The sequence below is a fragment of the Paenibacillus sp. PAMC 26794 genome (assembly GCF_000316035.1).
Lineage (GTDB): Bacteria > Bacillota > Bacilli > Paenibacillales > Paenibacillaceae > Paenibacillus.
The window spans coordinates 1-40,454 of record NZ_ANHX01000051.1 but is presented as its reverse complement, the minus strand read 5'-3'; the positions used below and the strand labels follow the sequence as shown (position 1 = coordinate 40,454).

The 40,454-nt window shown below is 47.0% G+C and carries 31 protein-coding genes, 1 pseudogene and 2 CRISPR repeat arrays; of the genes and pseudogenes, 24 read left to right on the top strand and 8 right to left on the bottom strand.

The window, feature by feature from the left end:
• Positions 1-72: 72 nt before the first annotated feature.
• Positions 73-687, bottom strand: a complete 615-nt coding sequence (locus D829_RS33475; protein ID WP_017690392.1) for a DUF4183 domain-containing protein — start codon at positions 685-687, stop codon at positions 73-75.
• A gap of 454 nt (positions 688-1,141) precedes the next feature.
• Here D829_RS33475 and D829_RS0118395 point away from each other — a divergent pair, with 454 nt between their 5' ends.
• From D829_RS0118395 to D829_RS0118365, 7 genes are all read left to right on the top strand, one after another.
• Positions 1,142-1,555: a DUF4183 domain-containing protein gene (locus tag D829_RS0118395; RefSeq protein WP_017690391.1), complete on the top strand. Its 414-nt coding sequence runs from the start codon at positions 1,142-1,144 to the stop codon at positions 1,553-1,555.
• 58 nt (positions 1,556-1,613) lie between these two features.
• Entirely contained in the window at positions 1,614-2,027 is a 414-nt protein-coding gene (locus D829_RS0118390; RefSeq protein ID WP_017690390.1) for a DUF4183 domain-containing protein, read from the top strand.
• 134 nt (positions 2,028-2,161) lie between these two features.
• Complete coding sequence (locus tag D829_RS0118385) at positions 2,162-2,446, top strand: DUF4183 domain-containing protein (protein WP_017690389.1); 285 nt, start codon at positions 2,162-2,164, stop codon at positions 2,444-2,446.
• A gap of 41 nt (positions 2,447-2,487) precedes the next feature.
• Positions 2,488-3,687 (top strand): hypothetical protein, encoded by a 1,200-nt coding sequence (locus D829_RS0118380; RefSeq protein ID WP_017690388.1) that lies wholly within the window; start codon positions 2,488-2,490, stop codon positions 3,685-3,687.
• Positions 3,688-4,044: 357 nt separating this feature from the next.
• Positions 4,045-5,853, top strand: a complete 1,809-nt coding sequence (locus D829_RS0118375) for an ABC transporter ATP-binding protein (protein ID WP_017690387.1) — start codon at positions 4,045-4,047, stop codon at positions 5,851-5,853.
• The gene (locus tag D829_RS0118370) at positions 5,834-7,672 is read left to right on the top strand and encodes an ABC transporter ATP-binding protein (protein ID WP_017690386.1); all 1,839 of its coding nucleotides are present in this window, start codon (positions 5,834-5,836) and stop codon (positions 7,670-7,672) included. Before D829_RS0118375 ends, D829_RS0118370 begins: the two co-directional genes overlap by 20 nt.
• A 274-nt stretch (positions 7,673-7,946) precedes the next feature.
• On the top strand, positions 7,947-8,282 hold the full coding sequence (locus D829_RS0118365) for a hypothetical protein (protein ID WP_017690385.1): 336 nt from the start codon (positions 7,947-7,949) through the stop codon (positions 8,280-8,282).
• Between the two features lie 91 nt (positions 8,283-8,373).
• On the opposite strand, the gene D829_RS0118360 is transcribed toward D829_RS0118365, so the two are convergent.
• Positions 8,374-9,978 carry a bifunctional UDP-sugar hydrolase/5'-nucleotidase gene (locus tag D829_RS0118360; RefSeq protein ID WP_017690384.1) on the bottom strand — a complete coding sequence of 535 codons (1,605 nt, stop codon included), beginning with the start codon at positions 9,976-9,978 and terminating at the stop codon, positions 8,374-8,376.
• 273 nt (positions 9,979-10,251) lie between these two features.
• On the opposite strand from D829_RS0118360, the gene D829_RS0118355 reads away from it, so the two are divergent.
• The 6 genes from D829_RS0118355 (at position 10,252) to D829_RS0118330 (ending at position 15,409) form a co-directional block, all read left to right on the top strand.
• Positions 10,252-11,235: a phosphate/phosphite/phosphonate ABC transporter substrate-binding protein gene (locus D829_RS0118355; protein WP_017690383.1), complete on the top strand. Its 984-nt coding sequence runs from the start codon at positions 10,252-10,254 to the stop codon at positions 11,233-11,235.
• A gap of 175 nt (positions 11,236-11,410) precedes the next feature.
• Positions 11,411-12,208: a phosphonate ABC transporter ATP-binding protein gene (gene phnC / locus D829_RS0118350; protein ID WP_017690382.1), complete on the top strand. Its 798-nt coding sequence runs from the start codon at positions 11,411-11,413 to the stop codon at positions 12,206-12,208.
• Entirely contained in the window at positions 12,205-13,056 is an 852-nt protein-coding gene (gene phnE, locus D829_RS0118345) for a phosphonate ABC transporter, permease protein PhnE (RefSeq protein ID WP_017690381.1), read from the top strand. Before phnC ends, phnE (D829_RS0118345) begins: the two co-directional genes overlap by 4 nt.
• Entirely contained in the window at positions 13,056-13,859 is an 804-nt protein-coding gene (phnE, locus tag D829_RS0118340) for a phosphonate ABC transporter, permease protein PhnE (protein WP_036661541.1), read from the top strand. The genes phnE (D829_RS0118345) and phnE (D829_RS0118340) overlap by 1 nt, the downstream gene beginning before the upstream one ends.
• Positions 13,860-14,177: 318 nt before the next feature.
• A complete protein-coding gene (locus tag D829_RS0118335) occupies positions 14,178-14,438 on the top strand; it encodes a hypothetical protein (RefSeq protein WP_017690379.1) in 261 nt (86 codons plus the stop codon).
• Positions 14,439-14,872: 434 nt separating this feature from the next.
• Positions 14,873-15,409 carry a hypothetical protein gene (locus tag D829_RS0118330; protein ID WP_017690378.1) on the top strand — a complete coding sequence of 179 codons (537 nt, stop codon included), beginning with the start codon at positions 14,873-14,875 and terminating at the stop codon, positions 15,407-15,409.
• Between the two features lie 77 nt (positions 15,410-15,486).
• Here the strand turns inward: D829_RS0118330 and D829_RS0118325 are convergent, their stop codons facing one another.
• Positions 15,487-18,234: a DUF5689 domain-containing protein gene (locus tag D829_RS0118325; protein WP_241230794.1), complete on the bottom strand. Its 2,748-nt coding sequence runs from the start codon at positions 18,232-18,234 to the stop codon at positions 15,487-15,489.
• A 261-nt stretch (positions 18,235-18,495) separates the two neighbouring features.
• Positions 18,496-18,972 carry an RNA polymerase sigma factor gene (locus D829_RS0118320; protein WP_017690376.1) on the bottom strand — a complete coding sequence of 159 codons (477 nt, stop codon included), beginning with the start codon at positions 18,970-18,972 and terminating at the stop codon, positions 18,496-18,498.
• 215 nt (positions 18,973-19,187) lie between these two features.
• On the opposite strand from D829_RS0118320, the pseudogene D829_RS0118315 reads away from it, so the two are divergent.
• The 4 genes and pseudogenes from D829_RS0118315 to D829_RS0118300 form a co-directional block, all read left to right on the top strand.
• A pseudogene (locus D829_RS0118315) lies at positions 19,188-19,361 on the top strand (response regulator); the annotation flags it as partial.
• Positions 19,362-19,410: 49 nt separating this feature from the next.
• Entirely contained in the window at positions 19,411-19,950 is a 540-nt protein-coding gene (locus tag D829_RS31435; protein WP_017690374.1) for an HlyD family efflux transporter periplasmic adaptor subunit, read from the top strand.
• A 570-nt stretch (positions 19,951-20,520) separates the two neighbouring features.
• Positions 20,521-22,965, top strand: a complete 2,445-nt coding sequence (locus tag D829_RS0118305) for a glycoside hydrolase family 6 protein (RefSeq protein WP_017690373.1) — start codon at positions 20,521-20,523, stop codon at positions 22,963-22,965.
• A gap of 854 nt (positions 22,966-23,819) precedes the next feature.
• Positions 23,820-26,156: a rhamnogalacturonan lyase gene (locus D829_RS0118300; protein ID WP_017690372.1), complete on the top strand. Its 2,337-nt coding sequence runs from the start codon at positions 23,820-23,822 to the stop codon at positions 26,154-26,156.
• Between the two features lie 407 nt (positions 26,157-26,563).
• Here the strand turns inward: D829_RS0118300 and D829_RS0118295 are convergent, their stop codons facing one another.
• Positions 26,564-27,181, bottom strand: coding sequence for a histidine phosphatase family protein (locus tag D829_RS0118295; RefSeq protein ID WP_017690371.1), 618 nt, complete (start codon positions 27,179-27,181; stop codon positions 26,564-26,566).
• A 181-nt stretch (positions 27,182-27,362) separates the two neighbouring features.
• Here D829_RS0118295 and D829_RS0118290 point away from each other — a divergent pair, with 181 nt between their 5' ends.
• Together D829_RS0118290 and D829_RS0118285 are read left to right on the top strand one after the other, a co-directional pair.
• Positions 27,363-28,376 (top strand): helix-turn-helix domain-containing protein, encoded by a 1,014-nt coding sequence (locus tag D829_RS0118290; protein WP_017690370.1) that lies wholly within the window; start codon positions 27,363-27,365, stop codon positions 28,374-28,376.
• Between the two features lie 189 nt (positions 28,377-28,565).
• Complete coding sequence (locus D829_RS0118285) at positions 28,566-30,071, top strand: alpha-glucosidase/alpha-galactosidase (RefSeq protein ID WP_017690369.1); 1,506 nt, start codon at positions 28,566-28,568, stop codon at positions 30,069-30,071.
• A gap of 48 nt (positions 30,072-30,119) precedes the next feature.
• Here the strand turns inward: D829_RS0118285 and D829_RS0118280 are convergent, their stop codons facing one another.
• Positions 30,120-30,677, bottom strand: a complete 558-nt coding sequence (locus tag D829_RS0118280) for a hypothetical protein (protein ID WP_017690368.1) — start codon at positions 30,675-30,677, stop codon at positions 30,120-30,122.
• A gap of 290 nt (positions 30,678-30,967) precedes the next feature.
• On the opposite strand from D829_RS0118280, the gene D829_RS0118275 reads away from it, so the two are divergent.
• The 5 genes from D829_RS0118275 (at position 30,968) to D829_RS0118255 (ending at position 36,263) form a co-directional block, all read left to right on the top strand.
• Positions 30,968-31,738, top strand: coding sequence for an amino acid ABC transporter substrate-binding protein (locus D829_RS0118275; protein ID WP_017690367.1), 771 nt, complete (start codon positions 30,968-30,970; stop codon positions 31,736-31,738).
• 111 nt (positions 31,739-31,849) lie between these two features.
• Entirely contained in the window at positions 31,850-32,509 is a 660-nt protein-coding gene (locus D829_RS0118270) for an amino acid ABC transporter permease (protein ID WP_017690366.1), read from the top strand.
• A gap of 33 nt (positions 32,510-32,542) precedes the next feature.
• Positions 32,543-33,298, top strand: a complete 756-nt coding sequence (locus D829_RS0118265; RefSeq protein WP_017690365.1) for an amino acid ABC transporter ATP-binding protein — start codon at positions 32,543-32,545, stop codon at positions 33,296-33,298.
• Positions 33,299-33,523: 225 nt separating this feature from the next.
• Positions 33,524-33,961: direct repeats of the CRISPR family, unit length 33 nt; unit sequence GTCGCACTCCATACGGAGTGCGTGGATTGAAAT.
• Between the two features lie 62 nt (positions 33,962-34,023).
• A complete protein-coding gene (locus tag D829_RS0118260) occupies positions 34,024-35,283 on the top strand; it encodes a HipA domain-containing protein (RefSeq protein WP_017690364.1) in 1,260 nt (419 codons plus the stop codon).
• Between the two features lie 635 nt (positions 35,284-35,918).
• Complete coding sequence (locus D829_RS0118255; protein ID WP_017690363.1) at positions 35,919-36,263, top strand: DUF4190 domain-containing protein; 345 nt, start codon at positions 35,919-35,921, stop codon at positions 36,261-36,263.
• A gap of 126 nt (positions 36,264-36,389) precedes the next feature.
• On the opposite strand, the gene D829_RS0118250 is transcribed toward D829_RS0118255, so the two are convergent.
• Together D829_RS0118250 and D829_RS0118245 are read right to left on the bottom strand one after the other, a co-directional pair.
• Positions 36,390-38,579 (bottom strand): YhgE/Pip domain-containing protein, encoded by a 2,190-nt coding sequence (locus D829_RS0118250; RefSeq protein ID WP_346773282.1) that lies wholly within the window; start codon positions 38,577-38,579, stop codon positions 36,390-36,392.
• A gap of 74 nt (positions 38,580-38,653) precedes the next feature.
• Positions 38,654-39,232 (bottom strand): TetR/AcrR family transcriptional regulator, encoded by a 579-nt coding sequence (locus tag D829_RS0118245; RefSeq protein WP_017690361.1) that lies wholly within the window; start codon positions 39,230-39,232, stop codon positions 38,654-38,656.
• 340 nt (positions 39,233-39,572) lie between these two features.
• A CRISPR array of direct repeats spans positions 39,573-40,417; the repeat unit is 32 nt; unit sequence GTCGCACTCCGTATGGAGTGCGTGGATTGAAA.
• Between the last annotated feature and the right edge of the window lie 37 nt (positions 40,418-40,454).

Below are 40,454 nucleotides of genomic sequence, written 5' to 3'. Positions count from 1 at the left end.
TATTGTGGGTCAAGCTTAGGGTATAGATAAGTTATCCAATAAGTTATCGTTGGAGGGTTGATTTTAAACGTTTTAACCCACTGATTGTAAAGATATTTGAATGATTTCGAGTATGATTGGAGTGCCTGCAAGAACGGTATCTTCGTTTAATTGAAGTACCAATGAATTGCGGTTGATTGTAAATAGCCTGCCTTCTTGCATCATACCATTGATATATAAATTATTAATACTATTGGTCCCCATTCCTATGAATTGATCGATGGCCTCTCCGGTATCATTTGTAAATTGTGTCACTGGAATCGCAACGGTTCCACTGATACTGGTTGGTGTAGAATAGAAAAATCTGAAGGACCTAGGAATGACAGTGATGGTGGAAATGTCAACAGCCGGACCAGCAGGTCCTTGTTCACCCTTAGCCCCAGGCAATCCCTGAAGCCCTGGCGGCCCTTGTAATCCTTGTGGGCCTGGTGCACCATTCGCTCCGCGTTCCCCGATCGGCCCTTGTAATCCTTGTGGGCCTGGTGCGCCATTCGCTCCACGTTCCCCATTCAGCCCATGTGGGCCTGGTGTGCCATCCGCTCCACGTTCCCCGTTCAGCCCATGTAATGCGTGTGGGCCATGTGCTTCACGCTCCCCATTCAGCCCGTGTAATCCGTGTGAGCCATGCGCTTCGCGCTCCCCATTCAACCTTTGTAATCCATGGCGCGCTTGCCCCCTTTTATGACCTGTTGCGTAAGGCGTTCTTTTATGCAGTCTGCGGTAGTTGCATTTTCTTTTTAATTTTTTTGATTTGCGTCTTGAGCCTATGGAGTTCTTTTTCGGTTCATGTAATAACACGCATTGTTTGGCCACTCTTTGATTTGGATGTTTCCCATTTCTCATCGACTTTCCCCTACATGAGCGCTTTTGTTGAATGATTTTCACTTTCCAGCCTCCATTCGTAAAGTTTGTTTATCATATGGGACTTAACTCTAGTGGACTGGGCCAATGATAGTGATCATGAAAATTTTGCCAAATATTCTTGATAAACAAGAAATTTATATTACATTAAAACCCAAATTAAATTATAATTATGCGTTTGCCGTGACCTCTAGTATTGATTTTCATATTGTGTATAGTGTCCGAAAGCGAGGTGAAAAAAATGGCAGTAATAAAACCTGTTGTTACAGCAACTTCTACAACTCCCGTTGCATCAGGGGGAGCTGTAGGTACTGTTGTAACTCCGGCAACAACTCGTTATTTTGCGGCAGTAGCAGCCGGTGACATTGGTGCAACAACGATAACAATTGCTGCAACCAGTTTTGTCGATGATGCCGATGCTCCAGTCGTAACGTTTCCTACATTGACAGCCACACAAAATTTTAACGTGTATGTCAATGGTGTCATGCAACAAAGCTCTTTGTCTACAGTTTCTACAACTAGCTTGGTACTGAACACCGTTGATATTGCTGTTGGTGTTCCTGTGATCCTGGAGATCGCGAACTTTGCCAATACGGTATCCACCATTACGACGCAACCTACCATTTCTACGCCTGTTATAACTGTTAACACTTAGAGATTGAATCTGTATTGTTAAGGATCCTAGCCTATTTATTATGAAGGGTGTGAAGAACATGGCAGTGATAAAACCTGTTTATACAGCGATTTCTACGACTCCCGTTTCATCAGGGGGAGCGATAGGTACTGTTGTAACTCCGGCAACAACTCGTTATTTTGCGGCAGTAACAGCCGGTGACATTGGTGCAACAACGATAACAATTGCTGCGACCAGTTTTGTCGATGACGCTGATGCTCCGGTCGTAGCTTTTCCTACTTTGACGGCCTCACAATATTTTAACGTGTATGTCAATGGTGTCATGCAACAAAGCTCTCTGTCTACGGTTTCTACAACTAGCTTGGTACTGAATACCGTTGACATCTCTGTTGGTGTTCCAGTGACCCTGGAGATCGCCAGCTTTGCGAATACGGTATCTACCATTACGACGCAACCTGCCATTTCTACGCCTGTTATCACTGTTATCACTTAATCATCGAATTTGATTGTTTGCAACTGATCTGATCGGAGATATTCATCACGGTCTGGGCCAATGATCTACCAAGGTTCAGACCGTGCCCTCTTTCGAATATGTGCATACGTTACAAAAAGAAGGATGTGAAGAGGATGCCCATTGTTGTACCGTTTGAGGCATCAAGAAAATTTGTAACGAATGCTGGTCAGGGAACAGGATCTGGCGCAAGCTTCTCCATTGCGGCGACCAGCTTCATTGATGATGCAGGAACTAGCGCTATCGCATTTCCGAACCGCTATTCCTACTATTTGCTTAATATTAATGGGGTTCTTCAGCTTAGTTCTGCATCTACGGTTTCAGCCAATTCGATTACGATTCCTAATGGAGACACACTGGATACCAGTATCCCTATTCTGGTTGAGTTTATTGTCAATTAACCTGCAGGGATCCAAATTTTAGAGGAAAGGGAGGGAATACAATGGTATTTGTTGAACCGGTCTATAATCTCGGAGGGATCACTCCAACATCCAATGCAATGATTGATAAGCTGCAAACTGCTGAGGTAAGCTCCCGGTTTAATTTTGTACCCAATTACGGTATTTCCGCATTAAGGGATGTCATTACTACGACGGGCGGGGGTACTGTCAGCAATTCTGGCGAAAACTTTTTATTACAATCATCTGCGACTGCCAACAGCCTTGCTCAGTTAACAACAACAGAACGCGGTCAATTCCTTTCCGTTGCTTTTGATTGCGGTATGAATGTACAAGTTCCTGCTGTACCTGTAGGGACACAAAAGGTGGAATGGGGCTATACGGATGGTGTGAACGGTGTTTATTTCGGACAAGATAGCGTTGGGGTTTATGTTGCATTATTGCAAAATGGAGTGGAAACCCAAAAGGTATATCAACAGAACTGGAATGTTGACACAATGGACGGAACCAGTCAAAGCAGGGTTACTCTGAATACCTTTACTGGATATTTATATCAAATACGCTATGGTTATTCCTATGGACAGGTGGAACTTCGGATTGTAGCAGTGAATCCTCAAAATTTCCAGCAGCCAATTACGATCCATCGATTTAATCCCTTGGGTGATATCCTAATCTCGGACCCTAACCAGAATATCAAGGCGCTGGCAAACAACGGCGCAGCAGGCGGATCAATAAGCTTGAACGTTGGTGGAAGATATTTTAACAACTTGGGCACAGTCACGGAGACATCACGAATTACAACGGAAATGCGCACGAATACGTTGGTTACAAATACAGTATTCTCCCCTACAGTGAGCTTTCGACGCAAGCAATTTTTCCCCGATGCCACTACGAGACCCAATTCGGTTAATTTGTCAATAGAGAGCTTCGATATATTGGCGTCTGTCGATTTTGCCTGGGAGCTGAGAATTAATGCTCAACTTACGGGTGCTTCTTTCGGAACCATCGCGAGTACGCCTTCCTCAGAAACCGCGTTGTTATCCGATGTGACGGCAACAGCCATGAATCAAACTGCAGGTGTCCGGATACTGGCAGGAATCTCCCTTGCAGGAAAAACAGAAGGGTTGTCTAATTTCAACGTAAACTATGCACTGCCAGGCAATGAGATCCTGACATTAGCCGTAAAATCATTAAGCGGTATCGGGAACGGAAGTGTTGCACTTAGAATGCGAGAACTGTGGTAGGGCGTTTCTCCCCCTTAAAAAAGTCCGATGGACGATGGAATGATGGAAAAACGTAAAAGGGACGAAGCAGGATGAACTTCTGTTTCGTCTCTTTTTAACGTATCGGTGTTTTTGTTCTTCATCAATATGCTTTCGAGACCCCCTTTGTTATTTGCAGATGACTGTTAACTCTATGTCTATTTCAGGTTAATACAAAGAGTGAGAAGATATTAACGATTTAATGGGAGGAAATGCGATATAATAATCATAATGGTTACGTGAAATTTTACATAGAGTTAACAAAGACATTAACGGAGTTTGCTGCGTGAGTATACCCAATCTTCACCAGAAAGAGCGCTCCGGGCCGGAGGAATGGTAATGATCAAGTTGTTGTTTTACTTGAAGAAATACCGAGTTGCCGCCATTGCAGCCTTGGTCATGATGCTGATTGAGTTGACCGTCGAACTGGCTCAGCCTTATCTGATCTCGAAGATCATTGATAGCGGCATTCAGCAGGGAGACTTATCTGTCGTCTGGTTATGGGGTGGCGTGCTGGTCGGCAGTGCTGTTGTGGCTTTTGCTGCAGGAATTGCGAGTTCGTTCTTTGCATCCCATGCAAGTCTGGGGTTCGGATACGATCTGCGGGAGAAGTTGTATGAGAAAGTGCAAACGTTCTCTTATGCTGTCTTCAACCGGTTCACGACATCGTCCCTGATTACGCGATTAACGGGGGACGTGACCCAGGTTCAGGATACCGTCTTCATGAGTCTGCGCTTCATGACACGTGTGCCGCTGGTGGTGATTGGTAGCATGATTATGGCATTAATTGTGAATCCGAGATTGGGTCTGCTGTTGGTTGTCATGGTGCCTGTACTGCTCGTCGTTGTCGTGTGGATGATCAAAAAGGCAGCGCTGCTGTTCCGCAATGTGCAGCGCAGACTGGATGCCGTCAATGGAGTCATCCAGGAGAATCTGACAGGCATTCGGCTGATCCGTGTCTTCGTACGGATGGGCCATGAGATTGAACGCTTTGCCGGATTCAGCGGCAAGCTGATGAAAGGCACGATCTCCGCGCTACGTTTAACGGAGACCACGATGCCGTTCATGCTGCTGATGATGAACGTTTGTATCATCGCCGTGTTATGGTTTGGACGAGTCGACATTGCCTCCGGTAATGCAACCGTGGGTGAAGTGGTCGCCGTCATTAACTACCTGCTTCGCACAATTGGAGCCATGTCTGCGTTGTCATGGATTCTGGTAACCTTCTCGAGAGCAAGCGCTTCGGCGCAACGACTGAATGAAGTGTTCAATACGGAGGATACATCGGAGACTGAACAGACGAAGTCGTTATCAACGTCCGCACCATCTGCTGGATCTGTGAAATCTTCACATTTTCCGCAATCTTCATACTCAGCGAAGAAACAGCGTGCTGTGCAGGGAACGGTTGAATTCCGCAGTGTAGGCTTCAGTTATCCCAATAGTGAAATTACAGTACTGGATAACATCACATTCACTGCAAAAGCGGGGGAACGCATTGCCATTATGGGAGCAACAGGCTCAGGTAAATCTTCGCTCGTACAGCTCATTCCGCGGTTATACACAGAGGATCAAGGTAAGGTACGGATTGATGGTGCCGATGCATCAGAGTTGGATCTGTCCATGCTGCGTGGTGCGATTGGTTATGTGCCTCAGGAGGTTGTCCTGTTTACCGGTTCCATCCGGGAGAATATTGCCTGGGGTCAGGAAGATGCTACCTTGGAGGAGATTGTGGAAGCTGCGAAGCGTGCCCAGATCCATGAAACGATTGAGAATTTACCAAACGGTTATGATACATTGCTGGGTCAACGGGGAGTGAATCTCTCCGGTGGACAGAAGCAGCGACTTTCCATTGCACGAGCGCTGGTACGTAGACCAAGAATTCTGATTCTGGACGATAGCACAAGTGCGCTGGATGTAGCTACAGAAGGCAGACTGCTCGATGCGCTGGAGGAATTGTCGTGTACTACGTTTATTATCACCCAGAAGATCAGTTCAACCACTTCGGCGGACCTGATTCTGCTGCTTGATGATGGACAACTCATTGGACAGGGAAAACATGAAGACCTGATGGAATCGTCAGAGCTGTACCGTCGAATTCATGAATCACAATACGGGGAGGGTGCACAGCATGTTCAAAGCATTCATTGAGCCTTTCCGTCAGCCGCCACCGCCGATTGACCCGGAGACGTTACGATCAGGCGGTGGTCGCAAACCCAAGGCAAGGGCGAAGAACTGGTCAGGTACATTAGGCCGGATCTGGACCTATCTGGCAAGGCGTAAGGTCAAGCTGTCTATGGTACTGTTGATGGTGTTTGCCAGTTCCGCACTCGCTTTGCTTGGCCCCTACATGGTAGGGGTGGCCGTGGATGATTTTATCGCGGGTGAAGCCGGCTCAAGCTGGACTCGGTTTCTGATTGGATTAACCGCAGTGTATGTCTTGTTCTCTCTTACATCCTGGTTACAAAATATATGGATGATCGAAATTGCACAGGAAACCGTGTTCCGCATGCGGTATGATTTGTTCTCCCATCTGCACAAATTACCGATTCCATTCTTCGGTAAACGCCAGCAGGGAGAGATTATGAGTCGGGTGACCAATGATATCGAGAATGTCAGTGGTACGTTGAACAGCTCGGCCATCCAGATTTTCTCGAGTGTATTAACACTGCTCGGAACGTTTGGGGTTATGCTCTGGCTCAGCCCGCTGCTGACCCTGCTTACCTTTATCGTTGTGCCTTTGATGGCCATCGGTATGCGTTGGATTACGCGCAGAACGGGACCGCTCTTCAAGGAACGGCAGCGTAATCTGGGTGAACTCAACGGTTACATCGAAGAGACATTATCCGGGCAGCGGATCATTAAGGCATTCTCCCAAGAGGAGCGGGTGATTCGCGGTTTTGAGGAACGGAATACCCGTATCCGGATTTCCGGTTTCTGGGCACAGACGATCTCTGGTTTTATCCCGAAACTGATGAATGGATTGAACAACCTGAGCTTTGCGATTGTCGCGGGCATCGGTGGTATTCTGGCGATTCAGGGTTCGGTTACAGTCGGGGTGATTATTATCTTTGTAGAATATGCCCGTCAATTCACCCGTCCGCTCAATGATCTGGCGAACCAGTGGAATACGTTATTGTCCGCGATTGCGGGGGCTGAGCGTGTATTCGAGGTGCTGGATGAAGATGAGGAAGCGAAGGATGAAGGGGCAGCGGTATCTCTGGACAAGGTAGAGGGAGCCGTTCGCTTCGACAAAGTATCCTTTGGGTACGATGAAGGACGTAACATTTTGCATGACATCAGCTTTGAAGCCAAACCGGGTGAGATGATTGCCCTTGTGGGTCCGACCGGAGCGGGGAAAACAACATTGATCCAGCTTTTATCCCGTTTCTATGATCCGACAGGTGGCACATTAACGGTAGATGGTCGCGATATGACCACTATTCGGCGTGAGAATCTGCGGTCCCATATGGCGTTTGTACTTCAAGATTCATTCCTGTTTCAGGGCACGATTCGGGAAAATATTCGGTTTGGCCGTCTTGACGCGACGGATGAAGAGGTGGAAGCAGCCTCCCGGCTGGCGAATGCCCATTCCTTCATTGTGCGAATGAAGGATGGATACGACAAAGTGCTCCAGGCCGATGGGAGCGGCATTAGTCAGGGGCAGAAGCAACTACTCGCCATTGCCCGGGCAATCTTGGCAGATCCATCCATACTTGTACTGGACGAAGCGACGAGTAGTATTGATACCGTTACGGAGATCAAAATCCAGGAAGGGTTGCAACGCCTGATGCAAGGTCGTACCAGCTTTGTCATTGCCCACAGGCTGAACACGATCCGTCAGGCCGACCGAATTCTGGTGCTGAAGGATGGGCAGCTACTGGAGCAAGGCTCGCATGATGCGTTGCTGGAACAAGGTGGTTTCTACAGCGAGCTGTATTACAGTCAGCTGCGTAAAAAGGCGCAATAGTCATTTTGGATAATATGGGACATGTATTAGAGAACTTGTAGGTATATAAAAAGAGCAGGGATGAGGGCACGATGCTCCTCACTTCTGCTCTTTTTGCATATTTTATTGAATAAACGTGGGAAATTGAATTGTGATTGTATGTTAAAATAAGGATATATTGGAATAGATCCGTTTTTGGAAGGTTGCCAGCGGTTTTGAAGCATGAGAATGAATTTTTACACGTATGCCTGTAGTCAGTCATGTGATGCATTAAAAGAGAGGAGGGCAATGCGGAATGGAATTCAAATTTGGGAATGCTGCTATTCTTTTACCCCCTGTTCACATTATGATTATCACGATCATTATTATTTTCATTCTAGTAAGGTGGAGCAAGCAGTTAGAAACAAGACGTTTTACGGTTTTCTTTTACTTTTTGATTAGTACGTTCATTACTCCAATTTATTCTCAAAGTACATCAGAAGGTGTCTTTCAGCTATGGATTCCTTTAGGATTTATTGTGGTTTTCTTGTATTTGATTCGCAGCGAAAGAAATCATCCATCTAAAATGAAAGCGAGTATCTTAGGGTTTTCGATAGCAATATATCAGTTAATTCTTCAATATATCGGATAACGGGATGGGACAGGATATTTCAATAAGAACAAGTAAGCAATAGGTTGAAAAAAAAGAGCAGATCCTGATCACAGGACCTGCTCTTTCTTATTTAACTTCCAATAACTTTCCAGTTATCCGCCTGCTCCACCGTTAACGGCTGGTGTCTGCGAATGTAATCTTCCACCAGTGCGGCCATGTCCGTGGCACCTTCGTGCAGTACCTTTTTGCCCGGATACATCGCATAATCTCCACCGCCAGCAGCACGGTAGCTGTTCATCACCACAGAGTACATGCCATCTATATCCATTGGCTTGCCTTCACGTTCCAACTTCACAACTCGACTGCCTACAGGTTGGGAGACATCCAGCTCATATTCCATGCCAGCCCACATATCGTAATTATAATGTTGGGGTTTGGGTTCCATATAAGCCGGATTGACTGCCACCTCGCCAGAAGCATCTACTTCAAAGTAACGAGCCGTTTGTTCCAGTGCCTCCCGGATATCCTGACCACTCAGCTCCAGCACCGTCAGAGTATTAGGATAGATGAAGTTGGATAACACGTCCCGAACGGTGATGTGACTCCCGAAACCGCGAGCTTCTTCACTCAGCATGGCGGTATTGGAGAGCTGCGCTCCAGTCGCTTCCATCTGCACTTGATGTACAAAAGCAATGAATGGATGTGCCTGGAGTCGCAGAGCCGTAGCATTGGTGATGGATAAGTCCCCAGCCACCTCGCCAATGGGCTGATCAAGCCATGCTTGTCCCTCAGTTTCCAGCTCTTCCGTCAGTTTCATGACGGTTGCATCAGGTTCAACCTCATGATGTTCATCCAGAAGTAACAACCGAGCCTGCTTATCTGTAATCTGCCATTTCCCGCCCGATGTTTGTTCCAACTGAACGGATACATGCCCCGCACCATTTCCACTGAAGCCCGGCTGAATGACGGTTACACCATGAATATTAGCGGTAAGCTGACGATGCTGGTGTCCGGTAAGCAGCACATCGATGCCTTCGATGTCCCGACAGATGGCATAGCCTTGGTTTTCTCCAGTTAATCGTTCGGCAGGCTCTCCTGTCTCCAGATCACTCTCAAATCCGCCGTGATAACTCACAACCATTACATCTGGTTGTTCATGCTCGCGTATATAGCTAACCCACGTACGGATGGTCTCCAAGGCATCAAGGAACTGTAAACCCTCAATATTTTTCGGGTGCTCCCAGTTCGGTATGTAGTGCGTAGTTGCGCCCAAGAGGGCTACTTTGACACCCGTAGACAAGGTTTTGATTAGATACGGAGGACCGAAGGCAGGTACGTCTGGTTGCCCATCTTTTACAATATTGGCAGACAGCCAGGGGAAATTGGAAGCTTCAACTGCTCCGCGCAACAGATTCTGACCATAGTTAAACTCGTGATTGCCCATCACCGCAGCATCATAACCGAGTTCATTCAGTACCGTTATGAATGGATGCACCTCGTTTTTGGAAACCTGTGAAGCTGCATAGGAGGCCAAGGGTGATCCTTGCAGCAGATCCCCGTTATCCACCAGCATCAATTCAGGTGAACGTTCACGTTCCTTACGAATCAGGGAAGCCAGCAGGGCAAGCCCAGCCGGGCGGTAGGCATTGGTATTGTAATGAATGGGACGGATCGCCCCGTGCAGATCACTGGTATAGAGAATATCGAAGCTTGCCGTATGGTTTGTGGATGTCATTTTACAATCTCCTCTAATATATAAGTTCAGATATATGGAATTACTATAAAACGGAGAAGAATGAATAGCCTGAAGAACCGAAGTATGCGCCGTTATCTCCGATGCTCTTCCTATATCTTCAACCATAATGAGCCTATTCTAACAGATACAAGTCGCGCTGACAGCCTGACAGGAAACTTTACAAAACTCCAAATTTCGTTTCACATCGCGCTAATATTTGGCAACTATAGTAGATAAGTACTGAAAAATAGAAACTCTTTGGAGGGTGTTCGTTTGAAGAAGTCTGCTTTATTTTTACCATTGTTGATTTTGGTTCTGTTTCTGAGTGCTTGTGGGTCTAGCAGTAGTACAACAGGTTCGGCTAACGGGGATAATTCGAGTTCCAATGCATCCGGTACGTCTACGGCAGAGACAGAGAAAGCTGTCGAAGGTTATGTGCCAACTGAACTGACGGTTCAATTTGTTCCTTCCCAGAACGCAGATACGCTTGAAGCCAAAGCGAAACCGCTGGAGAAGTTGCTTGGTGACAAACTGGGCATTCCGGTAAAAGTCAGCGTATCCACCGACTACAACACAATTATTGAAGCAATGGCTTCCAATAAAGTAGACGTAGGTTTCTTGCCTCCGACAGCTTATGTACTGGCTAAAGAAAAAGGCGCTGCACAAGTTATTTTGCAAGCACAACGTTTTGGTGTAAATGATGAGACTGGAGCTCCAACAGAGCAACTGGCAGATTCGTATAAATCCATGTTCATTGTGAAAAAAGATTCGCCGATTCAATCCATCGAGGACCTTAAAGGTAAAAAAGTCGCTTACCAAAACGTAACGTCTTCCGCAGGTTATGTATGGCCAGCCGGTCTGTTGCTCGACAGAGGGATTGATCCATTGAAAGATGTAACAGCTGTAACGTTAAAAGGTCATGACCAAAGTGTTATCGCTGTATTGAATGGTGACGTTGATGCGGCAGCTATTTTCCAAGATGCCCGCAACACGGTAGTCAAAGACTATCCGACTGTATTTGAAGATACACGTGTACTGGCGTTCACTGAGCCTATTCCTAACGATACCATCACTGTTCGTACAGACATGAATGCAGATTGGACTGCGAAGATCAAACAAGCTTTCATTGATATCGGTAAAGATACTGAAGGTCACCAGATCATCAAAGAAATCTATACGCATGAAGGTTATGTAGAGTCCGATGATAGCAAGTTCGAGATCGTTCGCCAGTATGGCGAAAAAGTGAAAGGTGAATAATTCTGATCCAAAAGTAGTTCGGGATCTGTTCACTTTGTAGTAGCTTTCTTGGATGGGAACAGCTTAATCGTAGCAATGGACAGGCCAGTTCAGCGTGATCTACGCTGCGCTGGCTTGTGCCATTATAGCAAGGACTCATGTGTATGATCATTATGAATGAAAGAAGGATATTGTCATGATTGAGCTTCATAACGTTACCAAAACTTACGCTAACGGCACCAAAGGCCTGGATAATATTAATCTGAAATTTGAGCAGGGTGAATTCATTGCTGTAGTGGGTCTGTCCGGTGCAGGTAAATCAACGCTCTTACGCTCCATTAACCGACTGCACGACATTAGTGAGGGCGAGATTCTGATTAACGGAAGTTCCATCACGAAGGCACAAGGCAAACGGCTGCGCATGATCAGACGTGACATCGGCATGATCTTCCAGAGTTTCAATCTGGTGAAACGGTCCAGTGTACTACGTAACGTACTCGCTGGACGGGTTGGATATCATTCCACCATGCGTACCATTATGGGTCGTTTTCCAAAAGAGGATATTGAACTGGCGTTCACTGCGCTGGATCGTGTGAATATTTCGGAGAAAGCTTATTCCCGTGCAGATCAGTTGTCTGGTGGACAACAACAACGTGTCGCTATTGCCCGTGTACTGGCACAGGAAGCAAAAATCATACTGGCCGACGAACCGGTTGCTTCACTTGACCCGCTTACAACCAAACAAGTCATGGATGACCTGAAACGCATCAATCAAGACCTTGGGATTACGACCATCGTCAACCTTCACTTTATTGATCTGGCGAGAGAGTATGCGACCCGTATTGTCGGATTACGAGCAGGTGAAGTGGTATTCGACGGCCCGGTGGAAGAGGCAACGGATGAGCGCTTTGCTGAAATATACGGCAGACCGATTCTGGCTGACGAATTGTTGGACAAGCAGGCTGTACATGAGCAGGAAGAAGTTGTGGTATGAAGGGGCAGTCCAACGTTCCACTTCAGAATTCAGGCGGAGTGGGGAAGGGACCTGGTTCCAGCGCGGCTCAGGTTGTGAATCGCCCGAAACCGCCTGGGCGTACGAAACATCTGCTCACCTTAGTGATCATTCTGCTCCTTCTGTGGGCCAGTGCCAAGCAGACGGATGCCAGCTTCACGGAGTTGTTTGAAGGTTTTCCCAACATGCTGGATCTGCTGAAGGAGATGTTCCCACCACGCTGGACATACTTCGATAACATTGTTCAAGGCATGCTGGAAACGATCCGGATGGCCCTGATTGGGACAACCATTGGTGCGATTATTGCGATTCCGATCTCGATCATCTGTGCCGGTAACCTGATGCCGAGTCGCTGGATCTACTATCCGGCACGCTTTCTGCTCAACCTGATTCGGACAGTGCCGGATTTGCTACTTGCTGCTTTGTTCGTTGCTGTGTTTGGTTTGGGGCCAATCCCCGGAATCTTGGCACTGGCTGTGTTCTCGGTAGGTCTGATTGCAAAGTTGACCTATGAGACGCTGGAAACCATTGATCAGGGGCCACTGGAAGCGATGACGGCTGTTGGTATGAACCGGATTCAGCTCATTGTATATGGCGTGGTGCCGCAACTGGCTGCCCAGTTCACATCCTATGTGCTGTATGCCTTCGAAATTAATATACGTGCCGCTGCCATTCTGGGACTGGTGGGAGCCGGAGGAATTGGGCTCTACTATGAGGCAACACTTGGATTCCTGGAGTATGACAAGACCAGCGTAATCATTCTGTTTACCCTCGTCATCGTTCTGATCATTGATTATGTAAGTACTAAGCTGCGGGAGAAATTGCTATGATGAAAAATGAAACAAGCCGCATCCGGCCTAAACCACGGAAGAACCCGCTTCGCTGGGTCATTGTGTTACTGCTGATCCTTGTGTATGTCTGGGCCCTTGCTGGTGTACCGTTTACTGGTTTCAAGGAAACCGCTGCTCAGATTATGAAGGCCATTGTAGCCGGGATTTTCTCACCGGATTGGGATTTTGTATATCTGCCTGAGGGAGAAGACCTGCTGCGAGGACTGCTGGATACACTGGCGATTTCCGTGCTGGGGACTGTGATCTCGGCTGTGCTCTGTATTCCGTTTGCCTTTTGGTCTGCCCGTAACATGAGTGGGCATCGTTCCATCTCGGGTGCAGGCAAAATGGTACTCAGCTTTATCCGCACGTTCCCTGAGATTATCATGGCCTTGTTGTTCATTAAGGCAGTAGGTCCCGGATCGTTTGCAGGGGTACTCGCCCTTGGATTGCACTCCATCGGCATGTTAGGCAAATTGTACGCAGATGAAGTTGAAAATATCGACTACGGCCCATCTGAGGCGCTGCTTGCCTCCGGAGCCAATCGCATGCAGCAGTTGTGGTTTGCCATCCTGCCGCAGGTTATGCCTGGCTTCCTGAACTATACGTTGTATCGTTTCGAGATTAATGTACGTTCCGCGACCATACTGGGGGTAATCGGAGCAGGGGGGATTGGTACACCACTGATCTTTGCACTGAGCACCCGGAACTGGCCACGAGTAGGTATTATCCTGCTGGGGATTATCGTGATGATCACGATTATCGACTTGATCTCGGGTTATATTCGGAAGAAGCTGGTATAAGGGTTAATGTGGCGCTACGAATATATTAGATGATAAATTAAGATTAGTTGATAGCGTAAGAAGAGAGGGCTATTCGGTGCCGAATATTGGCAGGGATAGTCTTTTTTTGTGTCTGCAAATAAACAACGGTGCGTTCTTGTTGCTCAGCTAACCGTCGAGGAATAAGAGTGTTCCAAGAATATATATAAAGATGATTGAATTATTTTCCATTTACATGTAAGATTAATAGGTTTCTATATAAAGGGAATTAAGGATATTAATCAATACTCCTGCTAGATACCCATACAAGAAGTGAGTCTTTTTAAAGGAAGGTGACCTATGGAATTATTTCAATATATATGGATTGGGTTTATGCTACTCCTATTGCTGTACAGAATGATTTTTCAGAAGTTTAAAAAACATAACAGAGAAAATATTGGACTCAGTGCAATCCTGATCATTTTCACGGGAAGCAGTTATACGTTTACACAGATGAACTTGATTTTTGTCATTATTGTCATCGCCGTGGCCGCTTATTTTGCTGTATGGAACAGCATTCTATTTGTTAGAAATGGATATGAGCCGGAACGTTTGAAATGAACCCGTTCTGCATCGTCGTCAAGGAATTTAAACATTGTGGCCTCGCAGGAGCTGGGATAACGAACCTGAGAGTCCCTATTTTGCCTCACAAGGCATCACTGGAATTCTAACGAATCGTAGTGGCGCTATTTGTTGCGTTTTGCCCGAATTAACCCTTTGGCAACTGAAATGTAGTTAAATAGCGATGCTGAGGTTCGTTAGATTTTATAATTAGGCCAAAATGGCCGAATAAGGTCTGTCAGGTTCGTTAGCAGTGGCAGCTTTTTTAGATACTTTCCAGCCAAGGAATTCCTATGTAACTAGAATTGATCTGACGGGAGTGGAGAATAAAACGGTTAAAACGATTTCTCCTCTAGCTCCAATGTTTCCTTCTCAAGTAAGATAAGTGATGTGCTGATTAACTTATTGACCATTGGTGTGAACTGGAGGTTCTAATGACATATAAATCATCTATTCTGGTTATGTTGATCGTACTGCTGGTTGGCGGTGGTCTATTCGCTTATTTTTACAAGTTTCCTAAAGAAGTCAATGTTACACGTGAAGCTGTAACCTATGCACAGGTTGATCCGGAAACTACCGAATCGACTGCAATTAAGGTAGAAGGAACGATGTACCGTCCACTATTTCGTCAGTCTACGTTCGAAGGCAGAATTACAATCGAAGGTAAAGATTTTACAACAACTGGAGATATGATGACTATCTACGTAGCGGAAAGCCAAGGAGGCATTCATATGGGAAACCTTCATTATCTAAAATCAGGTGAACCCTTGGAAACGTTATGGCATGGACTAATTTGGTTTGATTCAGCATGGGAGAATATTAATCTGAATCTTGGCAGAGCAGGACAGACGTCAGACCAGAATTTTTATGTGGTCGCTACAGCTCGCAATCAGCAAGAAGCTTACAAAGTTCAAGCGCGTATGAGTGAGCAATTTGGAGACGGATTTGCTCCTCGAAACAACATAGAATAAATAGAAAGAGGGCCTTTCTCCGTTAAACGGAGAAAGGCCCTCTTTGCGGATTATACAAGTTTAAATAATCGAAACTCTTAGCTAGCCAAAGGCAACGCCTTGGTTACTTGAACCGTAATTGTCTCGGTGCTTGTTACGCCTGCGGCATTGATCAGCTCAGCACGGTACGTATACGTTCCGTTAGCGCGACCGGACAATTCCGTTGTAGCACTTTGGGAAGCAGGTGTTGCCGCGTTCAACGTTTGTGTATCAATCAATACATCATTCTCATAGAGACGGTATTCAGTTGCGTTTGTACCCCACCAGAGGTTCATGGATACGTTGTAGTTGCCATCACCATCCCAGTTGTTTTGGGACAACGTAGCTTTCCCTGGAGCGGCATTGGTTACTTGTACCGTCAGTACATCGCTGCGTGTTGTGCCTTTGTCATTGGTCAGCTCGGCTACGTAGGTATACGTTCCGTTGGCTTTGCCTGTAATGGCGGTTATAGAGGACTGAGCCGATGGTGAAGCCGCAATCAACTTCTGCGTATCGATCAGAACGCCATTCTCATACAGTTTGTACTCGGAACCATTTTCGCCCCACCAGAGGTTCATGCTTACGTTATACGAACCTTCGAACAGGCCAGAGGTATATCCATTATCAGAAGAAAGCACCGGTTTACCCGGTGCTCCTGCAGCTGGAGTGGAAGGCACTTCGCCGCCACCTTGCTCTTCAGCAGGTACAAAATCATTCAAGCTTCTAGGTTTCAATTGATATACATCTTTGAAAATAGCGGAAACGCCTGTGATATCGATTTGGTCACCAGCAGCATAAGGGAAGGAAGTCTCCGTCACACCTGTACGGGTGTCTACACGGATGTGTGTGCTCGTTCCATCTGGTGCTACCGCGTCGAATTCAAAAGATCCAACGGGTGTAGCACTGATGATATTCTCGATCGTTACATTTTTCAATTGAACCAGTTGACCCTGGTTCGCATCTGAAATTGCTGTAACTTCGATTGGAGCAGGTACGGAAGCCGTACCTGTTTTCTCAATCGCAACGATATCGGTAAGCTCGAACTCGCTGTTATAGATGGTTGTTGCTGCCGTTACTTTCACCTTGTCACCTGCATGGAAGCCGCTAGTATGCTGGAATACGTAGATTCCAGCAGTTTCATCTTGAAGATAGAAGGCTTGTCCACCGAATACACCCGGTTCTGTCGTTACAACACCTTCGATGGTTACGGTAGTGCCAACAGCTTTGGTGCGTGCTTCAGCAATGGTGATAGCTGCTGGAATCGGTCCTTCTTCTTCCGGAAGCTGTTCTGCTGGCACATTGCCAACAGTCACGGCATTGGTGATCAGGTTGCTGCCATTCAGACGCAGACGCAAGCTGGCAGCGCCAGTTGTACCCGGTTTAATACGGACGTTCAGATCTTTGATCCCGCGACCTTGGCTGTCCGAGGTTACACTGAATGTGGAGCTATAGCCGTACGAAGTCGGCCAAGTACCACTTTCATTCTGGATCATGGCGACCTGGGTTCCGCCAGTCAGATAGATACCGGCACTATAACCGGATACGGTTGTGTTCGGAGCCATATTCTCCACAACGACACGAATCTGGAAGTCTTCTGCATTTGGAAGAGTATCCTGTTTCACGAAGCTGTATGCAGCGTTCGCACTAGATGTAGGCCCGCCGTAAGAACCAGCCTTGAAAGTGGAACGATCGTACCACTTGTATCCGGCAGCAGGTGCGGACCAAGGTTCAGCCTGTGGTTCTGTGGAAGCAGCCGGCTCTTCGAATGGTAGCAGCGCTGTAGCTGTGTCCAGTTCAAGTCCGTTCACTTGAGTTAGATCCGTGTAGTTCTCTTGCGTAGCAAGCCAGTTCACGGTGTTCACGAGCAACACGGCATCATCGGCTTCTTTAAAACCATCATAAGTCGTTTTGCGTGTACCTGTCTCTTCACGCAAGTATTTTGGTGATGCATCTTCTACTGGAGAGGAGTCACCGATGAAGGCAGCTTTACCTGCGCCCAACTTGGATACAGCCACGTAAGGACCTTCTTCAATCCCGCCACCGTTGTAGACGCCTTGGTCCACCGCGTTATTCCATTTTGCGTTGGTTTTTGGCAGGTAGACAATGCCTTTTGCCTTTTCCGGATCGGTGATTGCGAGTGTTGAACCGGCGTGCATGGCTACAGCCGATACTCCTTCTGTGATGCCGAAGGCTTGATCTGCTGGTACGACGATATTAGCGTTGATATCGCCAAGTGCGTTATAGCGGAATCGTACGCCGAAGTTATCAGACAACCAGTCCGAGCTGGTTATATTTTGCATCGCTTCAGAATTACGCTCATCTGTGCTCATGCCTTTGGCCGGATCTTCAAATGCTCCCCGACGATAGCCATTGATGACTTCAGAGCCATCCCAGCGGTTTTTGTTACGGTCTGCATTATAGTGATCTCCAACGAAGAAGATGCTGCCGCCCGTTTCAACATATTGTTTGAGTGCTGCTTGTTCGGATGTTTTGAAAGGAATTTGAGGCTCTGCAATAACGAATACGTTATACTCTTTCAGATCATCATAGGTAAATGGAGTTGTCTTGCGAAGTTCTTTGACATAATAACCATCATTCGCGAGTGCATTCCCGAAGTCGGAGAAACCTCCATCAATGACCCAGTCTGCAGCTCCAGCCGTCTGGCCGTGAGAGTTGTCGAACAATACTTTCTTGCCTGCATTTTGGTTCACAACCTTTGCCTGAATGAACGGTGCCGGGTCTGTCGGTCCTTCCGCATGAACCGATGCATCTCCGTTCCATAATCCGATCTGAAGCGGCAAAGCCATGGACAATGCCAGGAGTGATTTTAGAAATACTCCTCGCATACCTGTTAATTTACCCAACCAAATCCCTCCCAAATATTAGTTGATTCATGAGTTCGTCCATATTCTACCACATGAAAATCTCACATAGTCATAACAATTTGTAAAAATTAACTCGATATTTGTAAAATTGGGTCTTTTGACATATCCATAGGTATTTCGGTCCCGTCATAATTCATCCAATTCTGCGTGCATAATGATTGTACGCAAATAAAAAGCCATCTCTTATGAGATGACTTTGGCCCGAATTCGATTGACGGCATGGAAGACAGAGGATTTAATCATGCCTTCACTGCGATTCACCAGCTCTGCCGTTTCCTTAATGGAGTATCCATGGATGAGGCGAAGTTCTAATATTTTACGATGTTCGGTGTTGTTAATATGGGAGACAAGATCATGAACACCTTCGCTAATTTCGAGGTGGGGTGTATCGACGTGGTGGGTAGGTACCTCCAGACGGCTGTCTCGTCTGAGTGTACGGGTCCGCCTGCGGAAGCTGTCCATCGCCAGGTTACGGGCAATGCGTTTGAGATAATAGAGAATGCGATCTTCAGGGATATCCACGGTAACGTTCATTAGTCGAATGAAACAATCCTGTGCCAGATCCTCTGCGTCTTGCGGTTGTTTGACGATATGGGATAGATACCTTGTGATTTCTGATTTATAGTTGATATAAGCATCATTAATTTGTACGCTGTTCATATGATGTGAATCCCCCTTGGATACAGATCAGGCTTGGGTCCGGTCTGGTATGAGTCTCTTATGATCCAAGTATATCGGGAGGTTGTTTCCAAACGGTTCAGAGTTGTATCGGAGTTGTAACATTTCGTGCTTCCCTCTATTCAAGCATACGGCTTGGGATACAAAATATAGGCAGATGAAGGAAATTCATAGAGCAGGGAGATTACGAAAGTATCATGAGACAAAAAGAGATTTTAATTATTGAGGACGAGGAGTCCATTCGCGATATTTTGTCCTATTCGTTACGTAAGGAAGGATTTGAGATCAAGGAAGCAGCTACGGGAAAAGAGGGACTGGATCTGCTTCGGGATTCGAAGCCGGATCTGATTTTGCTGGATCTGATGCTACCTCAAGGAGAAGGAGATACAGGAAAAGCAGGCAGTTATAAGTAAGTCTGTTGTGTATGCTTCCGCTTCCGGTATATTTCAGATGAATGAAGAGGATAGCAAGACACGTGCGGTGACGGAAGGACAGCTGATCGGGTCCATTACAAACATCAGCAAACTAAAATTTATGACGATTGTTGGTGAGGAAGAATTGTTCAGGCTCAAGGTGGGCATGCCAGTTAAGGTGCGAATGACAGCGCAGAAAGACCTGCAATTCACCGGGAAGGTGAGTAAAGTGTCCAAATTCGCCCGCAAGAGTACCGATACGGACCTCAAGCAAGCTTCACAGTTTGACGTGGTCATTGATCTGAAGCCGGATGCCAGAATGTATGGAGGCGTGAGTCTGGAAGGCGATATCGAGACGATGCGGAAGGATAAAGTGACGGTTGTGTCCAGCCTTGCGATTATGCGGGATCAGACCGAACCTTACGTACTGTTAGACAAAGGCAATGGACAAACAGAGTCGCTGACCATCCAGGCTGGAATGGAATCGGGGGACAAGACGGAAGTGGTTAGCGGGTTGAAACCAGGAGACATTGTCGTTTTGCCCTAAACGTAGGAATTTAAGAACAAGGCATTATATGTAATGACTAGCTAGACGAGCGGGTTAATTCGGCATTGAAAACACGAGGTTCATTATGGCATATTGCCAGGATGAGCCTTTGGTGTGGTTAGGGGCAAGGGATGTCCAGATTCCTGCCTGAATTATGGAAAAAAATATAATTAAATTTATATAATTCAATTTACAGTAATATTTACATGTCGTATAATCAGAACATAAGGAGGTGACACCGAACATCATGTTTGTAGATGGATAGGCGAAGACCTTTTTTTTAATTGTTTGAAGAAAGCGCTTACCAAATGTGGGATTCAGACATCCCTTAAGTCATTTTTCACACTTCTTCATGTCTAACACACGTTCAACCACACCCACCATATTATACTCATTCACATGATTCGCCTTCACACACCATTTGTTTGCTCAAGATTCCAATCATACAACCATTTCTTTTGGAGGTGATACAACCAACTCATCCGAACGTTCTCTTCGTGCTAAGCATCATAATGACACAGAGGATCAGACATGAGTACAACCCAATCTAACTAAAGGAAAGGTGGAACTATGAAGACTAAATTGAAAACCAAATCCAGAGGTAAGAAGATCCTGCGCAAAGGTGTAAAACAAATGCTGGCAGCAACGCTGCTCGCTGCGGGGATTTTCCCTGGATTGTCTCCAGGCTTGACTCAGGCGGCCGAAGCCCATGTGAATAATCCATTTGTAGGGGCAACGGCTTATCTGAACCAGGACTATTCGGCTCTCGTGGATACGTCCATTGCGCTGACCAACGATGCATCATTGAAGGCCAAGATGGAGACGGTCAAATCGTATCCAACCGCAGTATGGGTTGACCGGATTGCTGCAATCTATGGCGGCACGGACAACGCTGGTCGCAAAAGTGTAGAGCAACATCTTGATGCCGTTCTCGCTCAAAAGAAACCGGGTACGCCAATAACGGCTTCATTTGTTATCTATAATCTGCCCGGTCGGGATTGTCATGCACTGGCATCCAACGGTGAACTTCCATTAACACAGGCGGCTCTGCAGACGTACAAAACGGATTATATTGATGTCATTGCAGATATCTTCGCAGATCCGAAGTATCAGGACATTCGCATTATTGCTGTCATTGAACCGGACAGTCTTCCTAACCTTGTGACCAACCTGAGTACACCAGCTTGTGGTCAAGCCAGCTCAACAGGTATCTATGAGGCGGGTGTGAAGTATGCACTGGACAAGCTGCACGCCATTCCGAATGTGTACAACTATCTGGATATCGGCCACTCCGGCTGGCTTGGATGGGATAACAACCGTTCTGCAGCAGTCGCGCTGTACACAAGTGTTGTGCAAGGGACAGCCGCGGGTCTGAGCAGTGCAGATGGCTTCATTACAAATACAGCGAACACTACACCGCTGGGGGAGCCGAACCTGTCTAACCCTGATCTCAATATCGGTGGACAACCGATTAAATCTGCCAAGTTTTATGAGTGGAATCCTTATTTTGACGAAACCGATTTCACCGCTGCGTTGTATGCCGATTTCGTACAAGCTGGCTGGCCAAGCAGCACAGGTTTCCTGATTGATACTAGCCGGAATGGGTGGGGCGGGGTAAACCGTCCAGCATCTGCTACGGGCAGCAACATCAACGATTATGTGAATTCTGGACGTGTAGATCGTCGGGAGCATCGGGGGAACTGGTGTAATGCCAGTGGAGCAGGTATGGGTGAAGCACCTAAGGCTGCACCAGGACCAGCGCATCTGGATGCTTATGTATGGGTGAAACCTCCAGGTGAATCCGATGGCTCCAGCTCCGAAATTCCCAATAACGAAGGCAAAGGTTTTGACCGGATGTGTGATCCAACCTTCACAACTCGGGATGGTGTATTAACAGGTGCATTGCCTAATGCCCCGGTATCGGGTCACTGGTTCCATGATCAGTTCGTGGCACTGGTGAAAAACTCATTCCCTGTACTGCCTGCCAGTAACGGTGGTGGCAATCCTCCGGGAGGAACAACAGCTCCTGCAGCACCAGCAGCATTGACGGCTTCTGCCGGTAACGCTCAAGTCTCCTTGACGTGGACTGCTTCTACAGGGGCTACAAGTTATAGTGTGAAGCGGGCACTGAGTGCATCAGGTCCATTCACAACAATTGCTGCCAATGTAAGTGGAACGTCTTACAGCAATACTGGTCTGATCAATGGCACAACCTATTATTATGTGGTAACGGCAACAAATGCAGTAGGTGAAAGTGTTAACTCCGCTACAGCAACAGCTACACCCGTTGCAGGTGTAACGGCGCCAGCTGCACCGACTGCTCTCACAGCAACCGCAGGCAATGCACAGGTGAGCTTGACGTGGACCGCTTCTACAGGTGCGACAAGTTATAATGTGAAACGGGCACTGAGTGCGTCAGGTCCGTTCACAACGATCGCGGCAAATGTGAGTGGTACGTCCTACACCAACACTGCCCTCACGAACGGCACGACGTATCATTATGTGGTAAGTGCAGTGAATACAGCAGGGCAAAGTGTCAATTCCGCTGTAGCTTCCGCGACACCTCAAAGTGTCGTTGTACCAACGAGTGATCTTGTCGTGCAATATCGTGCTGGAGATACCAATGCTCAGGATAGCCAGATCAAACCGTATTTCAACATCAAAAATCTGGGTAGTACTGCTGTGAATCTGAGTGATCTGAAGATCCGGTATTACTTCTCCAAAGAAGGCTCAGCTGCGATGGATTCTGCCATCGATTACGCTCAAGTTGGTGGAGCCAATATCCAGCGGACCTTCACAGACTCGTATGTAGAGCTGAGCTTCACATCTGCTGCTGGCAGCATTCAGGCTGGTGGACAGACTGGAGATATCCAGCTTCGCCTGTACAAAACAGACTGGTCTAACTTTGACGAGACTAATGACTATTCCTTCGATCCAACGAAAACATCCTACCAGGATTGGAACAAGGTAACACTCTACCAAGGTGGAAGCCTGGTATGGGGCATGGAGCCTTAAACTTTACTTGTAACTGTCTTAACCGCGATTCTCAGTGTGTTAGAGGATCGCGGTTTTTGCTATGCATTACAAGAGTCATTCTAGATTGAAGTTCTCACATCAAAATGTATTTAGAATCGCTTGAAGATCCGTAATTAGGATGTGAGAGCGGATGTATTAAGCTGGGCTGTCCTCAGGTCATGAAAATGATCAGGGGGCAGCCCTCTTTCTTTTCTAACGAACAGAGGGAACGCTATTTAGTTGAATTGATGCATTTGAAAATTCTAACGAATCGTAGACACGCTATTCAGTTAATTTGGATGGATTTTGCCCCGTTTAGACCCGGTTTGGTCCTAATAAGGTTGCTGAGATTCGTTAGGATTCGTTGTTGGAGTTTAACGCCCCAATAGGGTGTGTGAGATTCGTTAGAAAAAACTTGGGAGTGAGCTTAAATCACCCTTCCGACCGAAGCGTCATCGGGTTGATTTTCCAAATGACTCTAAAAACACTGATTATTAATCGTTTTGGACGGATATTTGCCTAGGGTCTGGCAGGCAGGATGTCTATAATAGAACCCGATGGGCGGGATCACCTCGCTCGGATTGGAAAGTGGAAAGAGAATGGAAGGGGGACCGCACTCCGGTAGTCGGGCAAGCTGATTTCTCTTTTTTAATATTGTAAGCGTAATCATTGCGGGTTGAAACCTTCTTTCGAAGAAGGTCTGTGTGGATTATCGAACGTCTAATCATCATTGATGTGTATATGCGTCACCTATTCTGTCTCAAGGAGCGTGAAGGTGGATGAACTCAGGAACAACAACGCCGGTACCTAAAGGATCGGTGTCAGGTCGGCAATCCGGTCGCAGGAAGGCTTGTATGCCACTTGCAGCCAAGGTGCTCTCTTCGGCACTTAGCGTAGCTTTGCTCATTGGAGGAACAGCTGGCGTTACGGGAGCAGAAGCTTCGAACGGTAATGGGGCGACGGAGGCCGGCCTGCAATCACATAAGGGGGGCAGTCACGTGAAAGAGATTCAACTGGAATATCTGGATCGGGGACTGGTGGCTGCATCGACATCTGAAGGTGTTTTTCTCAGTTGGAGATTGCTTGGTGACGAGGCCACAGGGTATAGCGACAAAGGGCTGACAGGTACGAACTTCAACGTCTATCGTGATGGTAAAAAGATCGCTACCGTCACTGACAGCACCAACTATGTAGATGCCGCGGGTAAATCGTCTTCCCGTTATGAAGTGGCAGCGGTGAACAAGAAGGGCAAGGAGAGCAAACGCAGTGCATCCGTCAAACCGTGGGCGAACGGGTATGTGGACATTCCCCTGCAAAAACCCGCCGATGGCGTGACGCCTGCCGGAGAAGCCTATACGTATTCCGCCAATGACATGAGCGTGGGGGATGTGGACGGGGATGGCCAATATGAGTTTTTCGTCAAATGGGACCCTTCCAACGCCAAGGACGTATCGCAAAAAGGATACACCGGTAAAACCTACATTGATGCTTACACCCTGGACGGACAATTGCTCTACCGAATTGATCTTGGGGTCAACATTCGTGCAGGCGCTCATTATACACAGATGCTCGTTTACGATTTTGACGGGGATGGCAAGGCTGAGATGATGTTCAAGACCGCTCCGGGAACGAAGATTATTAAATATAACAAAAAAGGAAAAGTAACCTCCGAGAAATACATCACACTTCCGAAGCAGGATCGCAAGGCAGGGTACTCGAACGAAGATGATTATCGTTTAAGTGCGGATGGTTACTATGATCACGTGGTGGATATGTTCAAAAACTGGCATAAACACGATGAGGTTGTGAAGGGGAACTGGCCTGCGACATTGGAAGAGGCTTTTGGAATGGAAAAAAAATATAACTACCCATTATCTCAGCAGGATGCCGAGAGCCTGGCCGACTATTTCATTGATGTGTACGCAGTAGAACGTAGTAACCGAAATGAACTGCGCAAGTTTGAAGGTTTTATTGTGGATGGACCGGAGTATGTTACGGTATTTGAAGGTAAATCAGGCAAAGAGCTGGAGACTATCCCATATGAACCTGAACGTCATGATGACGGTCTGATGTGGGGCGATTATGCCATGGCACGGATCGAACCGGGCAATCGGGTGGACCGTTTCCTAGCCGGAGTGGCTTATCTGGACGGCAAGAAGCCGTCTGCAATCTTTGCACGCGGATACTACACACGTTCGACGATGGTTGCCTACAATTGGGATGGCAAGAAGCTGAAGAAGGAATGGAAAGTGGACAGCGGCTGGACACCGATGAAGAACCCGTTCAATGACGGACCGCATGGTGTGGATGGAACAGATCCCCAGTATGGCTCTATTACCACTCAAGGTGCGCATTATTTCAGTGTGGCGGATGTGGATGGAGACGGCAAACAGGAGATTATCTATGGCTCCGCCACGATTGATCATGACGGCAGCGTGCTGTACAGCTCCACAGACCTGATGCCTGCCGAGAGTGCTGCGCCGGGAAGCATTGCCCGTCTGGGGCATGGCGACGCACTACATGTGGCAGATATCGACCCGGATCGTCCGGGACTGGAGATTTTCATGGTACACGAGGGTGGTCCGTGGGCGCCATACGGCTATTCCCTGCGTGATGCGAAGACCGGAGAAGTGATCTATGGTGGATACACGGGGAAAGATACCGGTCGCGGCATGGTGGGGGATGTTGATCCGACTCGTCGTGGACTGGAGACATGGGCTGTAGGCTTGTGGACAGCTAAGGGTGAGAAAATCAGTGATCAGATGCCGGGAACGAATATGAATATCCGTTGGGCTGCCGATATGACGACACAGATCGTTGATGGTGCGATTGATGTTACACCAACCATCAAAGACTGGAATCTTGGCACGTTGCTGACGGCAACAGGCACATTGACTAACAATCACACGAAAGGTACGCCTTCTCTTGTAGCTGATATCTTCGGGGATTGGCGGGAAGAGATGCTGGTGAGAACCACGGACAGCTCAGCGATTCGTATCTATCTGAGTACCGAGAAGACAGACCGCAAGTTGTACACGCTCATGCATGATGCGATGTATCGTGTGGGCATTGCCGGACAGAACAGTGGATACAATCAGCCGTCCTATCCGTCCTTCTACATGGCATCGGATATGGACTGGTCAAAAGTAACGCTGCCCAAATTCTACACGCCAGGTAAGGGTGGAAAGTAAGCAGGCCGGATGAACAATAGCTAGCAATAGCAACATAACATGTGTTCATGATCAGCTTGTAACGTAAGGAAGCATCAGTTTTTAAGAGTTAGTATCAAAGCTTAGAAGCTCTGGAATCCCCATGTGTCTCGTCACATAGAGGTTTCAGAGCTTTTTTCACATAAGGATCTGCGGGTAGAGCTTGGCTTTTTCCCAGCCATCCGTGTTACATCATTCTTTTACATAAGTTAAGTCTAAATAAGTTGAACTAATCATTTACACGATAACGGAGAGGACAGAAAAAACCTGAAAAAGCGAAGCGTTCGCCTTTATCCCCGGATTTTCCCTTTAGAAAGGGAATCAACAAATCTGGGGATAACAGCGATTGGAAGGTTGTTCTGTCATCGTAGTGTCAGTGTAAATAATCTTTATTTCAACTTATATAGATGCTCGGTAGAAGCGAACGCTATAATGGTGTAATTTCCTTGATCATGGATCAATGTGGTGATGGAGCATTCAGGGATAAGTTGGTTCTGCATAGCTATAAATTCGGAATGCCAGACGTTAAGCTCGCGCTCGGTAAAGGTTTGTACCAAAAAATCAGTAATGAGTCCACCATGTGCAACCACAATAATGTTACTGTTCTCCGGCTCTTCATTAGCCAGTTCGGTTAGGAGGGAGGCCAGACGTTCACCAGCCTGTTTTGCCGAGTCTCCCACGGGTGGAATGTAATCTGGGTCAGACGTACATCGTTCCCACATTGCAATGAATTCTTCGAATGACTGATCCGGGCAATCGCCCCAATTGGCACGTTCGCGGAGGCGAGGATCTACGGTGATAGGGGAAGGGGTGTGGCGGGCAATCATGCTGGCGGTTTCATGGGCTCGTCGAAGTGGACTGGTAAGGATTTTAGTAACGGGAAAGGTGGCTTTGGCAAAATGAAGTGCTGTGGCTTCGGCTTGTAAAGCCCCTTCGGAAGTGAGGGGGACATCCCCGATTCGTCGTTCTTTGAGACCATGTCTCACCAAATGAAAGGTGGTACTCATGAGTGGAAACCTCCTTAAGTATAGACAGTTTACATAAAGGATTAGATTATATACTAATTATATATTTATCTAATTGAATAATACAATGAGGCTTTTAACGAAGACAGTTTATATCCACCCGACACAATTGTTACAATGGAGAAAAGTGAGGATCAATCGTTGCAGGAATGGAGGTATGGACATGAGCATCACGAATCGCTGGACAGGAAGCCTGTATCAGGAGGCATTGCGAACAGAGGACTGCGGGCCACATTTCTACGCGTATTATTACAAACAATGGGACAACTATCGTATGTCCTATCACCATCATGATTCCACAGAGATCATGTATATCATTTCGGGAATGTGCCGGGTGGATGTGCAGATGCTGGATGGGAGCTCAGAGCAGACTATTTTGAAAAAAGGACAGTTTATTATGCTCGACGCAGGTGTCCCGCACCGATTGCTGGTGGAAGATGGTGTCCCTTGCCGGATGCTTAATGTGGAGTTTGGATTCTCAGACTCGCCTCCCGGAAAGTTATCTATCCGTCAGCTCGCGTTGGAAGAGGAAGAAGTCCATACTTTACTAACCAATGCTTCGCCATACCTGGTACTGCCTGATCCAGAAGAGGTGTATCACATTATGAAAAGTCTGGTGCTGGAACTTGATCAGCGCGGTCTGCTGGAGCAAGGAAGATCAACTACGCCGATGAGGATTATTCCGCCAGAGGAACGGTCGCATCATCGCGAAGCCCGGAATCTCTCGTCCCCGGAACAGGGTATGCTGGTGCGTACATTGTTCATCCAATTGCTGGTCCGTGTTGCACGTCTGCGCGGAGAGATGAGCCGGAGTGCGCCAGATCAGGCGGAGCTGTATGTAAAACGAACCATTGAATTCATGCATCACAATATGGATCGCAACATTCAGATGAAGGATATCGCGGCAGCCGTCAATCTGCATCCAGGCTATTTACATCGTATTTTTCGTCAGCACACGCAGCGGACACCTACCGACTACCTAACGATGCTTCGAATGGAGAAGGCCAAGATGCTGCTTCAGCAGACGAATATCCCGATTTCGGAAATCTCTGACTATGTTGGAGTGGGCAGTCGTCAGTATTTTCATATGTTATTCAAGAAATATACAGGCGGTACGCCAGTTGAATTTCGCTCCTCTATGGAACGACATGTTAGCCAGTACCCGTCGGATGAATAGGCCAATTGCAGTTATTTTCGAATACATATCGATTAGTGTAACCGGCGCGTAAAAGTTAGGATTTTTGACAACAAGATCTTGAACAGGTCATGATTTTGATAACGCTTCCCCTTTTGCCGTTGGTACAATGATTTCATGAAGAGATTCATTAACCGAAGCGAAAGATTCGGATTAGGGGAGGACATAGGCATGTCGTTTAAAGTGGCGTTTATCGGGGCAGGAAGTATCGGATTTACACGGGGATTGTTAAGGGATTTGCTCACGGTACCAGAGTTTAACAATATTGAAATTGCGTTCTGCGATATTAGCCAGCACAATCTGGACATGGTGACTGAGCTGTGTCAGCGGGATATCCGTGAGAATGGATTGAATATTCAGATTCAGCCGACAACAGATCGTAAAGAAGCATTGAAAGATGCGAAGTATGTACTGTGTACGATTCGTGTTGGGGGACTGGAAGCATTTGCAACGGATGTGGATATTCCACTGAAATATGGGGTAGACCAATGTGTCGGCGATACGCTGTGTGCAGGCGGCATTATGTACGGACAACGGGGAATCGCCGAGATGCTGGACATCTGTAAGGATATTCGTGAACAGAGCGCACCCGACGTGCTGCTCTTGAACTATTCCAATCCGATGGCGATGCTGACATGGGCTTGCAACAAGTACGGCGGAGTGCGGACGATCGGACTGTGTCATGGTGTACAGCATGGTCATCATCAGATTGCGGAAGCTTTTAGCTTGAAAAAGAGTGAAGTGGATATTATCTGTGCCGGCATCAACCATCAGACCTGGTACATTCAGGCGTCTCATGAAGGTAAAGACCTTACAGGTGATCTGCTCGAAGCCTTCGAGAAACATCCGGAGTACAGCCGCACCGAGAAAGTGCGGATCGATATGCTGCGCCGCTTCGGTTATTACAGTACAGAATCGAATGGTCATCTGAGTGAATATGTGCCGTGGTACCGCAAACGTCCGGAAGAGATCAACGAATGGATCGACCTAGGCAATTGGATTAACGGAGAAACAGGTGGGTATTTGCGGGTATGTACCGAGGGGCGCAACTGGTTTGAGACTGATTTTCCTAACTGGATGAAGGATGAACCGATGCAATTCATTTCGGAAAAACGGGGCGAGGAGCACGGTTCGTACATTATTGAAGGACTAGAGACGGGACGTGTCTATCGTGGACATTTCAATACCGTTAATCATGGAGTCATCTCGAACCTGCCGGACGATGCGATTATTGAGGCACCGGGATATGTGGATCGCAACGGCATCTCCATGCCGCATGTAGGGGATCTGCCACTTGGCCCAGCTGCGGTATGTAATGTGAGTATTTCCGTGCAACGGCTCGCGGTTGAAGCCGCGGTGAACGGAGATGACAAGTTACTTCGTCAGGCGTTTATGATGGACCCGCTCGTGGGTGCCGTATGTAATCCAAAAGAGATCTGGCAGATGGTCGACGAGATGCTGGTTGCACAGGCCCAGTGGTTGCCACAGTATGGTGACGCTATCACTGCCGCAGAAGCGAGACTCGCTGCTGGTGACCTGATTCCAACGAAGGAATATGAAGGTGCAGCACGTCTTAAGGTGAAAACGGTGGAAGAGATGCGGCAGGATCGCGATGCTGCGAACAAAAATGCGGGAGAATCGGATAAAGGGAAAGATCGCGAGAAAGTGCAGCAATAGATAAAAATGCGTAAGGGCCTTTCCGAAATGGAGGGGTCCTGTTTATTTCTACTTTTTTTCCACACCACGGATAACAAAGGCAAAAGAGGTATCACCCATGGAAACCTGCGAATTTTGAGGTGAAGTCCAGCGGGCAAAGCCTCCATAATAATGAGTACCTTTTTCCTGCGCTAACTGGAATGAACCTTCTCGTAAAGAGATGGGACGTGCCACTCCATTTACATATTCGACAAGAGTTAACTCGTCAGGTGGTACATTTGTACCCAGATGAATAGATATATTCTCGCCTACCAACACGGAGACAGGTACCTGACCTTCCAACAGTTCCATATCACCTGCATAGTCTGCACACATACTTTCCCAGCAATAACTGCCCTGTATAGCAGGAATAGGAGTGCCACTTTCAGTCTGTATCACTGGTGTAGGTAGTTCCTGATTTTGTTTTAATTCCGTTTTGGCTTCCTTTGCATTAGTTTTTGAGGGTGAGGCAGTTTTGTTTGTACCATGACTTGGAGTAGGATTACAGCCGGATAATATAAGCATAGTTGAAAGAAATACCAATGTGATCAATGTTCTTATCGTATTGAAGAATTTTATTTTATCCACCTCCTCAATATCTTCCAGACGAAAAGCAAGAGAGGAATGTTGCTAATCAATGAGTGGGTACGGAGTTGAAGGGTTCAGGAACTAAATTGGGATTTTCAATATGTGAGAAGCTGGTGGAACCGACACAAGTGAAAGAGTTTTTTTCACAGATTGTTGACAATTAAGCTGCATGAAATAGAAGGAAATAGGCAGGAGACTCGACTCTTCTCCCATGCTATGTTATTATAAATCTCTGATAACGTGGTAACGAGCTAAAGCGTTTTGGTTATAGACATGGAGGGATTCAAGAGATGAGAAAAAAAGCGATTCTACTATTATTCATCAGTATATGTGTATTGATTGTGGCTGGTTGTTCCAGTTCCGCAAGCAAAGACGATAACATGATTGTTGTAGGAATTGACGATAAGTTTGCTCCGATGGGTTTCCGGGACGAGCAGAATGAAATTGTTGGTTTCGATATTGATTACGCAAGAGCTGCAGCGGAGAAAATGGGTAAAGAAATCACATTCCAACCGATCGACTGGTCTTCCAAAGAGTTGGAGCTGAACAGTGGCCGGATCGACATGATCTGGAACGGGTACACCATTACAGATGAGCGCAAAGAGAAAGTACTCTTTACGAAGCCATATCTGGAAAACAGTCAGGTAGCTATTACACTGGTGGACTCGCCAATCACGAAGCTGGATGAACTCGACGGTAAAAATGTGGGATTACAGGCGCTGTCCTCCGCAGCAGATGCCCTTGCAGCAAGTCCTTTAAAGGACAAGGTGAAAACTTCGGAATTCAAGGATAATGTACTTGCACTGACCGATCTGAAAACGACGCGGCTGGATGCGGTCATTATTGATGAAGTGGTCGCGAGATATTACATGTCCAAGGAAGAGGGAAAGTACAAGTTGTTGGATGAAGCCCTTGCGCCGGAGCAATATGGTATTGGGATCAAAAAAGGCAATGAAGAACTTCTGAATCAGCTGCAAAAAGCGCTGGATGAGTTGAATGCAGACGGAACAGCGGCTAAGATCTCCACTCAATGGTTGGGTGAAGATAAGGTTCTGAAATAGACAGGTGTGACACCTGAAATATGAGTTAAAACAAAATGACCCCGTATTCCACGATGGAGCCCATGAAGCTGCCGAGGAGTGCGGGGTTAACAGATTAGAGGAGACATAATAATGAGTTGGGATTATATTTTTACCGTGATGAAGCCGATGCTGGAAGGGGCTCAGATGACAATTTTCATGTTTTTGGTCGCTATCGTGCTCTCTGTGCCGTTTGGTTTTGCTATAACGTTGATCATGCGAAGTCGTTTCAAACCCCTGGCCTGGATTGCCCATATGTACGTCTATGTTATGCGCGGAACGCCGTTATTGCTGCAAATTTTCTTCTTCTGCTTCGGTCTGCCGCTGTTGCCTGTAATTGGCGAATATTTGGTGTTTGATCGGTTTGTTGCGGCAGCAATTGCGTTTATACTAAATTATGCGGCATATTTTGCCGAAATCTTCAGAGGTGGACTGCTCTCCGTAGATAAGGGACAGCATGAGGCAGCTAAAGTGCTGGGTTTAACGAGACGGCAAACGATGATGAAGGTCATTATCCCACAGATGATCCGCGTGGTATTGCCTGCAACGGCCAATGAGTCCATTACACTGATTAAGGATACGGCATTGTTGTATGCAGTTTCTGTGCATGAGTTGTTGTATTATGCTCAAGCGGCAGTCAATCGGGATGGGCAGTTGATTGCTTTTTTCATCGCTGCGATCATGTACCTATTGATGACCCTGGTACTTACTTTGCTGTTTAAAGGATTGGAGAAGCGGTTTTCATTTGAATAAATTAAATCTGATCAATCAAAGGACTGTCTGCATATGACACATATATTAGAAGTAAATCAGTTGAGAAAATCTTTCGGTACACTTGATGTGCTGAAGCAGGTATCTTTCAACGTGGAACCAGGCGAAGTGATTGCCGTGATCGGGCCTTCGGGTTCGGGGAAAAGTACGATGCTGCGCAGCCTGATTCATCTGGAGGATATTTCGGGCGGAACGATTCGCATTCAGGATCAGACGTTGGTCGATAATGGCCGTTACGCTGGTGCGGCGGATATTCGAAAGATTACGGATCGCATGGGCATGGTATTTCAGCATTTCAACCTCTTCCCGCATCTGACTGTAAGGGAGAACTTAGAACTCGCACCAAAGACGTTGAAAAAAGATGGCTTGGCAATCATCCGGAAGCGCAGTCTTGAACTACTCGGTAAAGTAGGGTTGTCGGACAAGGCCGATGTCTACCCTGGTAATCTGTCTGGTGGACAGAAACAGCGTGTAGCTATTGCCCGCGCACTCATGATGCAGCCGGACATTCTGCTGTTCGATGAGCCGACATCGGCACTCGATCCCGAACTGACGGGAGAAGTGCTGCGTGTCATCAAACAGCTTGCACAGGAGAATATGACCATGATGATTGTCACGCATGAGATGGGCTTCGCCCGTGACGTTGCTGATCGTGTATTCTTCATGGATAACGGGGAGATCGCAGAGGCAGGTCCACCAGAACAGATCTTCGGCAATCCGAGGCTCGCACGTACCCGGACTTTTTTGCAACGGGTGGAAGTGGAAGGATAGAAGGCTGAACGTAGAGGTAGCCAGGTGCGAATGCCAAGCTCACATGAAATCCCTGGGAGATTCGCACCTCAGAATTTGTCGAAAGGGTCATTTTTGTTCCCTTTTGGCAATAAGTACTTGAATATTCTGGATGTTGTACATTAAAATGAATATAATAATTAGCTCGATAAACGAAAACACGTAATAAGTATATATTCATATGCTGCTGTTACGTGTTTTTTCGCTGTCGCACTCCATACGGAGTGCGTGGATTGAAATCCAGCGATCTGCGATCTGAATATTCTTACGTTGGTCGCACTCCATACGGAGTGCGTGGATTGAAATCTATACCAGTACCTACAGGCGCGGTAGCAACACCCGGTCGCACTCCATACGGAGTGCGTGGATTGAAATTGTCCGATGTATGAAGAATTTATAATCGCGTTTAGTCGCACTCCATACGGAGTGCGTGGATTGAAATAATCTATGTGTAGTAGATCCACCACTAACTTGCAGGTCGCACTCCATACGGAGTGCGTGGATTGAAATTATGAATCTCAGCAAGTATTCACACGCCTTACGAAGTCGCACTCCATACGGAGTGCGTGGATTGAAATACGAACACTCTCAAATGATTTACTCCAGAATAAAGTCGCACTCCGTATGGAGTGCGTGGATTGAAATATGACGAGCTTGCTGCGGGCTTGGTATAATGGAGGCAGAAACAGAGGAATGGAGTGAAGAGTATGTCGGAATTCAGAAGTAAAACCTACACACTCATGCACAAAAATGAACCCGTGGCTGAGATTAAACTGGATGAAGCGACAGTCTCTATTTCAGCTATTGGACAGGTCTATGCGAAACACCATGTACCCGTAGGCATACCTGTCAAGAAGGGGAAGATAGATCGTGCGGCACTGAATGAATGGTGGAGAGGCCGAGCGATTCCTGCCAGCCGGGACGGGATTCAAGAAGCACTGCTCGAATTGAACTTGTCTGTGACACAAAAACTGTTGGATAAAAGCTATGGACTTAGCTTGTCCGATCAATACTGGATTCGTCCATCTGCAACGGATTTGAGATGGAGCTCCATTAACTTTTTCGACAATTCCTTTTCTGAGGATGTGGGAAATGTATTGTTCGGGCAAGGTTCGTCAGATGTCATGAGTCTGATGTCGCCAGACAACACTTCCGATGGTTGGCTGAAAAAGAAGTGGGTAATCATGGGGAATAAACGTTGTCTGGTGAAAGGGGGAAGTGGCGCTACCCAGCAAGAGCCGTACAATGAAGTGATTGCGAGCAAGATCATGAAGCGGCTGGGTATCCCCCATGTTCCGTATACGCTGATGGAGCAGGAAGATTACCCTTACAGTGTTTGTGAAAATTTCATTACTCCGCAGACGGAACTCATTACCGCTTGGTATGTGATGCATACGGAGCAGAAGCCCAACCATATTTCGGTGTATCAGCATTACGTGAACTGCTGTACAGCGCTAGGAATTTCAGGTATTACTGACAACCTTGATCGAATGATCGTCGTGGATTACCTGATCGCCAATGAGGATAGGCATCAGAACAATTTTGGTGTGATTCGCGATGCGGAGACGTTGGAATGGATCGGGCCAGCGCCGATATATGATAGTGGGTCCTCACTTTGGTTTTCCAAGCCGCTTGGCTTGATTCGCGCAGAAGGTAAACTGAACTGCAAGCCATTCAAGCAGGATCACGATGAGCAGATCAAGCTGGTGACCTCCTTTGATTGGTTGGATTTGTCCGCACTGGACGGAATTGAAGATGATGTGAGGGATATTTATCGGGATTCACTTTTTGTGGACGAAGCTCGCTGTGACGCGATTTGTCAAGCTCTAAGGGGGCGAATTGAGCGTTTGCAGGAGATGGTTCGTTCCCGAAACATGCTAGGCTGGGTGGATGACCAAAGTGCCGATGTGAAAGAGAACATTGCGTACAGTGGCCTTCAGGGTGATGAAGAGGAGCAGCAACGTTAGACACGCTGTTGTAACAGTGTCTTGAAGCAGGTGCGAATGCCAAGCTCACATAAAATCCCTGGATTCGCACCTCAGAATTTTTCGAAAAGGTCATTTTTGTTCCCTTTTGGCAATAAAAACATGAATATTTTGGATTTTGTAGATTAAAATGAATATAAGTATTAGCTTGATACACGGATACACGTAATAAGTATATATTCATATGCCACTGTTACGTGTTTTTTCGCTGTCGCACTCTGTATGGAGTGCGTGGATTGAAATTTCCAGTAGATTTGATCTTTGCTATCTCTTCTGTTAGTTGCACTCCGTATGGAGTGTGCGAATTGAAATGGTAATGGCTATCTGCCAGAGGTAGCTTCGCCGGAGTCGCGCTCCTTGTGGGGTGTGTGGATTGAAATGCCCGCTTACTCTTTACTTGTTGTGATTTAGGGTGTCGCACTCTGTATGGAGTGTGTGGATTGAAGTAGCGATCCCTTCGCGGAGCTCAGTTTGATCAATCCCTCGTATGCATCGAGCCCTTGGCAGTCGATAAAGTAAATATATTCAATATAAATGGAGTATTTACAAGATATAGAGGTGACTATTTCTATTCATCGATTATAATGAACATACTTAATAAACAGGGAGGATTTACCTTGGAATATCGCGAAAATGATGTGGATCGTTATTATAACGACACATTGCCACCACCACCTTATGTAGCACCAGCCAAGACCAATAGTAAGTCGATTGTATCACTAGTTTTGGGGATTCTGTCCGTCACGATTCCTTACGTGGGTATTGTAATCGGAATCGTCGCCATTATATTTGCATCTTTGGCCTTCAAAGAGATCAGAGTTCGCATGGAGCAAGGCAGAGGATTAGCCATTGCTGGACTTGTTTGTGGAATCATCGGTACAGCGATGTATGTATTACTTATTTTGCTCGTGCTATTGTTTAGTTTCGCTATTTCAAGTTCTGAAATTTACTCTACATACTAGAAATATGAAGTTAGCAAACCTAGATTGTATCTTAAACTAAAAAAGCAAAGGCGTACCTTAGCCAACACCTCTGTTGTCCATAAGAGGGGGGCTTAGGTACACGCCTTTGCTTTTTAATTTACGAATTTACAGGTGAAGTGCGACTTCACTGCTGACGTTTTCGTTCTCCGTGGTGCGATGCATCCGGAAATACGTTAAGGTTCCTCCAAGCCCAATCACGGCGAATATGCACAGAACACCAATCTGATCCCAGGTTACACCGAACTGTCCACTTGAGATAACTGCTTTATAACCTGTTACCGAATAGGTCATAGGTAGCCATGGATTAAACACTTTCAGCCAATTTGGAATTAGTTCGAGCGGGAAGGTGCCTGCGCTGGTGGTGAGCTGGAAGATCAGCATCAGAATCGCGAGGAAACGACCTGGATTCTCCAGCCAAGTCACCAGTGCCTGAATGATGTACATGAAGCTTAGACTGGTAACAAAGCTGAACAAGAGGAACAATGGAACGCTCTGAACATTCAGACCCAAGCCATACAAGACCAGCCATGAAGCAAGCAGGGACTGTACAGCACTCATGAGTGTAAAAGCCAGCGTTTTACTCACAAAACGATTCCAGCCACTTGCCTCGCTAACCGTGCTGCCGCGTGTTGGCACTACCAATGTGGCAATCAATGCCCCTACAAATAGCCCGAGTGACAGGAAGTATGGCGAGAATCCTGTACCGTAGTTAGGTACCTCGTTATATTTATGCTCATCGACCTGAACAGGCTCTGCATACATGGTTACCAGTTCATCGGTCTTTTTTACACTCCCCGTCTGCTCAGCCGCTTCATTCAGCTTGGTGGCAAGTTTGCCAGAGCCGTCCGTTAGCTTAAGCGTACCTTCTTTTAACTGACCGGCGCCGTCATCAAGCTTATGTGAACCATCTGCAAGGGTTGAGATTCCGTCTGTAAGCTGGCTTACACCCGCAACCAATTTGCCTGCACCAGCATTCAATTGACCTGAACCATCCACAAGTTTGGCTCCTCCGGCTGCTGCTTCGGTCAACTTGGCGTTAAATTGTTGAAGGCCCGTTGCAAGCTGCTTATGTCCGGTCGATAATTGTGTTGCTCCTTGTAAAAGTTGCTGTTCACCCTGCACTAGTTGGGTGCTGCCTTGATGCAGTTGTTGCTGTGCAGCGTACAGGTTTTGGCTGCCTGCGACCAACTGCTGTCCGCCCTGATAGACCTGCTCGCTGCCCGTAGCTACGGCTTGGCTGGCTGCCAGGAGTTGCTGCACAGCAGGACTTGCGGCAAGTTCCGGACTCGCTTGGGCTAATTGGGCAAGACCTTGCGCAACCGCTTTGGCACCCTCGCTAACTTTGCCACTGCCCTCAACAGAACTTTGCAGCCCAGCAGTCAGCTTTGCACTGCCTTCCTCGGAAGCCGCCAGTCCTGCATCCAGCTTAGCTGTGCCTTCCTGAACAGATTGAAGGCCAGCCTGTAACTGTTTGCCACCCGCTTCAGCCTGCAATGCTCCATCACCCAGCTTCGTGCCTGCTGCTGCCAATTGAGACAGGCCACTGGACAGGGCACTCGCGCCAGTATGAAGATCACCTGTGCCTTGGGCGAGAGTGGACGTACCTTCTTTTAACGAAACTACGCCCGTTTCGAGCTTGTCGGTTCCATCCGCCAGTTTAGACAGGTTCTCTTTTAATGTAGCAGCACCCTCATCCAGCTTGATCGCACCATCATGAATCTGACCTGCGCCATCCCCGGCATCCGCCAAACCGCCAGAGATTTTTTCGACCTGATCCAATAGCGTTTCGGTATACGATTCTGTGACTTTGGCAGCGACTTTGGAGCGAATTTGTTTGACCGCCGTGCCGCCAATCTGACCCGCGAGGAAGTTGTATCCTTCATTGGGTTCATAGATCAGGTCTGCCGGCTCAGGGTGCTCATCCATCAGGGTTGTTGCTTTGGTGGAAAAGTCCTCCGGAATCACAATCGTCATATAATACGTGTTGTTTTGCATACCTTGTTCTGCTTGTTCACGAGTCACGAATTGCCAGTCGAAATCATCACTTTTCTTCAATTCATCGACCAGATTCTGACCGACCTCCAGTGATTTGTCATTGTAGACTGCGCCCTGATCCGTGTTGACCACGGCTACAGGTAATTCATTCATTTTGCCATAGGGGTCCCAAAATGCGTTCAGGAACAGGCCGCTATACAGCACCGGAATGAACAGTACAACGAGAATTGGAATAAATACTTTTGGTTTTTTGAAGGCGGACTTCAGATCCTGCCCAAATACGTGGAATGATTTCATCATGTTCTCTCCCCATCCTTACGCTAATCCGTTTGTTCTATCTCTATTATGTTTTGAATCTAGTGGCATGCCTTTCTCTATGTGGGGGATAAGCCATTCTTCAGAAAGAGGCCCACAAAATCCTTGATCTTATCTCTGTGCAACGTAGGATGCGCTTTGTTCCAATCTGAGGTTAAGGTGACATACAGCTTCAGCAGGACAAAAGAAACCAACTTGGGATCATCTCTGCGAATCTGCTCTAATTCCATGGCACGGCTGACCTGACGCTCCAGATATTCGAGAATGGCTGTTTCCACTTTTTGCAAACCTTCCTTGGCTTGCGGTGTACCGAACTCGTTAACCTCCTGAAAGAGCTTGATCAACAGCTCATGCTCCTCCCGGTACTCCAGCAAAGAATCCATACTCATATGCACGTTATCCAGAAAGGAGTTCTCTTCCTTCACCGTCTGCTCTGTAATCTGTCTCATATCCGCAATGATTGAGCGCAGAATCTCGCTAAACAGTTCTTCTTTATTATCGAAAAAAGTATAGATCGTTCCCTTGCCCACATTGGCAAGTCTCGCAACATGCTCCATCGTTGTGGCCTTGTAGCCAAACAGGGCAAAGGATTTCTCGGCAGAATCCATCACCTGTTGCCTTCGATCTATCGTTTTCATCACATATACACCTCCTTGTAGGTTGAAAGGATAATGGTAAGGTAAGCCCTTTATTGACCGTTTTACTATTATGGTCAGTTGGTCGTTAACAACTGTAGCACTTGAACAGGGAAGATGGATGTGATCTTTGTCATAAACGGATAGGACAGGTGCGAATGTGATGCTCACATGAAAACCCTGAGGGATTCGCACCTCAGAATTTGTCGAAATGGGCAAAATTGTTACCTTAAGGCAACATGTAGGCATAATTTGATTGAATAATGATATGGAAAGTCATAGAATAATAGTGAAAAAACGTGTTTTTAATGGCTCAAATCGTTAAGATACGTACTTTTTCGCTGTCGCACTCCGTATGGAGTGCGTGGATTGAAACTACTTTAGCCGGGATTATGGCGACTTATCTTGTAGTCGCACTCCGTATGGAGTGCGTGGATTGAAACCCTGCATGGATGGCAATCTCTCCCCGATGCTTGGTAGTCGCACTCCGTATGGAGTGCGTGGATTGAAACACTGCTCCTTATCTGCGAGTGAGTGGTGGAGTTACGTCGCACTCCGTATGGAGTGCGTGGATTGAAACAGTTCCCTTGTGATTGCATGTGTACCGTAACGTACAGTCGCACTCCGTATGGAGTGCGTGGATTGAAATATACGCTTGTACGATTTGGTTAGCTTCGAAAACGTCGCACTCCGTATGGAGTGCGTGGATTGAAATCATCCTTGAGCAGGAAGGGTGCTTCCCCTTTGGTGGTCGCACTCCGTATGGAGTGCGTGGATTGAAATGTATCGAACTTGGGGTAAAGTCAGATTTGGAAGCTGTCGCACTCCGTATGGAGTGCGTGGATTGAAATTGCTTCGTTGGAAGCGCGTCGATATAAGTTCCGCGTCGCACTCCGTATGGAGTGCGTGGATTGAAATCTTCTCTCCACCTTGGCTTGTAAAAGGACGATCGAGTCGCACTCCGTATGGAGTGCGTGGATTGAAATTTCGTGGTGCATTTACAGTGCGGCTTGTAAAAGGTCGCACTCCGTATGGAGTGCGTGGATTGAAATCGAAATCATTCATTAGCCATAGTAACGAATTTATCGTCGCACTCCGTATGAAGTGCGTGGATTGAAAATTCGGATAAGTGTGTATGGACGCTCATACTTGCGCAGTCGCACTCCGTATGGAGTGCGTGGATTGAAATCATCAACGCATACGTGTCCGCGTCACTGTCTTTGGT

Coding starts and splice junctions, on each gene's coding strand:
- D829_RS0118395 (WP_017690391.1), top strand. CDS start 1,142: ATGGCAGTAATAAAACCTGTTGTTACAGCAACTTCTACAACTCCCGTT.
- D829_RS0118390 (WP_017690390.1), top strand. CDS start 1,614: ATGGCAGTGATAAAACCTGTTTATACAGCGATTTCTACGACTCCCGTT.
- D829_RS0118385 (WP_017690389.1), top strand. CDS start 2,162: ATGCCCATTGTTGTACCGTTTGAGGCATCAAGAAAATTTGTAACGAAT.
- D829_RS0118380 (WP_017690388.1), top strand. CDS start 2,488: ATGGTATTTGTTGAACCGGTCTATAATCTCGGAGGGATCACTCCAACA.
- D829_RS0118375 (WP_017690387.1), top strand. CDS start 4,045: ATGATCAAGTTGTTGTTTTACTTGAAGAAATACCGAGTTGCCGCCATT.
- D829_RS0118370 (WP_017690386.1), top strand. CDS start 5,834: ATGTTCAAAGCATTCATTGAGCCTTTCCGTCAGCCGCCACCGCCGATT.
- D829_RS0118365 (WP_017690385.1), top strand. CDS start 7,947: ATGGAATTCAAATTTGGGAATGCTGCTATTCTTTTACCCCCTGTTCAC.
- D829_RS0118360 (WP_017690384.1), bottom strand. CDS start 9,978: ATGACATCCACAAACCATACGGCAAGCTTCGATATTCTCTATACCAGT.
- phnC (WP_017690382.1), top strand. CDS start 11,411: ATGATTGAGCTTCATAACGTTACCAAAACTTACGCTAACGGCACCAAA.
- phnE (WP_017690381.1), top strand. CDS start 12,205: ATGAAGGGGCAGTCCAACGTTCCACTTCAGAATTCAGGCGGAGTGGGG.
- phnE (WP_036661541.1), top strand. CDS start 13,056: ATGAAAAATGAAACAAGCCGCATCCGGCCTAAACCACGGAAGAACCCG.
- D829_RS0118335 (WP_017690379.1), top strand. CDS start 14,178: ATGGAATTATTTCAATATATATGGATTGGGTTTATGCTACTCCTATTG.
- D829_RS0118330 (WP_017690378.1), top strand. CDS start 14,873: ATGACATATAAATCATCTATTCTGGTTATGTTGATCGTACTGCTGGTT.
- D829_RS0118325 (WP_241230794.1), bottom strand. CDS start 18,234: ATGGCTTTGCCGCTTCAGATCGGATTATGGAACGGAGATGCATCGGTT.
- D829_RS0118320 (WP_017690376.1), bottom strand. CDS start 18,972: ATGAACAGCGTACAAATTAATGATGCTTATATCAACTATAAATCAGAA.
- D829_RS0118305 (WP_017690373.1), top strand. CDS start 20,521: ATGAAGACTAAATTGAAAACCAAATCCAGAGGTAAGAAGATCCTGCGC.
- D829_RS0118300 (WP_017690372.1), top strand. CDS start 23,820: ATGCCACTTGCAGCCAAGGTGCTCTCTTCGGCACTTAGCGTAGCTTTG.
- D829_RS0118295 (WP_017690371.1), bottom strand. CDS start 27,181: ATGAGTACCACCTTTCATTTGGTGAGACATGGTCTCAAAGAACGACGA.
- D829_RS0118290 (WP_017690370.1), top strand. CDS start 27,363: ATGAGCATCACGAATCGCTGGACAGGAAGCCTGTATCAGGAGGCATTG.
- D829_RS0118285 (WP_017690369.1), top strand. CDS start 28,566: ATGTCGTTTAAAGTGGCGTTTATCGGGGCAGGAAGTATCGGATTTACA.
- D829_RS0118275 (WP_017690367.1), top strand. CDS start 30,968: ATGAGAAAAAAAGCGATTCTACTATTATTCATCAGTATATGTGTATTG.
- D829_RS0118270 (WP_017690366.1), top strand. CDS start 31,850: ATGAGTTGGGATTATATTTTTACCGTGATGAAGCCGATGCTGGAAGGG.
- D829_RS0118265 (WP_017690365.1), top strand. CDS start 32,543: ATGACACATATATTAGAAGTAAATCAGTTGAGAAAATCTTTCGGTACA.
- D829_RS0118260 (WP_017690364.1), top strand. CDS start 34,024: ATGTCGGAATTCAGAAGTAAAACCTACACACTCATGCACAAAAATGAA.
- D829_RS0118250 (WP_346773282.1), bottom strand. CDS start 38,579: ATGATGAAATCATTCCACGTATTTGGGCAGGATCTGAAGTCCGCCTTC.
- D829_RS0118245 (WP_017690361.1), bottom strand. CDS start 39,232: ATGAAAACGATAGATCGAAGGCAACAGGTGATGGATTCTGCCGAGAAA.